The sequence below is a fragment of the Streptomyces telluris genome (assembly GCF_024519335.1).
Lineage (GTDB): Bacteria > Actinomycetota > Actinomycetes > Streptomycetales > Streptomycetaceae > Streptomyces > Streptomyces telluris.
In genome coordinates this window covers 115,343-173,013 of the sequence record NZ_JANIID010000012.1, presented here as the reverse complement: position 1 = coordinate 173,013, position 57,671 = coordinate 115,343, and the positions used below count along the sequence as shown (strand labels likewise).

20 protein-coding genes and 2 pseudogenes (2 of these 22 running past the window's edge) are annotated in these 57,671 nt (G+C 73.6%); 3 read left to right on the top strand and 19 right to left on the bottom strand.

Annotated elements, in window-relative coordinates:
• Positions 1 to 276: the 3' portion of a GbsR/MarR family transcriptional regulator gene (locus NQU55_RS15680; RefSeq protein ID WP_168095127.1), read on the top strand. Its footprint begins 549 nt before the window's first position; the window shows 276 of its 825 coding nt (coding positions 550–825); its start codon lies beyond the left edge, outside the window; the stop codon is at positions 274 to 276.
• Positions 277 to 367: 91 nt separating this feature from the next.
• Positions 368 to 604 (top strand): hypothetical protein, encoded by a 237-nt coding sequence (locus tag NQU55_RS15675; protein ID WP_168095126.1) that lies wholly within the window; start codon positions 368 to 370, stop codon positions 602 to 604.
• 22 nt (positions 605 to 626) lie between these two features.
• On the opposite strand, the gene NQU55_RS15670 is transcribed toward NQU55_RS15675, so the two are convergent.
• From NQU55_RS15670 to NQU55_RS15645, 6 genes are all read right to left on the bottom strand, one after another.
• Positions 627 to 1,304 carry a TetR/AcrR family transcriptional regulator gene (locus NQU55_RS15670; protein ID WP_168095125.1) on the bottom strand — a complete coding sequence of 226 codons (678 nt, stop codon included), beginning with the start codon at positions 1,302 to 1,304 and terminating at the stop codon, positions 627 to 629.
• A gap of 35 nt (positions 1,305 to 1,339) precedes the next feature.
• Positions 1,340 to 2,302, bottom strand: coding sequence for a quinone oxidoreductase family protein (locus tag NQU55_RS15665; protein WP_168095124.1), 963 nt, complete (start codon positions 2,300 to 2,302; stop codon positions 1,340 to 1,342).
• Between the two features lie 123 nt (positions 2,303 to 2,425).
• The gene (locus tag NQU55_RS15660) at positions 2,426 to 2,977 is read right to left on the bottom strand and encodes a CGNR zinc finger domain-containing protein (RefSeq protein WP_168095123.1); all 552 of its coding nucleotides are present in this window, start codon (positions 2,975 to 2,977) and stop codon (positions 2,426 to 2,428) included.
• Positions 2,978 to 3,068: 91 nt separating this feature from the next.
• Positions 3,069 to 4,703, bottom strand: coding sequence for a ribosomal protection-like ABC-F family protein (abc-f, locus tag NQU55_RS15655; RefSeq protein WP_256790737.1), 1,635 nt, complete (start codon positions 4,701 to 4,703; stop codon positions 3,069 to 3,071).
• Between the two features lie 293 nt (positions 4,704 to 4,996).
• Positions 4,997 to 5,191 (bottom strand): hypothetical protein, encoded by a 195-nt coding sequence (locus tag NQU55_RS15650; RefSeq protein ID WP_168095881.1) that lies wholly within the window; start codon positions 5,189 to 5,191, stop codon positions 4,997 to 4,999.
• A 26-nt stretch (positions 5,192 to 5,217) separates the two neighbouring features.
• Positions 5,218 to 6,297, bottom strand: coding sequence for an alpha/beta fold hydrolase (locus NQU55_RS15645; RefSeq protein WP_168095882.1), 1,080 nt, complete (start codon positions 6,295 to 6,297; stop codon positions 5,218 to 5,220).
• Positions 6,298 to 6,597: 300 nt separating this feature from the next.
• Between NQU55_RS15645 and NQU55_RS15640 the strand changes: the two genes are divergently transcribed.
• Positions 6,598 to 7,068 (top strand): cupin domain-containing protein, encoded by a 471-nt coding sequence (locus NQU55_RS15640; RefSeq protein WP_256790736.1) that lies wholly within the window; start codon positions 6,598 to 6,600, stop codon positions 7,066 to 7,068.
• 55 nt (positions 7,069 to 7,123) lie between these two features.
• On the opposite strand, the gene NQU55_RS15635 is transcribed toward NQU55_RS15640, so the two are convergent.
• The 13 genes and pseudogenes from NQU55_RS15635 to NQU55_RS15560 all read right to left on the bottom strand — a co-directional run.
• A complete protein-coding gene (locus NQU55_RS15635; protein ID WP_168095883.1) occupies positions 7,124 to 7,864 on the bottom strand; it encodes a thioesterase II family protein in 741 nt (246 codons plus the stop codon).
• Between the two features lie 131 nt (positions 7,865 to 7,995).
• Entirely contained in the window at positions 7,996 to 9,606 is a 1,611-nt protein-coding gene (locus NQU55_RS15630; RefSeq protein ID WP_256790752.1) for a GMC oxidoreductase, read from the bottom strand.
• Between the two features lie 359 nt (positions 9,607 to 9,965).
• The gene (locus tag NQU55_RS15625) at positions 9,966 to 12,704 is read right to left on the bottom strand and encodes a helix-turn-helix transcriptional regulator (protein WP_168094261.1); all 2,739 of its coding nucleotides are present in this window, start codon (positions 12,702 to 12,704) and stop codon (positions 9,966 to 9,968) included.
• The gene (locus tag NQU55_RS36490; RefSeq protein WP_168094262.1) at positions 12,701 to 15,433 is read right to left on the bottom strand and encodes an AAA family ATPase; all 2,733 of its coding nucleotides are present in this window, start codon (positions 15,431 to 15,433) and stop codon (positions 12,701 to 12,703) included. The genes NQU55_RS15625 and NQU55_RS36490 overlap by 4 nt, the downstream gene beginning before the upstream one ends.
• 14 nt (positions 15,434 to 15,447) lie before the next feature.
• The gene (locus NQU55_RS15610) at positions 15,448 to 18,255 is read right to left on the bottom strand and encodes a helix-turn-helix transcriptional regulator (RefSeq protein WP_168094263.1); all 2,808 of its coding nucleotides are present in this window, start codon (positions 18,253 to 18,255) and stop codon (positions 15,448 to 15,450) included.
• Between the two features lie 210 nt (positions 18,256 to 18,465).
• Complete coding sequence (locus NQU55_RS15605; RefSeq protein WP_372504728.1) at positions 18,466 to 19,122, bottom strand: PAS domain-containing protein; 657 nt, start codon at positions 19,120 to 19,122, stop codon at positions 18,466 to 18,468.
• A gap of 438 nt (positions 19,123 to 19,560) precedes the next feature.
• Positions 19,561 to 19,755, bottom strand: coding sequence for a ferredoxin (locus tag NQU55_RS15600; protein WP_168094264.1), 195 nt, complete (start codon positions 19,753 to 19,755; stop codon positions 19,561 to 19,563).
• 11 nt (positions 19,756 to 19,766) lie between these two features.
• On the bottom strand, positions 19,767 to 20,981 hold the full coding sequence (locus NQU55_RS15595) for a cytochrome P450 (protein WP_256790734.1): 1,215 nt from the start codon (positions 20,979 to 20,981) through the stop codon (positions 19,767 to 19,769).
• Between the two features lie 327 nt (positions 20,982 to 21,308).
• On the bottom strand, positions 21,309 to 22,508 hold the full coding sequence (locus NQU55_RS15590; RefSeq protein WP_256790733.1) for a cytochrome P450: 1,200 nt from the start codon (positions 22,506 to 22,508) through the stop codon (positions 21,309 to 21,311).
• 53 nt (positions 22,509 to 22,561) lie between these two features.
• The gene (ccrA, locus tag NQU55_RS15585) at positions 22,562 to 23,818 is read right to left on the bottom strand and encodes a crotonyl-CoA carboxylase/reductase (RefSeq protein WP_168094286.1); all 1,257 of its coding nucleotides are present in this window, start codon (positions 23,816 to 23,818) and stop codon (positions 22,562 to 22,564) included.
• A gap of 58 nt (positions 23,819 to 23,876) precedes the next feature.
• Positions 23,877 to 33,950 (bottom strand): annotated as a pseudogene (locus NQU55_RS15575) (type I polyketide synthase); the annotation flags it as partial.
• A gap of 49 nt (positions 33,951 to 33,999) precedes the next feature.
• Positions 34,000 to 52,461, bottom strand: a complete 18,462-nt coding sequence (locus NQU55_RS15565; protein WP_256790732.1) for a type I polyketide synthase — start codon at positions 52,459 to 52,461, stop codon at positions 34,000 to 34,002.
• 34 nt (positions 52,462 to 52,495) lie between these two features.
• Positions 52,496 to 57,671 (bottom strand): annotated as a pseudogene (locus NQU55_RS15560) (type I polyketide synthase); its annotated part runs 389 nt beyond the window's last position; the annotation flags it as partial.

Sequence of the window (57,671 nt, the reverse complement as noted above, 5' to 3'; positions counted from 1 at the left end):
AACGAGGCCCTGGTAGCCGCATCGCAGCGCGCCACCGAGATCCTCGGGCCTACAACCCCGGCGGGCGCTCGCTTCGAATCCTGCGCCGAATTCCTCCTCCTCGTCAGCGAGTCCCTCCAGACGGTCATGGAGCAGTGGCGACAGCACCGATCCGCCCGGAGTGCCGACGTCAGCAGCGATCTCTCGGCGATGACGACAACCCCGCGCGGGTGCAGCAGCGCGTACCTCCTTGCCCGCTTCAGGACCGATCAGGATCAGCAGGGTCTTCTGCCGTAATCCGGTGGGTGGTGCTCTCGGCCGTTCTGCTGGCGGTCGTCGCGGCGCTGTGGGCGGGGCGGGGGGCGTCCGGCAAGCTGACCACCGGTGGTTGGGCGCCGCGCAAGGCCGCGTCGTTACGGTCCGCGCCGCCCCCACCCCGGTGGAACCGCTGGTCGCCGGCCCACCGGCGCGGCTGCTCGACGTGCGGCACGCCGTCGCGACGCGCCTGCCGCTCACCGTCGGCATCGTCGTAGCCCTGTCGGTCGCGGTCGACGCACTCGTCATCCGCCCGTGCCGAACTCATCCCCAGGAGATCTCCCGTTCTCCCGCATCGAGGGAACTGTAGCGACGCGGCATGCGGTGTGGGATCAGTCCGGCAAGATCGAGTGGTCGGAGACTTTCGGCTTTCCAAGGAACTCGCCCTGCTGCGTGCCTATATGGCCCTGGCCGCCCTGGCCTGCAGGCCCCCGCAAGTGGGCGATGCCCCGGTCCAGGGCCGCTTCCAGGTGTGCGATGCCTCCCGTCGTCAGCAGGATCATCACACCGCCCTGGACTCCCGCGAGGAGGGCCGCGGCCTCGCGGTCGGCGTTCAGTTCGGTTGGTGCCTCGCCGATGTGCTGCATGTGGCGGATGCCTGCGGCGAGTTGGTCCTGCCACTGTTGCAGGAGTTCGCGGGCCACTGCCCGGGCGGCGTCCGTGGCAGTTCCCAGCTGGGATACGGCCGTGTGCAGGGGGCAGTTCTCGCCTTGCTCGCGGTAGCGGGCGACCACCTTTTCCCGCCACTGCCACCACGCGTCCCAGCTGGTCAGTGATCCCAGCTCCGGCTGCTGGTCGTCGATGACCCGGGCCGCCTCGTACCGGGCGACGGCCAGCAGCAGTTCGTCCTTCCCGCCGGGGAAATAGTGGAACAGCTGGCTCTTGCTGGTCGCCGTGCGGGCCATGACGTCCTCGAGGCGCAGGGAGAAGACGCCCTGGTCCCGTATCTCCTCGGCGGCCCCCTCGATGATGCGCTGCTTGGTGGCGGCGCCCTTGCGGGTCAACAGCACTTGTCCTCCCGGTGCGAGTGGCGGTACGGGGTGGGTCAGGGTAGGAGGAGCAGCTTGCCGGTGGTCCTGCGCGACTCGATGTCCGCGTGGGCCCGTGCCGCGTCCGCCAGGGCGTAGCGGCCTCCGATGCGCGGGGTGAGCCGCCCGCCGAGGATCAGGTCGAAGAGCTCTCCGGTGCGGTGGACCAGGGCCTCGCGGGTGGGCACGTGGTGGTGCACCACCGGGTACGTCAGGAGGATGCTGTTCGGCAGGTCGGTCGGCCGGAAGGCCGGAACGCCCATGAAGGGGCCGTAGTACGCGTGCACCCCGTGCGTACGCAGCGCGAGCTGTGAGGAGCGGAACGTCTCGGTGCCACCGCCGTCGTAGACGACGTCGGCTCCCCGTCCGCCGGTCAGTTCCCTGATCCGCTCTTCGAAGCCGCCCCCGGACCATACGAGTACGTGGTCGGCGCCGGCCTCCTTCGCAACGGTGGCCTTCTCCTCGCGGGAAACCAGGCCGATCACGTCACCGCCACGGGCTTTGATCATCTGGGTGAGCAGCAGACCCACTCCGCCCGCCGCCGCGTGCACCACGGCCGTGTCGCCCGGACCGATCGCGTAGGTCTCCGTGCTGAGGTGGCTCGCGGTGAGTCCTTGGAGCATGACGGCGGCGGCGGTCTCGTCGGTGATGGCGTCGGGCACCTTGACGAGCGAGTTTGCCGGAATGGCCAGCAACTCGGCGTAGCTGCCGGGGTGGTAGAACCAGGCCACCCGGTCGCCGACGGCCAGGCCCTCGCCCCCCGTGCCCAGGGCGGTGACGTATCCCATCCCTTCGGCACCCAGGATCACGGGAGCGGCCCAGCCCGGGCTGCCCTGGGCGCGGGCGCCGATGTCCATGTAGTTCACTCCCGCGGCACCGAGCCGGACCAGCGCCTCGCCGGGGCCGGGTGCCGGGTCCGGTAATTCGGTCCACCGCATGACCTCGGGGCCGCCGTGTTCCTCGATACGGATCGCGTGCATGAGCAGCACCTCTCTGTGCGGGCGAACGTGTGGTGAAGTGGTTCGACGAGCACAGTAGGCAGCCCGGATTGGACCCTCAAGTCCAAAGTCCGGTCGCAGGGAGCGGTACGACTGTCACCCCGTTCAGGCGACGGCGGTCTTCCTGCGGGCGCGGTACGCGGCAGCCTTGAGCTTGTTCCCGCAGGATTCCATGCCGCACCACTGGCGGCGGCTGCCGCGCGAGCGGTCGATGTAGACGCGGGTGCACTCGGGGTTGCCGCACTCCTTGAGCAGGGGTACGTCCGGGCCGCTCAGCAGCTCCACCGCGTGCCGGGCGACGGTGGACAGCGCCTCTCGCTGCGTCGCCGCCGTCCAGCGGCCGGAGTGGGTCAGCTGCGGTGCCGCGGGGGGCCTGCGGGCCGCCTCGTTGAGCACGGCCAGCGCCTCGTCCTCGAAGTCCGTGGCGAGGCGCCGGGCCGTGATCAGCTGGTAGACGGCTTCCCGTAGCGTCGTCGCCCGCCCCACGTCGGCCTGCCGGGCCGGCGAGACGGAGTCGACGACGCCGGACTCCACGTACCACGCGTCCAGGCGGTCCGGCGCCGCGAACATCTCGAAGCGCGCTGTGCGGCGCGCCCGGAGCGTGGCCGCGAAGTCCAGGGCCGGGTTACCGCACACAAAGACGTGATCCGTGTTCACGTCACCATCTTGATGGGTGACTATGACGCTCGCAAGAAACGCCGGCCGCAGTCGACCACAGCAGACGTCAGCAGCCCGGCGGCTCAGCAGCTCACGCCTGCGGTGCTCCCGTCTCCGTCAGTTCGCCGTCGGCGACCCGCAGCCACCGGTCGACGCCGATCCGTTCGAGGAAGCGCTCGTCGTGGCTGACCACCACGAACGCGCCGCGGTAGCACTGCAGGGCGCTCTCCAGCTGGCCGGCGCTGACCAGGTCGAGGTTGTTCGTGGGCTCGTCCAGCAGCAGGAGTTGCGGGGCGGGTTCGGCGCACAGGACGCAGGCCAGGGTGGCGCGCAGGCGTTCGCCGCCGGAGAGCACGCGCACGGGCAGGTGTGCCCGGGGGCCGCGGAAGAGGAAGCGTGCGAGCAGGTTCATCCGCTCCGCCTCCGGCCGGTGCGGGGCGAACACCGCGAAGTTCTCGGCCACGGTGCGGTCGGGGTCGAGCAGGTCCAGGCGCTGCGACAGGGAGGCGATGCGCCCGTCGGCACGCTTGATGTTCCCGCCGTCCAGGGCGAGTTCACCGGCGATGAGCCGCAGTAGCGTCGTCTTGCCCGCACCGTTGGGTCCCGTGAGCGCGATGCGTTCGGGCCCTCGGATCGTGAGGTGGGCGCCGTCGCCCGCGAACAGGTCCCGTTCGCCGTGGCGGATCTGCATGCCCTCGCCCAGGATGACGGTGCGTCCCGCGGGGACGTCGGTGTCGGGCAGCTCCAGGACGAGCCGCTGGTCGTCCCGTAGCGCGCGTCCCGCTTCGTCGAGCCGGGCCTGTGCCTCGTGGACGCGGGTGGCGTGCATCTGGCCGGCCCGGCCGGCGGATTCCTGGGCGCCGCGCTTCATGTTTCCGGCGAAGATGCGCGGCAGGCCGGCGTTCTTGAGGTTGCGGGCGGCGTTGCTCGCGCGGCGCTCGGCCCGTTCGCGCGCCTGCTGCATCTCGCGCTTCTCCCGCTTCAGCTCCTGTTCGGCGTTGCGTACGTTCTTCTCGGCCACCTCCTGCTCCGCCCGTACGGCCTGCTCGTACTGGGTGAAGTTGCCTCCATGGAACCGGAGTTCACTGCGGTCGAGTTCGGCGATGCGCTCCATGCGGTCCAGCAGGGCCCGGTCGTGGCTCACGACCAGCAGACTGCCGTTCCAGTCCGAGAGCACGTCGTAGAGCTTGTGGCGGGCCTCGACGTCGAGGTTGTTGGTCGGCTCGTCCAGCAGCAGGACGTCGGGGCGCTTGAGCAGCTGCGCCGCGAGCCCGAGGCTGACGATCTGGCCGCCGCTGAGCGTGCCCAGGGTCCGGTCGAGGGCGAGATGACCGAGGCCGAGCCGGTCGAGCTGGGCCCGGGTGCGCTCCTCGATGTCCCAGTCATCGCCGATGACCGTGAAGTGCTCCTCACCCACGTCGCCGGACTCGACGGCGTCGATGGCGCGGATCACCGCGTCGACTCCCAGGACCTCGGCCACCGTCGGCTCACCGGTCAAGGGAAGGTTCTGCGGGAGGTAGCCGAGCGCGCCGTTCACGGTCAACACGCCTGTGGCAGGGCGCAGTTCACCGGCGATCAGTTTCAGCAGGGTGCTCTTGCCGGAGCCGTTGGGCGCCACAAGACCCGTACGGCCGGCGCCGATGGCGAAGGTCAGGCCCTCGAAGACCGGGGTGTCGTCGGGCCAGGAGAAGGCGAGCTGGGAGCAGATGACGGAAGCGTCGGACATGGGATGACCTCGTGAGGAAAAGAGGGCAGGCCGCTCCACGACAAAACCGCTGCGCAGGTGTCACTGTGCGGAAATCGTCATACGGAAAGCGCTGCCCCTGAGACAGGGAAAAGGGGATGACGAGATGACCACAACGGCGGCGCTACCAAGGGTGCGTTGCCTGCCGGTGGTCGATCGGATCCGGGTATCACCCGGAGATGTCGTCGTCGCCCGCCATGTCTGGACTCCTCTACGAAATGATCACTGCTGAAGTCACCGTATCAGGCCCCGTACGGCCGCAGGCAAGTCCTTTTTCAGAGCACCAGGTCCCACGCCAGGCAGGACAACAGATTTCCCGTGCCTTCGGGGTTGCCGCTGTCGCGTGCGGAGTTCCTCGGCGACGCCTCCTTCGTTTCCACCATGTCCTCGAAGGCGATCCGCTCGGGCAGCGCGCCGAAGCGCGCGTGGCGCATCGCCGAGCCACTGTCCTGTGTGGTGCGGTCTTCCATCGTCAGCCTTCCGTATCGATGTGCCATCAGAGGTGGTTCGCGTCGATGACCGCCCGGGCGAACGCCTCGGGTGCCTCCTGCGGCGCATTGTGGCCGACGCCCTTCAGGGTGCGGTGGTCGTACGGGCCCACGAATCTGTCCCGGTACGCCTCCCCGCCGCCCGGAACCGTGAACGGGTCGCGCTCGGCGTCGAGCGTCACCGTCGGCACGGTGATGACCGGCCGGGTGGCGAGCCGCTTCTCGTGCGGCTCGTAGCGCCGCTCCCCCTCGGCGAGGCTCAGCCGCCAGCGGTAGTTGTGAATGACGATGGTGGCGTAGTCGGGGTTCTCGAAGGCGGCGGCGGTGCGCTCGAAGGTGGCGTCGTCGAAATCCCATGTCGGGGACACGGTGTCCCAGACCAGCCGCGTCAGGTCGTGCCGCTTGCTCTTGTCCTCCATGGCGATGCGGCCCCGCTCCGTGGAGAAGTAGTACTGGTACCACCAGGCGTGCTCGGTCGCCGGCGCCAGCGGCTGGAGGTTCGCTTCGAGGTTGATGACGAGGTATCCGCCCACCGACACCAGGGCCTTGCAGCGCTCGGGCCACAGTGCCGCGATGACATCGGCGGTCCGCGCTCCCCAGTCGAACCCGGCGAGCACCGCCTTCTCCAGCCCCAGCGCGTCCATCAGGGCGATGATGTCGAGGGCCAGGGCCGACTGCTGCCCGTTCCTGAAGGTCCGTGGCGAGAGGAAGCGCGTCGTGCCGTGGCCGCGCAGATACGGAACGATGACGCGGTAGCCCTCCGCCGCCAGCAGGGGCGCGACGTCGACGAAGCTGTGGATGTCGTACGGCCAGCCGTGCAGGCAGATGACCGGCGGCCCATGGGCCGGACCGACTTCGGCGTACCCGATCTCCAGCAGACCGGCCCGGACCTTCTGGAGCGGAGGGAACGCGGTGCGCCCTGCGCGCCCGCGGGGAGCGGGGCCGGCCGCGGGCGCGGCGGCCGTGGCGGCCCGCTGCTCCGTGCCGGCCGAGGCCTGCGCCGGCCCCGCCGGCCCCACCAGCGGCGCGGCGGCCGCACCACCGGCGCCCAGGCCGAGAGCCTTGCCGAACGTACGCCTGTTGATCATATGGAGCCCTCCGCGCGTCTCGAAGTGCCGGCCTGCGAGCGATCCGAGCCTCGCAGGAGATCCCACGCCCCCACCGGTCCCAAGGACCGCCATGGGCATGCCGTACGACTGTGGCACAGTGCGCGTCACTGGCCAAACAGGTGACGCGCGCCAAGTCACTGCATTTCAGGGGCGTTTGATGCCAAGGAAGCGTTCAAAAATGACGCGTCTGCCCCTTGCGCTCCCCCGCGGCGGGGCGGCAGGCTACCGACGCAGAAAGCACGATCGTTCTTCCTTGAAAGACTCCCGGAACGGAGCTTGATGATGATCGACCGCCGCACTCTCATCCGTAACGGAGGCGCAGCCGCCGCCGGTGCCCTCGGCGTGACCGCCCTTACCCCGGCGGTCGGGGTCGCGGCCACGGACCCCACGGACCCGACCTCCGGAGTCACGCGGACCCTGCTCCAGCGCCATCCCTCCCCCGCCGAGGGCTGGGAAACCGTCCAGACCCTGGTGGAGATCCCCAGAGGGAAGGAGTCGGGCTGGCACAGCCATCCCGGGGTGGAGGTCGGATACATCGCCCGGGGCGACGTCCTGATGGAGTTCGACGACGGTCATGCCCTGCGGCTGCGCACCGGCGACCCCTTCTTCATCCCGTCCGGCGCCATCCACAATGCCCGCAACGTCGGCAGGGAGACCACGATGATGCTGTCCACCTACGTCGTCGACGAGACGAAACCGCTGGTCACCACGTACGAGAACGAGAACAGACCCGCGAAGCCCCACCCCTGACCGAGCGGCCTCCTCGGCACCGAACGAGGCCGGCCGCACGGCGGGGCGGTCCGGCCTATGCCCGTACGGGTGTCTCCAGTTGCTCGGCCATGAGTTGGACGATTTCCGTGGAGTGCTGGGTCAGGAAGAAGTGCCCGCCGGGGAAGGTCTTCAGTGTGAAGGCGCCGTCGGTGTGCCCGGCCCAGGCGGCGGCCTCCTCCGCGGTCAGCTTCGGGTCGCCGTCACCGACCAGGCAGGTCACGGGGCTGCGCAGGGGCGGCCCGGGCTCCCAGGCGTACGTTGCGGCGGCGTGGTAGTCGGCGGCGCGGGTGGACGGGAGGATCATGCGCAGCACTTCCTCGTCGCCCGGCGGCCGGGTGCCGGTGCTGTCGTCGTCGCGCGCATGGGCCGTATCCCTGCGGGGCGCGGACGGGGCGCGGTGCCCGGAGACGAAGAGGGCGGCGGGTACGGTGTCCGCTTCCCGCTCCAGGCGCCGGGCGATCTCGAAGGCGAGGGAGGCGCCCATGCCGTGACCGAACAGGGCGAGCGGCCGGCCGGTCCAGGGGAGCAAGGCTCCGAAGACCTGGTCGGCGAGGGCCGGTACGGAGTCGAGGAGCGGTTCGGTGCGGCGGTCCTGGCGGCCGGGGTACTGCACGCTCAGCACTTCGACGGTGCCGGGCATGGCCCGGGACAGGGGGAGGTAGAAGCCGGCGGAGCCGCCCGCGTGGGGCAGGCACACCAGCCGGACGCGACTGTCGGGACACGGGTGGAATCTGCGGATCCACGGGCCGTCGTCCGCGGCGGGCGGGGTGTGCACGGAGTCGTTCCCTTCCGGTGGGGGGAAGGGCGCGGCCGAGTGCGAGCACCCGCCTGCGCCCTCCTGCCGGGCTGCCCTTGAGGAGGACCGGCCGGGGCCGGTCCTCCTCAAGGGTTCCTCCGATGCGCGGTTCAGGACGCGGTGACGTCCTGCTTGATGATGCGCTCGACGTTGCGCTCCGCGAGCGCCGTGATGGTGACGAAGGGGTTGACGCCGATGCTGCCGGGGATGAGCGCGCCGTCCGTCACGTAGAGGTTCTTGTAGCCGGCGACGCGGCCGTAGTTGTCGGTGGCCTTGCCGAGCACGCAGCCGCCGAGCGGGTGGTAGCAGAAGTCGTCGGCGAAGGCCTTGAGCTGCTTGCCGAAGAGGTCGTACCGGTACATCGTGGTGTTGGCCTTGTTGATGCGGTCGAACAGCGACTTCGCGGCGGCGACGGCGGGCGCGTTCTGCTCGCGGGTCCAGCGCAGGTCGGCCCGGTCCTTGGCCGCGTTGTAGACGAAGGTGCCGCGCTCGGGGTTCTTGGTGATGGCCAGGTAGAGGCTGACCCAGGTCTCGACGCCCGCCGGCATGGGGGCGATCTCGGCGAAGACGGGGGCGTCCTTGTTGTCCCAGTCGTCGATGCCGAGGGCGGGGATGGAGGACTGCTTGGTGCCCGTGGGGTTCCACATGTGGTTGGCGCGGGCAGTCATGATGTTGCCGTTGGGGCCCCAGCCGCCGCCGATCTCGGAGCTGAGGTTCGGCAGGGTGCCGGTGTCCCGGGCGCGCAGGAGCAGTTCGGTGGAGCCGAGGCTGCCGGCGCCGAGGAAGAGGTGGCGGCAGGAGATCTCCTTGGTCGCCAGCAGCTTGCCGTCGGCGTCCTTCTGCTCCACGGTCAGCAGGTACGTGCCGTCCTTCTGCTGACGGATGGCCTTGACCTGGTGCAGCGTCTCGATGGTGACCTTGCCGGTGCCCAGGGCTGCCGCCAGGTAGCTCTTGTCGAGGGAGACCTTGCCGTGGTTGTTGCCGTAGATGACCTCGGCGGCCAGCCCCGACTTGGGCACCGTGCCGTCCGCCTCGCGCCGCATGTAGTCCCAGTCGTAGACGTTGGGCACGAAGGTGGTGCCCAGGCCCGCCTTCGCGGCCTGCTCGCGGGAGACGCGGGCGAACTTGTACCACTCGGTCTGCTCGAACCAGTCCTTGTCGATGTTGCCGACCCGGAGGGTGGAGTTGGCGCGCGGGAAGTACTTGGCGTACATCTCTGCGGCGTCGACCTGGGGCAGCACCTCCTCGAAGTACGAGCGCCGGGGCGTGACCGCCATGCCGCCGTTGACGAGGGAGCCGCCGCCGACGCCGCGCCCCACGTACACGGACATCTGGTCGAAGTTCACGCGGTCCAGGACGCCCGCGTAGGGGTCGATGTCCCGGTTGGCGAGGTCCAGCCACAGGAAGGAGCCCAGCGGGGCCTCCGTGCGGGTCTTGAACCAGCTGGAGCGCTTGTCGGGCTTGAGCATCCCGCTGAAGACGTTGCCGTCCGGGCCGGGCTGGTTCCACAGCTGGCCCATTTCCAGCATCAGCGTGGGCACCCCTGCCTCGCCGAGGCGCAGCGCGGAGACGGCTGCGCCGTAGCCGGTGCCGACCACGACGGCGGGGACGAACGTCCCGCTCCCGCCGCCGGTCCGGGCGGCGGCGGCCGCGCGGGGGGCGGCGGTGATCGTGGTCTGGCCGGCGAGTGCGGCGGCGCCCAAGGCCGCCAGGCCGAGCATGCGGCGGCGCGACAGGGGCTGGTGTGCTACCACGCTGTTTCTCCTGAGCTTTCGGGGAGAGGAAAGGCGAAATACGAGGGCGGGCGGGACGGCACGGTCGTGGAGGTGTTCCGTGCGGTCCGGTGCCGGCAGCCGCTCGCGCTTCTCGTCCGGGTGACCGGGGCGTTCACCCGGCCCGCGGGGCCGGGTGGTGCGTCCCGAAGCACCACGAACTGGACGGTATGGAGATCGTTCGAAGGGTGTCAACGGAATCCGGACGGGCCCGCGCTAACCCTGTGGATGCCGGGCCCGGAGGTTCGGTTACTCCCGGTACGGAAGCTTCGGTTCGGTGCGGGCCCGGGTCGTCGGTACGGGTCCGGTCATTCCTCCGCCTCGCCGGGGAGCAGGACGGAGAAGGCGGCCAGTTCGGCCCGTCCGGCGACGTGGAGCTTGCGATAGGCGCTGGTGAGGTGCTTCTCCACGGCGCGTGAGCTGACCTTGAGCCGTTCGGCTATGTCCTTGTTGGGCACGCCGTTGGCGGCGAGCCCGGCGACCCTGCGTTCGGAGCGGGTGAGCGCCGCCACCGCCACCGGGGTGCGGGAGCCGGCCGGGTCGGCGAGTTCCTCGGACGCCCGCTCGGCGATCCACGGCACACCGCAGGCGAGGGCCCGGTCGCGGGCCGTGCGCAGTCTGAGTTCGCCCTCGGCGTGCCGGCCGGCGGCCAGCAGCCGCCGGCCGAGGAGCAGTTCGGTGCGGGCCGCTTCCATGGTGTTCACGGAGTTCTCCAGGAGGGCGGCGGACTCGTGCAGCAGCTCGATGCCCCGCTCCCCCGCCGTGGCCGCGCCCCTGACCCGCTGGACGCGGCCCATGGCGACGGGGGTGCCCCAGGCCACGGCCCGCTCGTACTCCTCGTCGGCGAGGTCGAGGGCCTGCTGGGTCCGGCCCATGCGGTGGTACAGCCCGGCCGCCCAGGTGCGCCAGGGGACGAGGGCGGGGTTGCGCCATTCGGCGCGTTCGGCCGAGCGGCCCCAGTCGAGGATGTACTCCAGGGCCGTGGCCGGGTCTCCCTCGACGGCGGCGACGGAGCCCCTGAGGAGCTGGAGGGGTGAGGGCCGGAAGTCGTGGTCGGCGATCTCGCGGTGGTGGGCGAGCAGCCGCCGGGCCAGCCGGGTGTCCCGGCTGTGGACGGTGACCATGACGAGGGCGGCCATGGAGGAGAGCGTGGCCCACTCCGTCATGCCGAGTCCGAGGGCTTCCTCGGCGTGGGCCCTGGCCTCCTGCAGGCGTCCCCGGGACAGCTGGAGGTGGGCGAGCTCGGTGGCGATCACCGCCCGGGGGACGGGAGCGCCGTCCCGGCGGGCGCGTTCCCGCGCGATCATCAGCCAGGGTCCGATGGTCTCCAGCGATTCCGCGGCGACCAGGACGCCGGTCAGGTGCGGTAGTGCGGTGTGGACGTGGGAGGGGGCGGCGGGTTCGTGCTGGAGGACGCGGTTGGCGTGGAAGGCGACGTCGGCCGCGGTCATCTGCTGGGTCACGGTGGCGCCGTGCAGGAGTACGGTGACCAGTTCGCGTTCGGCGGCGGTGTTGATCGGGGGCATGGTGCCCAGGGCGCGCAACCGTTCTGTACAGCGCCCGATCTCGCCGGGTCCGGCCACGGCGATGTGGCGCAGGCGGGCCTCGATCCGCAGGGCGGCCTGGCGTTCGACGCCGGTGAGGCCGTCCGGGCCGCCCAGGTCCGCGGCCACCTTGGCGACGGTGTCGGTGACCGCCGGGGGGCAGCTGCCGAGGAGGAAGGGAGGGATGCGGGCGGCGGCGAGCGCGCGCCCGGCGGGGGTGGGGAGCAGGAGGAGGGTCTGGGAGAGGTGCCGCAGGGCGGCCTGTGGGTCGGTGTCGCGCTCCGAGGCGGCCAGGTCGAGCAGCAGGGCGGCCCGGCCGGCGCCGGACGACGAGCTGCCGAGCAGGGCCCGGCGCAGGTAGCGGGCGGCGTCCTGGGGGGCTCCGCGCCGTAGCGCTGCGGTTGCGGCGGAGCGCAGCACTTCGACGGTCCAGCCTTCGTGGCACGAGGTGACGGCGAGGAGCGGTGCGGCGGCGCGTTCCGCCGGGTGGCCGCCGCTGTGCAGCAGGTGCGCGGCGCGCAGGTGGATGTCCTCGTGTTCCGCGGCCGTCATGGATTCCTCGGCGGCCTCCCGTACGGAGGGGTGGACGAAGCGCGGTACGGGGCCGTCGGTGAGCAGGCCGAGGCGGCGCAGGGATCGCGCGGCCTCCTCGCTGCCGGCGGTGTCGAGCTCCGCGAGGTCGCCGGCCAGTTCGAGGCCGGCGTCCTCGTCGAGGACCGCCAGCGCCCTGGCGAGCCGGCGCACCGGGGCCGGCTGGGCGCGCAGGGCGACGGTGAGGCGCTCGTGCAGCGCGACGGGCCGGGGTTCCGGCGCGGTGAGGACGTGCCCGGGCTGCGGTTCGTCCGGGGCGAGGTCGGCCAGGGCCGCGGTGAGGAACAGGGGGTTGCCGCCCGAGGCCTGGTGGCAGGCGGCGACCTGTGCGGGGTCGCCGGGACGGCCCAGGTGGTCGGCGACGAGGGCTTCGACGGACTCCACGGTGAGCGGGGCCAGGTGGAGGGCGCCGGCGCGTTCCGCGAGGGCCTGCACCGGTGGTGCGTCCGCGCCGGGCTCGCCTGCCCGTACGCCGACGACCATCGTGGCGCGCGTGCCGGGCAGCCGCTTGGCGAGGGCGCCGAGCCAGCGCAGGGAGGCCGGGTCGGCCCACTGGAGGTCGTCCACCAGGATCAGGAGGGACTTGCCGGCGCTGTAGTCGGTGACGAAGGAGAGGAGTTCGGCGAACTGGTCCGGGCCGGGTACGGGGTCGAGGGCCCGGCAGCCCGGGAGCGGGTCGAGGAGCTGGCTCACGACGCCGAAGGGGAAGTCCTGCTCCTGCGGGGCGCAGGCGGCGGTCAGGACGCGCAGGCCGCGCCGTTCGGCGAGTGCGGGCAGCCGCCGCAGCAGGGCGGTCTTGCCGCTGCCGATGCCGCCCGTCACGGCCAGCAGGCGGCCGTCGCCCCGGTGGGCGGCGTCCATCGCCGCGGAGATCAGGTCGAGTTCGCGTTGCCGTCCGCGAAGCGGTGTCATGATGTCGCCTTCGGTTGGTGCCCCAGCGCGGCGGCCAGTCCGGCCCGGCCCTGGATGCCCAGCTTGCGGTAGGTCTTGGTCAGGTGCAGTTCGACGGTGCGCGGGGTGACCGACAGCCGGGACGCGATGGCCCGGTTGGGCAGGCCGTCGGCGGCCAGTGCGGCCACCCGCAGTTCGGCGCCGGTCAGTTCCTGCCGGGGCGCCGGTGCGGGGCCGGTGCCGGGTGGGGGCCGCCGGTCCTCCGCGCGCCGGTCCTCGGCACGGTCGGCGGGCGGCCTGCCGCTACGGGCCTGCTTGCGGCGACCGGTGGATCCGTCGGCGCGCGGGGAGGTGCCCCGTGCGCGCCGTCCGGCGGGTTCCGCAGCACCGGATCCCGCGGGCGGCCCTCCTCCGTCCGCCGCAGCGTCGGGCCGGGCCCCGGGGACGCCCCAGGCGCGTGCGAGGTGCTGCTCCTCGGCGAGGAGGCCGGCGGCCACGGGGTCGTCCGCGGGCGCCTCGCTGGCCGAGGCGGCGACCCAGCGCCAGGGCAGGAACGCGGGGTTGGTCACCTGCCGGGCGAGCAGCCTGCGCCCGCACTCCAGCAGATCGGGCAGGGCCCGCTCCCGGTGGCCGCGGGCCAGGCGGGTCCGGCCCCGGGCGTAGAACAGGAGGGCCCCGGCCAGTCCGGCCGCGGTGCCGTACGGCTGGGCCAGGGCGAGGAACCGTTCGGCTTCGTCCGGATCGCCCTGTTCCAGCTGCACCAGGGCCGCGAGGGCGATCAGTCCCGGAGTGAGGAACGGAGAACGGCAGTTGCCGAGCATGGCCGCCTGGGCCCGGTCCAGCGCCTCCGACGCGGCGCCGGGCCGTCCGCGGCCCAGTTCGGCGAGGCCGCTGACGAGCAGCGCCAGGCCGGCGACCGGGCGCACGTCCGCGTACTGGGCGCGTACGAGCACGGTGTCGAGGGCCGTGCGGGCCTCCTCGTGGTCGCCGCTGAGCACCAGGACGTGGCAGGCGGCCACCTGCAGCAGGAGCGGCACGGTGCGGCGGGCGGCCTCCGGGGCGAGGGCGGTGCGGGCCAGGCTGCGGGCCAGGCCGATGTCCTGGCCGCGCAGGGCGGTGCGCCAGGCCGCGGCCGCGGCCTCCGCCGCTCCTGCGGGCTGCCGGGGCAGCGGCGGGACCGGAGGGCTGTCCAGCTCGTGGGCGGCTTCCGGCTCGCTCTGTTCGGCGAGCCAGTACAGGGCGCGCAGGGCGGCCGCGTCGTCGCCGTCCGGAGCGACGCGCTCGGCGGCCCCGGCGATCAGCGGCTGGGCGGCGGCCATGTCGCCGCGGGCCACCAGGAGTTCGGCGGCGCGCACCCAGGCGGGTCCGGCGGTGGCGTCGGCGGGAGTGAGCAGGGCCTGGCGCAGGTGGCGGTCGGCCGCCCCAGGGTCGGAGGGCAGGAGAGCGACCGCGAGTTCGGTGAGCAGCGGGACGCGCTGCTCGGGCGGCGCGGGTTCGCGCAGGGCGCGCCGGAGCAGCCGGGCGGCGTCGGCCGTCCGGCCGGCGGCGCGGTGGCGGGCGGCCTCGGCGCGCAGGACGCCGACGGCCCATGCGGCGCCGTCGGGCCGCGCGCCCAGCAGCATGCGGGCCACCGCGCTGTCGGGGGCGGCGGTCCGGTACGCCCAGGCGGCGGTGCGGGAATGGAGTGTCTCCCGGCTCTCGACGCTCAGACCGGCCAGAACGGTTTCGGCCGCCGCCGGGTGCCGGAACGCGGGTTGGCCGCCGGTGAGGAGCAGGCCGGTTCCGGAGAGCCGGGCGAGGGCTCGGGGCGCGTGCGCCCCGGTGAGCGCGGTGATCATGGGCTCGGTGCAGTCGGGCCCGGCGGCCGCGATGACGCACAGGACGTCGCGGAGTTCTTCGGGCAGCACGGTGAGGGTGTGCCGTGTGCGCTGCCGGACGGCCTCCGCGGCGCAGTCGGCGAGGCGGGGCAGGTGCTCGGCGGTCGGCCGCCATCCGTGGCAGGCGAACTGGCTGGTGACCGACCGCAGCAGGGCGGGGTTCCCGTCGACGGCGCGCACCGCCGCTTCCTGGAACGCGGGGTCGGCCGGGGTGTCCCATGCCCGGTCGAGGAGCCGGCCGACGGCGGGGTCCGGCAGCGGGCCGAGGGCGAGGGTGTGCCGGGCGACGGTGTGCTCGCCGTCCAGCGGGCACGTGTCGATGCGGTCGCCGGGTCCGGCGGGGGCGGCGTCGCTGCGGGAGGTGAGCAGCATCAGGGAGGTGCCCGCGAGGCGGCGGCCGAGGGCCTGCAGCCAGCTCAGGCTCGCCCGGTCGGCGCACTGGAGGTCGTCGACGACGACGAGCAGCGGCTCGGTGCGGGCGGCGGCGAGGAAGACCCGGCACAGGGCGGCCCGCTCCGGCTCCCACGAACTCCGGTGCGGTGGCGGGGCCGCGGCGTGGCCGCTGCGCGTCAGGGCCCTGTGCAGTTCGGCGGCGAGGCTGTAGGGCAGGCCGGTCTCCTCCGGGCAGGCCTGGGCGGCGGCGACGCGGATGCCGGCCCGTCCGGCCAGGGCGGCCGCGCGCTCCAGCAGGGCGCTGCGGCCGGTGCCGGGCGGGCCGTGCACCTCGGCGAGCACGGGCCGGCCCTGGCGCAGGTGGTGCAGTGCGGTGGAGAGCAGGGCTTCTTCCCGTTCGCGGCCGGCGAGCGGCGAGGACGCGTCCGGGCCGTCGCCGGGCGTACGGGGAGCGGGCTGCGGAGTGGTGGTCGGTGACATGTCCGTTCTCCTGGTCACCGGCCCGTCGCCCGCAGTCCGGCGGGGCGCAGCCCGCCGGGGAGTTCGGCGCGGCCTCGTACGCCGAGTTTGCGGTAGACGTTGGTCAGGTGCATCTCCACGGTGCGGGTGGTGATGAACAGCGTCTCGGCGATCTTCTTGTTGCTCGCTCCGTCGCGGGCCAGGGAGGCCACGCGACGCTCGCCGGCGGTGAGGGAGTCCAGGGGGCTGGCGGCGAGCTGCGGCATCCGTCCGCCCGCGGTGACGAGCAGTCTGCGGGCGACGGCGGCGAGCAGGTGGTATCCGCAGTGGGTGGCTCGTTCGATGACGCGGCGCAGGTGGCGGCGGGCGCCGTCGGTGTCGCCGTGGCGCAGCAGTTCGTGGCCGAGCTGGAATTCGGCTTTGCCGAGCTCCAGGCGGGCCGGTGAGGAGGCCAGGGCGTCCACCGAGTCGCCGAGCAGTCGCAGGCGGGTGCGGCCCTCGGCGACGCAGGCCGCGGCGAGCAGGCCCAGGCCGAGGGCCCGGGGGGTGCCCCAGCGCCGGACGTCCGGCTGGACCCGTTCGACGAGCTCGGCGGCCTCGGCGGTCCGGCCGAGGCGGGCGAGGGTGGTGGTGGCGGGCAGCCACCAGGGGGCCAGGACCGGGTTGGCCACGCCTGCTTCCTCCAGGCCGCGGCCGCACCGGCGCCACGCGGCCAAGGCGCCTTCCAGGTCGCCCTGTTCGCGCAGCGCCCGGCCGCGGACGTAGAGGTAGTGGTGCCACTCGAAGAGGCGGTTTTCGAGCGTGAAGTCGGTGCGCACGAGGCGGTCCAGCACGACGCACGCGTCGGCGGTCCGGCCCGCGGAGAGCAGGGAACTGCCCAGGGCGATGTGGGCCAGGGACGCGGGGTCGCCCTGCCCGTCCCGCTCGGCGAGCACGAGGGCGGCCTGTGCCTGGCGCAGGGCGCCGGCGATGTCACCGGCGTCGTGGAGGGCGAGGGAACGGCCGGCCAGCGCCGGGACCCGCACCCTCGCACCGTGGCGGGCGAGGCCGCCGGCGCAGGAGCGCTCCAGGCCGGCCAGCGCCTCGTCGACGGCGTCCGCCAGGCCGAGCACGGTGGAGGGGCCGATGACCCACCAGCCGGCGGCGGGGACCTCGTCCTCGACCCGTAACGCCGTGCGGGCGAGGGCGGCCGCCTCCCCGGCCGGCCTGCCCTCCAGGCAGGCCATGACGCTCATGGCGGCCAGCAGCTGGCGCTCGGCGGGGCTGTCGCCGTGCGGCGGCGCCCAGGTGCGGGACCGTTCGCGGGCCGCGGCCATGGCGGTCGTGTCGTTGACGGCGGTGACCAGGAGGGCCGAGGCGACGGTGGTGCGCAGTTCGCGGTCGGCGGGTGCGGGGTCGGTGCCCAGGCCGGCGTCGAGTGCGTCCAGGACGTCTCCGAGGATGCGCACGGCGTCGGCCGCGTGGCGGGTCCCGGCGGCCGAGAGGCCGTAGTCGACGGCGATGGCGGCCTTCTCCCGGGCGTCCGGGGCGGCGGTGAGGGCCTGGTGCAGGTGCCAGAGCGCGGCTTCGGGCGCCGTGGGGGCGCAGGCTCTCGCGAGTTCGCGGTGGACGTCCTTGCGTTCGGTGGGCGTGAGCTGTGCCGTCAGGGCGCTCCGCAGGCAGGTGACCACGTCCCTGGTGGCGGTGCGGCCGGGTGATTCGGCGATGGCGTCGCGGAGCACGGCGAGCATCCACGGCTCGTCGATGCGGTCCAGGGAGACGAGCTGGCCGACGATTTCGGCGGCCGGCCGTCCGGCGTCGTTGAGCAGCCCGGCGGCCCGGGAGCGCAGTTCGTGCAGGGAGTCGGTCGGCAGGCCGGCCAGGACGCTGCGGCGGAGGGGGTCGCACATCACCGAGCCGCGCCGGCCGGGGGTGACGGCCTCGAACCGGAAGAGCACGTCGAGGGCGGTCTCCACGTGCCGGGCCGGGACGCCCGACAGCGCGCCCAGCAGGTCGGGTTCGGCGCGGCCGAGGACGGCCAGGGCCGTGGCCACCTGCTGTACGGGGCGGGGCTGGCCGGCCAGGAAGCCCGGTATCAGCGAGGCCAGGATGCTGCGGTGGACCGCGCGCAGCCGGCGCAGGCCGCCCCGGTCGGGGCGGATCCCGGCCCAGCGCAGCCCGGCGAGCAGCCGCCCGAGCAGTTGCGGGTTGCCTCCGCAGATCTCCGCGCAGCGCCGGGCGAAGAGCGGGTCCACGGGGCCGCCCAGCGCCCGGGCGATCACCCGGCCGGTGGCGGACTCGCTCATCGGCCCCAGTTCCAGCAGCGTGCAGCGGTCCTGGGCCAGCAGTTCGGCGAGGACGGCCGTGCCGGGGCCGTCGCTCTCCGTGCGCTGGGCGAGGAGGACGAGGAGGGGGTGTGCGGCGACCCTGCGCAGGACGAAGTCGAGGCGGCGCAGAGAGGTTTCGTCGCACCACTGGGCGTCGTCGAGGACGATGGCCAGCGGGCCGTCGGCCAGCAGCCGGAGGAGGTCGGCGTGGAAGCGGCGGCAGCTCGCGTACAGGTCGGCCGAGGACTCTGCGGGGCCTGGAGCCGCGGGCTCGGCGGGAGGGGTCGGCGCGTCGGCGACCGGGCCGGGCGCGGAACCGCCGCTGACGGTGCGCACGGTGAAGCCGTCGGCTCGCAACCGGGCGGTGGCGGCGGCCAGCAGGCTGCTTCTGCCGATTCCGGCCGGCCCCCGCACCAGCAGGGCCTGCGCGGTCCCTTCGCGGGCCCGGGCGGCCTGTCGCAGCACACTGTTCAGTTCGGCGGAGCGGCCGACCAGGTCCTGGAAGGTCTCGTGACGCGTCTCGGTACTGGCCGCCAAAGCGTTCCTTTCATGAAGCCCGACGCGACCTCGCTCGAGGGTCGGCGCGTCGGTGGCCGGCTCTTGGGGAGGGGAGCCGGTTTGCATCATCCACTCAATATGACAGTAAGAAACCGTACGGCACGATTCCACTCATCTTTGAGTCAGAACGCAGACATTGTGGCCGAATTGTCGCTGCTCGGAGGAGCGGAGGCGAGGGGGCGGGCCCCTTCACTTCACGAAGTCCTCCACGACCTCGGGCGGCCACGTCCCGACCTTGAGCACGCCCATGGAGTAGGCGCGGGAGACCAGGGCGGCACGGTTGGGCACCTTCAACTTCCTCAGCAGGCAGGTCACGTGGTACTCGACGCCCTGCCGGCTCAGGTAGAGGCGCGAGGCCAGGGGGACGGTGGAGACGCCGGCGGCGATGCCTTCGAGGATGCGGGCGTCCATCTCGGAGAGGATCTTCTTGCGGTTGGTGACCACGCGCGTCCCTTCGGTGTCCCGGGCCGTCGGCATCATGACCAGAATCGCGGTCGTGCCGGGCAGGCCGCCGCGCACCGCGACCGCGGTGAGGGGAACGGTGAAGGGCTGTTCCTCACCGGGGCCCACGGCGATGACGGGGGTGACGAAGCGCTGGTGCTTGCCTTCCAGGAGGTGGGAGAACTGGCGCATCAGCGGCTGCCGGACGCTCGGGTGCACCACGTCGCGGAAGCTGCGGCCGCATATCTCCTCGGACGAGCCGTTGAACTGCCGGAAGAACTCCTGGTTCGCCTGCTGGATGGTCAGGGCCCTATCGAGGCTCGCCATGCACAGGCCCGGGTGGTCGGATTGCTGATGCGTGTCCGCGTACCGTCCCCGGCTGCCGAACGGCATGTCGTGAGCCATGGAGCGGGCCGGATCAATGGCGGTAGGGGCTGCATTCGACAAGGGAGTGTTCCCCTTCAGAAAACTTCATGGAGAGTGGAATTAATTGGAGGCTAGTTAGCGGCCGGACCCGTGGTCAACGATCGCCGGGCCGGGCCGGCCTAAAGCTGCGGCTCCACGGCAATGGTTCGGTACCCGGCCCGCTGCCACTACGGGGGTTCGGTACGGTCGAAGTCGCGCCAGCGCCCCCGCCTTTTCGCCACCCTTGAGGATCTGTTTCACGCCCCATACGCAGACTATTACCTGGCGATGACACGCCGGTAAAAAATCGTCGATCTTTTCTCCGGCACGGGAACTCCGGGCCGGCCCGCCCCGTCGTGCCTGCCCGGCCCGGTCATACGCGTGGGGGCCGCGACCGTTCGCACGGTCGCGGCCCCCACGGCCTGCGGTCCCCTCGGCTCATTCGCCGGAGATCGTGACCGCCTGGACCGGACAGGCCATCGGGACGTCACGCACGCGCGGGTCGCCCGCCCCGTCCTCCTGGCCCGGGAGCAGGGCGACCACGGCGTCGTCGTCCTGGGTGAAGACGCCGGGAGCGGTCATGACGCACTGGCCCGAGCCGATGCACCGGTCGCGGTCGATGGTTATGCGCATGCCCCCGGCCCTCACCAGGTCACGGGGAGCTCGACGGGGCCCTGGGCGTCGTGGCCCGCCTTGATGGGCACCTCGTCGACGGGTACGGCCAGCCGCAGGCCCGGGATGCGGGTGAAGAGCGTGCCCAGGGCGATTTCGAGCTCGGCCCGCGCCAGGTTCTGCCCGAGGCACTGGTGGATGCCGTGGCCGAAGCCGACGTGATGGCGCGCGTTGCGCCGGACGTCGAAGGCGTCGGGGTCCTCGTACGCCTTGGCGTCGCGGTTCATCAGCGAGATGGAGACGACGACGGCGTCCCCGGCCTTGATGGTCTCGCCGCCGACCTCGATGTCCTCCTTGGCCATCCGGACCATGTAGTCCGAGACGGAGGTGAACCGCAGCAGTTCCTCGACCGTTCCGGAGAGCAGGCCGGGATCGTTGCGCAGGGCTTCGAGCTGCTCGGGGTGCTCGAGGAGCGTGAGAGCGCCGAGGGCGATCGCGTTGACGGTGGTCTCGTGGCCGGCCACCAGCAGGACCAGCGCGATCATGACCACCTCGTTGTGGTCCAGCGCGCCTTCTTCGAGCTGGCGCGCGATCAGCTCGTCCAGCAGGCCGTCGCCGGGCTCGGCCTGCTTCTTCTCGACCAGGCCGTGCAGGTAGCCGTACAGCGCGGCGAAGGCCGCGTCGGCCTCCGACGACGTCGCCGCGCCCACGAAGTCGCGCGAGCGCTCCTCGAAGAAGTCGTGGTCGCCGTACGGGACGCCGAGCAGCTCGCAGATCGCCATCGAGGGCACGGGCAGGGCGAAGGCCGACACCAGGTCCGCGGTCGGGCCCTTGGCCAGCATGTCGTCCAGCAACCGGTCGACCAGGCCCTGGATCAGGGGACGCATGGCGGCCATGCGCTTGACGCCGAAGCTGGGTATGAGCATGCGCCGCTGCCGGGCGTGCTCGGGGTCGTCGACGCCGATCAGCGGGAAGGCGAGGCCGCCGCGGTCCTCGGTGCGCTGCACGACGACGGGGAAGACCGGGTGGCCCCAGTCGGAGGAGAGCCGGGGGTCGGCGAGCAGCGCGCGCCCTTCGGCGTGTCCCGTCACCATCCACGCCGGGCGGCCGTCGAACAGCTCCACGCGCGACAGCGGGCCCGGCCCCCGCCCGTCCGCGTAGGACTTCGGCGGCTGGTACGGGCAGGTCCGGTCCTGGGGGAAGGAGAGGTCCGGCGCCCCGGTGGAGCGGATATCGGTCTCGGTCATGTCGTGCCTTTCAAAACGATCAGCGGAGCCGTCATTCATGGATACTGGCGAGTAAATTCAATCCGTCAGCAAGGCCTTTCGCGGTTCGGTCAACGCCTGATCGTTCAGCCCCGGACCCTGGCTCGGACAATTGCCGAAGGAGCCGCACCGGACCGCCGCCTCGTCGGAATCCCAATGTCCGCCAGGCTATGCGGCCCGGCAGTAGGGCAACCCCTAGTGTTCGCGGCCCTTCCCGGTCGTCCCGGCGGGACGGCGCGCCGGAGGAGCGGCGCCCGCGGGCCGCGGGCGCCGCTCACCCCGTGGGGGGGGCTCACCGGGGCGCGGGGGTCACCAGGTGACGGGGAGCTCGTGCACGCCGTAGAAGACCATGTCGTTGCGGAAGCGGAGCTCCTCGACGGGCTCGGCCAGGCGCAGGGTCGGGAAGCGCCGGAAGAGGGTCTCGAAGACGATCTGCAGCTCGATGCGGGCGAGCTGCTGGCCTATGCACTGGTGGGCGCCGAAGCCGAAGGCCAGGTGCGGAGCGGGGCGCCGGGTGATGTCGAAGCGCTCCGGCTCCTCCACGAAGGCGGGGTCGAAGTCGGCGGCCAGGACGTGCGCGACGACCTGCTCGCCCTTGGCGATGCGGACGCCGCCGAGCTCCACGTCCTCGGTGGCGACGCGCTCGCCGCCGAACTGGCCGATGGTGAGGTAGCGCAGCAGCTCCTCGACCGCGTTGCCGACCAGCGACGGGTCCTCGCGGAGCAGGGCCAGCTGGTCGGGGCGGTCGAGCAGCAGCGCCGCGCCGAGGCCGATCATGCAGGCGGTGGTGTCGTGGGCCGCGATCAGCAGGGTGCCGGCCGCGTTCATGAGGAACATGTCGTCGACGACGCCGTCGGTGTCCTCGGTGGTGATCAGCGCCGAGATCAGGTCGTCGCCCGGGTTGGCCCGGCGCTCCTGGACGAGCTGGTAGAGCAGCCCGCCCAGGCGCATGCCGGCGGCCTCGGTGGCGGCGACGTCCTGGTCGACGCGCATCATCGCCTCGGCGATCTCCTGGAACTCCGCCCGCCGCTCGACCGGGACGCCGAACAGGTCGGAGATCACCATGGACGGCACCGGGTTGGCGAAGGTCTTCACCAGGTCGACCGGACCGCCCTGCGCCTCGATGGCGTCGAGGTGCTCGTCGACGATGCGCTGGATGTTCGGCCGGAGCGCCTGCATGCGCCGGACGGTGAACTCCTTGGCGAGCAGCTTGCGGTCGGCGGTGTGCTCCGGCTCGTCCTGCCACAGCAGGCTGCCGCGGCCGGGCTTCTGGGTGACGACGCCGTCCTGGGTGTGCAGCGCGTGGGGCACCTGGACGCTGAACGAGGGGTCGCGCAGCAGGGCGCGGACCTGCTCGTAGCCGGTCACCAGCCACGCCTCCCGGCCGCTGGTGAAGGTGGCCCGGGTCACCGGGGCGGCCGCCCGGATGTCGGCGAGGCCGTCCGGCGGCAGGAACGGGCAGCTGCGGGCCTTGGGGACGGCGGGCGCGCCGGTGGTGGGCTGGGACATGACTCTCCTTGCACTTACTGGTGGGAGGGGGAGGTTTCCTGCGGCGGGACCGGTCAGGCGGCGGGGAGCGCGAGCGTCGTCTCGCCGCGCCGGGGTGCGTTCACGAGGACGGCCATGTTCCCGGAGGGGTGCACGTTGTCGTGCATCATCTGGTGCATGCGCCCGATGTCCTCGAAGCCCTCGCAGGCGGACAGGCAGGGGTCGAGCCTGCCGGCGCCGACGAGGCTGATGACCTCGCGGCACTCGCGGGTGTTGGCGTAGTGCGAGCCCTGGAGGCGCTTGGAGCGCATCCACAGGTGGCGCAGGTCGACGTCGCCGTTGTAGCCGGAGGTGCCGCCGCAGATCACCACCATGCCGGCGTTGTCGCACAGGTACATGGAGGTCGGCAGGGTGTCCTGGCCGCTGTGCTCCAGCACGATCCGCGGGGACTTGCGCTCGCCGAGGATCTCCCAGATCTTCTTGCCGATGCCGCGGGCGCCGCGCAGGAACTTCGCCGACCCTTCGGCGTCCCCGACGTCGGGCAGCCGGCCCCAGTGGTCGAAGTCGCGGCGGTTGATGGTGCCTTCCGCCCCGAGGTTGCGGCAGTAGGCGGCGCGGTCCTCGTCGGAGACCACGGCGATCGGGATGCCGCCGGCCAGCCGGACGATCTGGATGGCCATCGAGCCGAGGCCGCCGGCCCCGCCCCAGATGAGGACGGGGTCGCCGGGGCGGACCGTGTTGCCCTGCCAGCCCAGGAGCTGCCGGTAGGCGGTGGGCCCGGTGAGCAGGAAGGCCGCCGACTTCTCCCACGACAGGTGGGCGGGCTTGGGGTGGCACTGGTACTCGTCGACGCGGCAGAACTGGGCGAAGGAGCCGTAGTTGGTCTCGTATCCCCAGGCCTTGATGCTCTCCGAGACCAGGGGGTCCGTGCCCAGCCGGATGTCCTCGGCGGTCTCGTCCCACTGGCCGCTGGTGACCAGCACCTCGTCGCCGACCTTGACGTTGCGGACGCCTTCGCCGACGGCCCAGACCACGCCGGAGGCCTCCGAGCCGCCGATGTGGAAGTCCTCGGGCTGGCCCTGGCGCTGGCGCATCCCGATGACGTCGACCGGCGTGCCCAGCGAGGACCACACGTTGTTGTAGTTGATGCCGGCGGCCATCACGTAGACCAGCACCTGGCCCCGGCCCACGGCGGGGGTGTCGACGACCTCGGTGCGGAACGCCTGCTTCGGCTGGCCGAAGCGGTTCTGCCGGATCACCGAGGCGTACATCTGCGGCGGGACCTCACCGAGCGGCGGGGTCTCACCGATCTCGTAGAGAGCCTTCGTCATGTCTGTCTCCCACATCTGCTCTGTCTGGTCCGGGGGGCTCGCGGTGGTCGCGGGCCGGTCATCGGGTCGTTGCGTCCGGAGGGGCGGCGGGGCCGGACGGATTCGTGACGGTGTCCGCCAGCCAGGACTCCACCGCCGCGGCGGTGGTGCCGGCGTGGTCCTCCATCATCGAGTAGTGGTTCCCGGGCACTTCGACGGTCGTGCCGACGTGCTCGGGAGGTGCCGCGCGCCCGTCGCCGGCCGTCGCGCCGGCCGCCGGCATGGGCTCGCCGGCCCGGACGAGCAGGGTCGGCGCGGCGATCTCCGGCGCGGCCCACTCGTCGAACAGGTGCATGTAGCGGCCCATCGCGGTGAGCTGTTCGCCGCCGGACCTCATGAAGTCCAGGCGCTGCGACTGCGCTTGGGCCATGGCGTTGAGCACTTGGCGGTCGAAGGGGATCTCGCGGCTGAAGCTGTCGACCATCACCACGGCCGCGGGCTTCTCGCCCATGGCCTCCAGGCGGGCCGCCACGCCGTGGGCGATCCAGCCGCCGGAGGAGTAGCCGAGCAGGACGACGGGCTTGCCGCCCGCGCATTCCAGCACGGTGCGCGCGTGCAGGCCGAGCACGGCCTCCACGTCGGACGGGACCGGCTCGCCCTTCTCGTAGCCGGGGTGGGCCAGCGCCCACATGTCCGTCCGGTCGCGGAAGGGTGCGGCGAACCGGGCGTACTGGTGCGCCCCGGCCGGTACGACGTACGGCGAGAAGCACATGAGCGCGAAGGGGCTGTCTCCTTGCGAGAACCGCACCGGGGCGGGCGTCCGCTCCAGTTCCTCGGGCCGTTCGAAGGAGCGCCGGAAGCGGGCCGCCTCCACCAGCATCCCCATGGCCTCGGCGGCCTGCCCGTTCTCGCTCGCGTGCTGGTAGAGCTGCACCAGCATGTCGGCCGGCCGCTCCTCCTCCGCGGTGCCGCGGCCCGCGGCGCCGAGCTGCGTCAGCAGGTGCTTGGCGAGCCGGGCGGGCGTGGGGTGGTCGAAGGCCATTCCTGCGGGCAGCTTGAGGCCGGTCGCCGCCGACAGCCGCCGCCGCAGGTCGATCGCGGTGAGCGAGTCGAAGCCCAGCTCCAGGAACTGCGCGGTGGGCGGCACGTCCTCGGCGGATTCGTGGCCGAGGACGACGGCGCTCTGGGAGCGGATGTGCTCCAGCAGCCGTTCCTCCTGCTCGGCCGGGGCCAGTCCGGCCAGTTCGGCCGCCAGGCCCGCTTCGGCGCCGGTCTCCTCGTCGGCGGTCCGCTCGGCCTCCAGGAGCCGTTGCACGTCCGGCAGGTCGGCCAGCAGCGGGCTGGGCCGGCCCACGGTGAAGGCGGGCAGGAACTTCTCCCAGTCGATCGGGGCGACGGTCAGGGCCGCCTCGTCGTGCTCGACCGCCTGGTGCAGTGCGGAGATGGCCAGCTCGGGGGCCATGAAGCCCAGGCCCCGCTTCTCGCCGCGCTCCTGGACCGCGTCGTCGACCATGCCGCCGCCGGCCCAGCCGCCCCAGGCGAGCGAGGTCGCGGTCAGGCCGCGGGCCCGCCGCCGCAGTGCCAGGGCGTCGAGGAAGGCGTTGGCGGAGGCGTAGGAGGCCTGGCCGCCGCTGCCCCAGACGCCGGCGCCGGAGGCGAAGAGGACGAAGGCGTCCAGTTCGCGGCCGTCGAGCAGCTCATCCAGGTGGAGGGCGCCGGTGACCTTGGAGGCCGCGGCCTCGGCGAACTCGTCGAGGCCGGCATGGGTCAGCAGGGACGACCGTGCCGTGCCGGCGGCGTGCAGCACCGCGGTGAGCGGGTGCCGGTCCTCGATGCCGGCGAGCAGCCGCGCGACCGCGTCGCGGTCGGCGATGTCGCAGGCGGCGATGGTGACTTCGGCGCCCAGTGCGGTCAGCTCCGCGTGCAGTTCCTGCGCGCCGGGGGCGTCGGGCCCGCTCCTGCTGGTGAGCACCAGGTGCTGGGCTCCGGCGCCGGCGAGCCAGCGGGCGAGGTTGCGGCCCACGCCGCCGGTTCCGCCGGTGACCAGGACGGTGCCGCGGGGCCGCCACGGCGTGGCGGGCTCCGCGTCGGCGGGCCGGGCACGGATCATGCGGCGGCCGAACACGCCGTCGGCGCGTACGGCGAGCTGGTCCTCGTCGCGCTGGGCCAGGATTCCGGCCAGGCGGCGCAGCGCGTGCTCGTCGAGCGCCTCGGGCAGGTCGACCAGGCCGCCCCAGCGCCGGGGCAGTTCCAGTGCGGCGACGATGCCCAGGCCCCACAGCTGTGCCTGGTCGGCGTCGCGCAGCGGGTCGGAGGCGCCGGTGGACACGGCGCCGCTGGTCGCGCACCACAGCGGTGCCTGGACGTCCAGGTCGCCCAGTGCCTGCAGCAGGCTCACGGTCGCGGCGAGGCTCGCGGACAGCGTCGGGTGGGCCGGGTGCCGGCCGGGTGCGAGGCCGAGCATCGAGAGGACTCCGGCGGGCTGTTCGCTGCCGAGCTCCTCGGCGAGCCGGTTCGCGGCGTCCGCGCGGTCGCAGTCGACGGGGAGTTCGACGACCCGCACCTTGGCGCCGTGGGCGCCGAGCACGCCGACGACGCAGGGTGCCCACTCCTCGTCGGCCAGGCCGGCGGGGAGGACGGCGAGCCACAGGCCGTCCAGGTCCGGGACGGCCTGGGCGTCGGTCAGCTGCCGGAAGGCGACGCGGTAGCGCCAGCCGTCCACCGTGGACTTCTCGCGGCTGCGCCGCCGCCAGGAGGACAGCACCGGCAGCGCCGGGCCGATGAGGGCGGCGTCGTCCGCCCCGAGTTCGCCGGCGAGGCCGGGCAGGTCCGTGTTCTCGACCAGTTCCCAGAACCGGGCCTCGACCGGGTCGGCGCCCGCGGGTGCCGGGTCGGCGCCCTCCAGCCAGTACCGCTGCCGCTGGAACGCGTACGTCGGCAGGTCCACGCGCTGTTCGGGGTGTCCGGCGAAGGGGACCGTCCAGTCCACGTGCGCGCCGTTGACGTGCAGTTCGGCGACGGAGCGCAGGAAGCGGTCCATGCCGCCCTGGTCCCTGCGCAGCGACGCGCCGGTCACGGCGTCGGCGTCGGCCTCCTCCGCGATCTCCTGCACGGCACCGGCCAGCAGGGGGTGCGGGCTGCACTCGACGAACACTCCGTGCCCGTCCTCCAGGAGCGTCCGCACGGTCTGCTCGAACTCGACGGTGCGGCGGGCGTTGCGGTACCAGTACTCGGCGTCCAGGGTGCCGGTGTCCAGCACGGAGCCGGTCACCGTGGAGTAGAAGGGGACGTCCGCCGGGCGCGGCGCGACCGGGGCCAGCAGCTCCAGCAGCTCCGTGCGCAGGCTCTCGACCTGGGCGGAGTGCCCGGCGCCGGTGGCTCCGCGGACCTTGCGCACGCGGACGCCTTCGCCTTGGAGCTCCGCCAGCAGTTCGTCGACCGCGCCGGGTTCCCCGGAGACGGTCAGGGCGGCGGGCCCGTTGACGGCGGCGACCGACAGCCGGTCCCCGTACTTCTCCAGCCTCGCGCGGGCCCGGCCGGCGGGCATCGCGACCGCGAGCATCGCGCCCTTGCCCATGAGCTTGGTCAGCGTGCGGCTGCGCAGCGCCACGATCCGGGCCGCGTCGTCCAGCGTCAGCGCCCCCGCGACGTACGCGGCGGCGACCTCGCCCTGCGAGTGGCCGACGACGGCGGCGGGCGTCACGCCGTGGGAGCGCCACAGGGCGGCCAGCGACACCATCACCGTGAACAGCGCGGGCTGGGCGACCTCCACGTCCGCCATGTCCGGCGCGTCCGGCTCGGCGCGCAGGACGTCGAGCAGCGGCCAGTCGAGGTAGGGGGCGAAGGCCTCGGCGCACGCCTGGGCCTGCTCGGCGAAGACCGGGGAGGTCTCCAGCAGTTCGGCGGCCATCCCGGTCCACTGCGAGCCGTGTCCGGGGAAGACGAAGGCGACCTTGCCGGAGGCCGTGGTGGAGCCCTGGACCACGGTGTCCGCGGGCTCGCCCTCGGCGAGTGCCGCGAGCCCGGCCCGCAGTTCGTGCCGGTCACGGCCGACGACGACGGCCCGCTGTTCCAGCTGGGTCCGCGTGGTGACGAGGGCGCGGCCCACGCCGGGCAGGGAGAGCCCTTCGGTGCGGTCGAGGTGGTTCAGCAGCCGGCGGGCCTGCTCGCGCAGGGACCGCGCGGTCTTCGCGGACAGGGCCCACGGGAAGACGTCCACGGCCGGGGCGGTGGTGGTGTCGTCCGGGGTCTCGCGGGTCTGCTCGTCCTCGGCGGCGGGCCCGGTCTCCGGGGCCTGCTCGATGATGGTGTGCACGTTGGTGCCGCTCATGCCGAAGGAGGAGACGGCCGCGCGCCGGGGCCTGCCCCGGTCGGGCCAGGCGGTCTGCTCGGTCAGCAGGCGTACGTTGCCGCTGCTCCAGTCGACGTCCGGGGTCGGCTCGTCGACGTGCAGGGTCTGCGGCAGGACGCCGTTGCGGATGGCCATCACCATCTTGATGACGCCGCCGACGCCCGCGGCCGCCTGGGAGTGGCCGATGTTGGACTTCAGCGAGCCGAGCCACAGCGGGTGCGCTTCGCGCTCCTTGCCGTACGTGGCCAGCAGGGCCTGGGCCTCGATGGGGTCGCCGAGTCTGGTGCCGGTGCCGTGGGCCTCCACGGCGTCGACCTCGCCCGGGGCGAGCCGGGCGTTGGCCAGGGCCTGCCGGATCACCTGCTGCTGGGCCTTGCCGCTGGGGGCGGTCAGGCCGTTGGAGGCGCCGTCCTGGTTGACGGCGCTGCCCCGTACGACGGCCAGCACCTGGTGCCCGTTACGGCGGGCGTCGGACAGGCGCTCGACCAGGACCAGGCCGACGCCCTCGGCGAAGCCGGTGCCGTCGGCGGTCGAGGAGAACGCCTTGCAGCGGCCGTCGGCGGACAGCGCGCGCTGCCGGCTCGACATCGTGAACGCGGACGGGCCGGCCATCACCATCACGCCGCCGGCCAGCGCCATCGAGCACTCGCCGTTGCGCAGTGCCTGTACGGCGAGGTGGAGGGCGGTCAGCGAGGACGAGCACGCGGTGTCGACGGTGACCGACGGCCCCTGCAGGCCGAAGGCGTAGGAGAGACGGCCGGAGATCACGCTGGCCGCGTTGCCGCTGGGGATGTATCCCTCGACGCCGTCGGGCACCTTGAGCGGTCGGGCGGTGTAGTCCTGGTAGCCGGAGCCGACGAACACGCCGGTGCCGGTGGAGCGCACGGTGTGCGGGGCGATCCCGGCGCGTTCGAAGGTCTCCCACGTGGTCTCCAGCAGCAGGCGCTGCTGCGGGTCCATGGCGACGGCCTCGCGCGGGCTGATCCCGAAGACGGCGGGGTCGAACTCGTCGGCCTCGTGCAGGAATCCGCCCTGGGTGGTGTACGTGGTGCCGGGGTGGTCGGGGTCGGGGTGGTAGAGCGCCTCGACGTCCCAGCCGCGGTTGCCGGGGAAGCGGGAGATCGCGTCGCGGCCGGAGGCGACCAGCTCCCACAGGTCCTCGGGCGAGCGCACGCCGCCGGGGTAGCGGCAGGCCATTCCGATGATGGCGATCGGCTCGTCCAGTACGGCGGCGGCCGCCGCCGTTGTGGCCTCCGGGTCCTCCCCGCCGGTGAGTTCGGTGAGCAGGTGGGCGGCGAGGTCGGCTGCCGTGGGGTGGTCGAAGACCAGGGTCGTGGGCAGGGCCAGGCCGGTCGCCTCGTTGAGGCGGTTGCGGAGTTCCACGGCGGTCAGGGAGTCGAAGCCGAGGTCGCGGAAGGGACGGTCGGCCTCGACCGCGCCCGCTCCGCGGTGGCCGAGGACGGCGGCGGCGTGCGTGCGCACGAGGTCGACGAGGGCGCGTGCCCGGTCCTCGGGCGCCAGCCCGCTCAGGCTTCCGGCGAGTGCCCCGGAGGCCCGGCCCGTCCCGGGGGCGTCCTCCGTGAGCGTCGCGCGCACCTCGGGGAGGTCGCCGAGCAGCGGGCTGGGGCGGCCGAGGGTGAACGGCGCGATGAAGCGCGACCAGTCCACGTCGGCCACGGTCAGCAGCGTCTCGTCGCGGTCGAGCGCGCGCTGCAGGGCGGTGATCGCCGCGTCGGGGGTCATCGCGCGCAGCCCGCGGCGGCGCAGCCGCTCCTCGTCGTCGCCGTCCTCGACCATGCCTCCGTCGGCCCAGGGGCCCCAGGAGACGGCGGTCGCGGTGAGGCCCCGGGCGCGGCGCTGCCGCGCGAGGCCGTCCAGGAAGGCGTTGCCGGCTGCGTAGGCGGCCTGGCCGCCGCTGCCCCAGACGCCGGAGATGGAGGAGAAGAGGACGAAGGCGTCGAGCTCCTGATCACCCAGCAGCTCGTCCAGGTGTGCGGCGCCGCCGGCCTTCGCGGCGAGCGCGGCGGCGAAGGCGGCCGGGGTCGTGTCGGCCACCATGCCGGCGTCGGCGACTCCGGCGGTGTGCACGACGGCGGTGAAGGTGTGCTCGGCGAGCAGGGCGGCGACGGCGTCGCGGTCGGCTACGTCGCACGCGGCGACGGTGACGCGGGCGCCGAGGGTCTCCAGCTCGGCCCGCAGTGCGGCGGCTCCCGGCGCTTCCGGGCCCCGGCGGCTGGTGAGTACGAGGTGCTCGGCGCCGTTGTGCGCCAGCCGGCGGGCGACGTGGCCGCCCAGCGCGCCCGTACCGCCGGTGATCAGGACCGTGCCCCGGGGCTGCCAGTTGCGGGTGGCCGGGCGGGCCGGTGCGTGGGCGAGGCGCCGGGCGAAGACGCCGGAGGCGCGGACCGCGAGCTGGTCCTCGTCCCACCCGCCCGCCTGTGCCTGCGCCAGCACTCCGGCGAGGCGCGCGGCGGTCCGGTCGTCGACGGTCTCCGGCAGGTCGATCAGGCCGCCCCAGCGCCGGGGCAGTTCCAGGGCGACCGTGCGGCCCAGGCCCCAGACCTGGGTGTGCCGTGCGTCGCGTACGGCGTCGGAGCCGCTGACGGCCACCGCGCCGGAGGTGAGGCACCACAGCGGGGCGTCGACGCCCGCGTCGCCCAGGGCCTGGACGAGCAGCAGCGTGGGCAGCACGGGGTCGTCGGTGAGGAGCAGGGACAGCACGCCGTCGACCGGTCCGAGCCCGGACAGCTCCCGGGCCAGTCCGTCGCGGTCGCTCGCCGCGCCGACGGCCAGGGTCCGCACATCGGCGCCGCGAGCGGTGAGGGCGGTGCGGACCGCGGCGATCTGCTCGTTGTCCTCCTCCGGCACGGCCAGCAGCCAGGTGCCGCCGAATCCGGCCGGCGCGAGCTCGCCCAGGCGCTTCCACGATTCGCGGTAGCGCCAGGCTTCGGCCGCGGACTGCTCCTTGCGCTGCCGCCGCCACGACGACAGGCGCGGCAGGACGTCGCTGAACGCGTCCTCGGCACGGATGTCCAGGGTGCCGGCGAGGGCTTCCAGGTCCTCGCGCTCGACGGTCTCCCAGAACTCCGCGTCCACCGGGTCCGCCGCAGCGGCAGCGGCAGCGGCTTCCGACGCGTCCACCCAGTACCGCTCGTGCTGGAACGCGTAGGTGGGCAGATCGGTGGTCCGGGCGCCGGAGAAGAACACGCTCCAGTCCACGGCGACGCCATGGGTGTGCAGCTGTGCGAGGGCCGTGACGAGGGCCTGCCGCTCGGAGCGGTCGGCACGCAGGGCGGGGACGGTGACCGCGCCGTCGTCCAGGCAGCCCTGGGTCATCCCGCTCAGGACGCCGCCGGGGCCGATCTCCACGAAGGTGGTGACGCCCAGGTCGTGCAGGGTCCGCACGCCGTCGGCGAAGCGGACCGCCTCGCGGACGTGGCGGACCCAGTAGTCGGCCGTGTACGCCTCGACGATCCGGCCCGTGACGTTGGAGACGACCGGGAGCTGCGGTGTGCTGAAGGACAGGCCCCGGACGACCTCGGCGAAGTCGTCCAGCATCGGGTCCATCAGCGGCGAGTGGAACGCATGGCTGACCTTCAGGCGGGAGGTCTTGCGCCCCTGCTCGGTGAAGACCGCGGCGATGTTCAGGGCCGCCGTCTCCTCTCCGGAGATGACCACCGACTGCGGTCCGTTGACCGCGGCGATGCTCACCCCGTCGGTGAGGTGCGGAAGGACCTCGTCCTCGGTGGCCTGGATCGCCACCATCGCGCCGCCCGCGGGCAGGGCCTGCATCAGTGCGGCACGGGCGGACACGAGCTGCGCCGCGTCCTTCAGCGAGAGCGCGCCGGCCACGTGTGCCGCCGCGATCTCGCCCACGGAGTGACCCCCGACGAAGTCGGGCCTGACTCCCCAGGATTCGAGGAGCCGGAACAGCGCCACCTCTACGGCGAACAGCGCGGGCTGGGTGCACCCGGTCCGGTGAAGCGTTTCCGCATCGACGTCGACGGGCGCGTCCAGATGCGCGCACACCTCGTCGTACGCCGCGGCGAAGACGGGGAACGCCTCGTACAGCTCACGGCCCATGCCGATGCGCTGCGAGCCCTGACCGGAGAAGAGGAACCCGGTCTTTCCACCGGCGGGGCGCCCCAGCAGCACACCGGGCGACGGGGAGCCGGCGGCCAAGTCGCGCAGGCCGTGCAGGAGTTCCTCACGGCTCTCCCCCACCACCGCGGCCCGGTGGCGCAGGGCCGCCCGGGTCGTGGCCAGGGACAGTCCGACGTCCGCCGGCGACACGTCACCGTCGGCGACGGCCAGCAGCCGGGCCGCCTGGGCCTGCAGCGCCTCGTCGCTCTTGGCGGAGAGCACCCAGGCCAGGGGGCCGGCGGCGGGAGCCCCTGCGGGCTCCTCGTCCTGGGCCGGGGCCTGCTCGATGATGGTGTGCGCATTGGTGCCGCTGACGCCGAAGGACGACACGGCGGCACGGCGCGGGTGGTCGGACTCGGGCCAGGCGACGGCCTCCGTCAGCAGGCGGACGTCACCGGCCGACCAGTCGACGTGCGGCGTCGGCTCGTCCACGTGCAGGGTCTGCGGCAGGACGCCATGGCGCATCGCCATGACCATCTTGATGATCCCGCCGACGCCCGCGGCCGCCTGCGAGTGACCGATGTTGGACTTCAGCGAACCCAGCCACAGCGGCCGTCCCTCGGGCCGCTCCCGGCCGTACGTGGCCAGCAGGGCCTGGGCCTCGATCGGGTCGCCCAGCCGGGTTCCCGTGCCGTGCGCCTCCACCACGTCGATCTGAGCGGGAGACAGGCCGGCCGAGGCCAGGGCCTGGCGGATGACCCGCTGCTGCGCGGGCCCGTTCGGCGCGGTCAGACCGTTGGAAGCGCCGTCCTGGTTGACGGCGCTGCCGCGGACGACGGCCAGGACCCGGTGCCCGTTGCGGCGGGCGTCGGACAGCCGCTCCACGAGCAGCATGCCGACACCCTCGGCCCAGCCCGTGCCGTCCGCCCCGGCGGCGAACGGCTTGCACCGTCCGTCCGGGGCCAGTCCGCGCTGGCGGCTGAATTCGACGAACGCGGTGGGCGTGGTCATGACCTGCACACCGCCGGCCAGCGCCATCGAGCACTCGCCGCTGCGCAGCGCCTGGATCGCCCAGTGGAGCGCCACCAGCGACGACGAGCACGCCGTGTCGACGGTGACCGCCGGCCCCTCCAGGCCGAAGGTGTAGGCGATGCGGCCGGACATCACGCTGGCCGAGTTGCCGGTCCCGACGTGGCCGTCGGAGGCCTCACCGGCCACCCCGAGCAGGAGGTTGACGTAGTCCTGGTAGCCGGAGCCGACGAAGACTCCGGTGCGGCTCCCCCGCACCGACTCCGCGTCGATGCCGGCCCGCTCGAACGTCTCCCACGTGGCCTCCAGCAGCAGGCGCTGCTGCGGGTCCATCGCCACGGCCTCACGCGGGCTGATCCCGAAGAACCCCGGGTCGAACTCCCCCGCCTCGTAGAGGAATCCACCGTGCCGCGCGTAGGTCCTGCCCGGCGCCTCCGGGTCCGGGTCGTAGATGCCCTCCACGTCCCAGCCGCGGTCCGCGGGGAACTCCCCGACCGCGTCGCCACCGGAGGCCACCAGCTGCCACAGGTCCTCCGGCGAGCGCACGCCGCCCGGATACCGGCAGGCCATCCCGACGATCGCGATGGGTTCCTGGTCCTTCTCCTCGACCTCGCGCAGGCGCTCGCGGACCTGTCGGAGGTCCCCGGTGACGCGCTTGAGATACTCGAGAAGCCTGTCTTCGTTGCTGCTCATCCGCCCCGTCCGTCCTCGGCTGTCGTTAAAGGTAGAGCGCCAAGAACTAGGAATTTTCTAGATCTTGATCGATCAGATCGAAGATGTCGTCGATCGTCGCGTCCTGCAGCTGCCGCTGTGCGTCGGCGGATTCCGCTCCCTGTTCCCCGGCGGAGTTCACCAGGTTCAGCAGCTCCTGCAGGCGCCTGCGCACCCCCGACCGGACCGTCTCCTCGGCGGAGGCGGCCGTCGAGATCACCGACTCCAGGCGGTCCAGCTCGCTGAAGACCGACGCCTCGGCCGGGCCCGTACCGCCGGCGAGTTCGCTCCGCAGGAACCGGGCGATGGCCTCGGGCGTCGGGTGGTCGAAGACCAGCGTCGCGGGCAGGGTCAGGCCGGTGTCGGCGGTGAGCAGGTTGCGCAGCTCGACCGCCGTGAGGGAGTCGAAGCCGAGGTCCCGGAACGCCAGGTCCGCTTCCACCGCCGCCGAGTCGCTGTGGCCGAGGACGGCCGCCGCGTGAGCGCGGACCGTGTCCACGAGCAGGCGTTGCTGTTCGTCCTCGGACAGCCCGGACAGCTTCTCCTTCAGCGCGGACGGCTCCGCGTCCTGCCCGGCGGGCTCGTCGGCCAGGGCGTCCCTGACCTCGGGCAGCTCGCTCAGCAGCACGCTCGGCCTGCTGACGGTGAACGGGACGACGAACCGCTCCCAGTCCACGTCCGCCACGGTGACCGCGCCGTCGCCGTCGCTCAGCGCACCGTGCAGCGCGGAGATCGCCCGGTCCGGCCGCAGCACGGTCAGACCGCGCTGCCGCAGCCGCTCCTCGTCCCCGGCGTCGGCGACCATGCCGCCCTCGCCCCACGGGCCCCAGGCGATCGCGGTCGCGGCGAGGCCCCGGGCCCGCCGGTGCTGCGCCAGGCCGTCGAGGAAGGCGTTCGCGGCCGAGTACGCGGCCTGCCCGCCGCCTCCCCACACGCCGGAGATGGAGGAGAAGAGGACGAAGGCGTCCAGTTCCCGGTCCCCGAGCAGTTCGTGGAGGTGGACGGCTCCCAGGGCCTTCGCGGCGACCGTCGCCGCGAAGTCGCCGAGGTTCGTCTCGGCGAGCATGCCCGCCTCGGCGGTGCCGGCCGTGTGGACGACGGCGTTCACCGGGTGCTCGGCGAGCAGCGCGGAGACCGCGTCACGGTCGGCCATGTCGCAGGCCGCGATCGTCACCCGGGCGCCCAGCGCCTCCAGTTCGCCGCGGAGGCCGGCCGCTCCGGGGGCGTCGATGCCCCGGCGGCTGGTGAGCACCAGGTGTTCGGCGCCCGCACCCGCCAGCCAGCGGGCGACGTGCCCGCCCAGCGCACCCGTACCACCGGTGATCAGCACCGTGCCGCGCGGTGTCCAGGACCGGCCGGTCCGGCCTGCGGGCAGACGGGACAGGCGCCGCCCGAACACGCCGCGGTCGCGGATCGCGACCTGGTCCTCGGCCGACTGGCCGAGCACCGCGGCGAGGCGAGAGGAGACCCGGTCGTCGATCGTCCCCGGGAGGTCGACCAGACCGCCCCAGCGCTGCGCGTGCTCCAGCGCAGCCACCCGGCCCAGGCCCCAGACCTGGGACTGGAAGGGGTCCGCCACCTCGTCGGCGGGGCCGGTGCCCATGGCGTTCCGGGTCGCGCACCACAGCGGGGCGCCGATGCCCGCGTCGCCCAGGGCCTGGACGAGCAGGACGGACAGCGCGACGCCGGTGGTCAGGCCCGCGGCCGCCGGTGCGGGCTCGCCGTCGACGGCGAGCAGGGACAGGACGCCCGCCACGGGCTCGTCACCGGCAGCCCCGGCGAGCTGCGCGGCCAGGTCCGCACGGCCGGTGGCCGGCTCGACCGGTACCGGCAGCGGAGCCAGGCCGCGGTCGGTCAGCCCGCGCAGGCAGGCGGTGACCCAGTCGTCGCCGAGTTGCGCAGCGCTGACCGGAACCAGCCATAGACCGTTCCGGTCGGCCGGGCTCTCGGGGTCGGGGATCCCTTTCCAGGTGATGCCGTAGCGCCAGCCGTCCACGGTGGACTGCTCCTTGCGCTGCCGCCGCCACGACGACAGGCGCGGCAGGACGTCGCTGAACGCGTCCTCGGCACGGATGTCGAGGGTGCCGGCGAGGGCCTGGAGGTCCTCGCGCTCGACGGTCTCCCAGAACTCCGCGTCCACCGGGTCCGTCACCGTCGTCGCAGCAGCGGCTTCCGGCGCGTCCACCCAGTACCGCTCGTGCTGGAACGCGTACGTCGGCAGGTCGACCTTCCGGGTGCCGGAGAAGAACGTGCTCCAGTCCACGGGGACGCCGTGCGTGTGCAGGTGCGCCAGGGCCGTGACGACGGCCTGCCGCTCGGGGCGGTCGGCACGCAGGACGGGCACGGTGACGGCCTCGTCCAGGCAGCCTTGCGCCATTGCGCTGAGGACGCCGCCGGGGCCGATCTCGACGAAGGTCGTGACGCCCAGGTCGTGCAGGGTCCGGATCCCGTCGGCGAAGCGGACTGCTTCACGGACGTGGCGGACCCAGTACTCCGGGGTGTACGACTCGGCGAGACGGCCAGTGAGGTTGGAGACCACCGGGATCCGCGGCTCGCTGAAGCTGAGCCCCCGGACGACCTCGGCGAAGTCCTCCAGCATCGGGTCCATCAGCGGCGAGTGGAAGGCGTGGCTGACCTTCAGGCGGGAGGTCTTACGACCCTGCTGCTTGAAGATCTCACCGATCGCGACAGCAGCGTCCTCCGCACCGGAAACCACCACGGACTGAGGTCCGTTGATCGCCGCTATGCCGACGTGCTCGCTCAGGTGCGGCAGGACCTCCTCCTCGGTCGCCTGGACGGCCACCATCGCCCCGCCGGCGGGCAGGGCCTGCATCAGTGCGGCGCGCGCCGACACCAGCTTCGCCGCGTCGTCGAGCGACAGCACACCCGCCACATGAGCCGCAGCGATCTCACCTACGGAGTGACCGGCCACGTAGTCCGGCCGGACGCCCCAGGATTCGAGGAGCCGGAACAGCGCCACCTCAACAGCGAAGAGCGCGGGCTGCGTCGAACCCGTCTGGTGCAGGGTCTCGGCATCGACGTCGACCGGCGCGTCCAGTCGCGCACACACCTCGTCATAGGCCTCGGCGAAGACGGGGAACGCCTCGTACAGCTCACGCCCCATGCCGATGCGCTGCGAGCCCTGACCCGAGAACAGGAACCCGGCCTTGCCTCCCGGCCGGCCCTGGACGACTGCGGGCGACGGCATTCCGGCGGCCAGGTAGCCCAGTCCGCGCCGGAAGTCGTCACAGCTCTCTCCGACGACTGCCGCCCGGTGGCGCAGGGTGCTGCGGGTGGTGGCCAGCGAGAAGCCGACATCGGCCGGTGACATGCCGTCCTTCACGAAGGACAGCAGTCGTCGCGCCTGATCGCGCAGGGCTGCGCTGCTCTTGGCGGAGAGCACCCACGGCAGCAGGGCCGGGACCGGGGCCGGGGCCTCTGCGGGCTCCTCGTCGAAGGCCGGGGCCTGCTCGATGATCGTGTGGGCGTTGGTGCCGCTGACACCGAACGACGAGATCGCGGCGCGGCGCGGGCGGTCCGACTCCGGCCAGTCCATGGCCTCGGTCAGCAGCCGGACGTCACCTGCCGACCAGTCCACGTGCGGGGTCGGCTCGTCGACGTGCAGGGTCTGCGGAAGGACGCCGTGGCGCATGGCCATGACCATCTTGATGATGCCGCCGACGCCGGCGGCGGCCTGGGCGTGGCCGATGTTGGACTTCAGCGAGCCCAGCCACAGCGGCCGTCCCTCGGGCCGCTCCTGCCCGTACGTCGCGAGCAGTGCCTGCGCCTCGATGGGGTCGCCGAGCCGGGTGCCGGTGCCGTGCGCCTCCACCGCGTCGATGTCGGCGGCGGTGAGGCCGGCGGTGGTGAGGGCCTGGCGGATGACGCGCTGCTGCGCGGGCCCGTTGGGTGCCGTCAGGCCGTTGGAGGCGCCGTCCTGGTTGATGGCGCTGCCGCGGACGACGGCCAGGACCTGGTGCCCGTTGCGGCGGGCGTCGGAGAGCCGCTCCACCAGCAGCATGCCGACGCCTTCGGCCCAGCCGGTGCCGTCGGCCCCGGCGCCGAACGCCTTGCAGCGGCCGTCGGCGGCCAGGCCCCGCTGGCGGCTGAACTCCACGAAGGCCCGCGGGGTGGACATGACCATCACGCCGCCGGCCAGTGCCATGGAGCACTCGCCGCTGCGCAGGGCCTGGACCGCCCAGTGCAGGGCCACGAGCGACGACGAGCACGCCGTGTCGACGGTGACGGCCGGTCCTTCCAGGCCGAGGGTGTAGGCGATGCGGCCGGACATGATGCTCGCGGAGTTGCCGGTGCCGAAGAAGCCCTCGGAGTCGTCGATGGCGTGGAACGCCTGGGCGGCGTAGTCCTGGTAGCCGGAGCCGACGAAGACTCCGGTGCGGCTCCCCCGCACCGACTCGGCGTCGATGCCGGCCCGCTCGAACGTCTCCCACGTGGTCTCCAGCAGCAGGCGCTGCTGCGGGTCCATGGCGACGGCCTCGCGCGGGCTGATCCCGAAGAACGCGGGGTCGAACTCGCCGGCCTCGTAGAGGAATCCGCCGCGGCGCGTGTACGTCTTGCCGGAGGCGTCCGGGTCCGGGTCGTAGATGCCGTCCACGTCCCAGCCGCGGTCCGCGGGGAACTCCCCCACGGCGTCGCTGCCGGAGACCACCAGCTGCCACAGGTCCTCGGGCGAGCGCACCCCGCCCGGGTAGCGGCAGGCCATGCCGACGATCGCGATGGGGTCGTCGTCCTCGGCCGCGGCGCCGGCCGTCTCCGGTGCGGCCGCGGCGGCGAGACCGGTGATCTCGGTGCGCAGCTGCCGGGCGAGTGCGTGGGCGTTGGGGTAGTCGAAGACCAGGGTGGGCGGCAGGGCGAGGCCGGTCTCGGCGTTGAGCTTGTTGCGCAGTTCGACGGCGGTCAGGGAGTCGAAGCCCAGGTCCTTGAACGCCCGGTCGGCCTCGACCTCGCCGGCGCCGCTGTGGCCGAGGACGGCCGCCGCGTGGGTGCGGACGAGCTCGACCAGCTGCGTGTGCTGCTCGGCCTCGGGCATTCCGGCGAGGCGGGCGGCCAGCGGCGAGGCGGCGGTCGTGCCGGGCTCGCCGGCGGGGCCGCCGGCGCCGAGGATCCGCTCGGCCTCCGGGAGGTCGCCGAGCAGTGCGCTCGGGCGGCCCACGGTGAACGGCGGGAGGAAGCGCTCCCAGTCGATGTCGGCCACGGTCACGGTCGGTTCGCCGGAGTCCAGCGCCTGCCGGAGGCCGGCCACGGCGAGGGCGGCGGGCATGGGGATCAGGCCGCGGCGGCGCAGTCGTTCGTCCGCGCCGTCGCTCTCGGCCATGCCGCCGCCGGCCCAGGGACCCCAGGCCACGGCGGTGGCGGTCAGGCCCCGGGCGCGCCGTCGTTCGGCGAGCCCGTCGAGCAGGGCGTTGGCCGCCGCGTAGGCGGCCTGGTAGCCGCTGCCCCACAGGCCCGCGATGGAGGAGAAGAGCACGAAGGCGTCGAGCTCCCGGTCCGCGAGGAGGGCGTCGAGGTGCAGGGCGCCGGCCGCCTTCGCGGACAGCACGTCGGCGAAGGCGCCCGGCGTCATGGCGTCCAGCGGCTCCAGGTGGTCCACGCCGGCCGTGTGGACGACGGCGTTCACCGGGTGCTCGGCGAGCAGCGCGGAGACCGCCTCGCGGTCGGCCATGTCGCAGGCGGCGACGGTCACGCGGACGCCTGTCGTCTCCAGTTCGGCCTTGAGGGCGGCCGCGCCGGGGGCGTCGGGCCCGCGGCGGCCGGCGAGCACCAGGTGTCCGGCACCGGCGCCGGCGAGCCAGCGGGCGACGTGCCCGCCGAGCGCACCCGTACCACCGGTGATCAGCACGGTGCCGCGCGGCGACCACTGCTGCCCGGTCCGGCCGTTCCGGCGGGTGGCGGCGTGGGCGAGCCTGCGGCCGAACACGCCGCGGTCGCGGATCGCGACCTGGTCCTCGGCGGACTGGCCGAGGACCGCGGCGAGGCGGCCGGTGACCCGGTCGTCGATCGTCTCCGGGAGGTCGACCAGACCGCCCCAGCGCTGCGCGTGCTCCAGCGCGGCGACCCGGCCCAGGCCCCAGACGGCGTTCTGGGCGGCGCTCGGCGCCGTGTCCGAACGGCCGGTGGACATCGCGGACCTGGTCAGCGCCCACAGCGGGGCGTCGATCCCGGCGTCGCCCAGGGCCTGGACGAGCGCGAGGGTCAGCGCGGTGCCGGTGGAGAGGGCGGGGTGCGCGGGGTGGGGCCGCTCGTCGGTGCCGAGCAGGGAGATGACGCCGTCGACCGGTGTGCTGCCGGCCGCGTCGCCGAGCTGCCGCAGCAGGGTGCCGCGGTCGGCGGCCGCGTCGGCCACGACCGGGATCAGCCGGGCGCCGCGGGCCGTGAGCCCGCGGGCGACGGCGGCGGTCCAGTCGGTCTCCTCGGTGACCAGGAACAGCCAGTCGCCCGGCAGTTCGTGCGTCCGGAGACCGCTCAGCGGCTTCCAGACCGCGCGGTAGGACCAGCCTTCCACCGCGGACTCCCGGCGCTGCTGCCGGCGCCACGCCGACAGCCGGGGCAGGACCGCGTCCAGCTGCTCGGCGGGCAGGTCGAGGGCGGCGGCGAGGGACTGGGCGTCCTCGCGTTCCACCGTCTCCCAGAAGCCGGCCTCCACGGCGTCGGTGCCCGTGGCGGCGACGGTGGGGGCGACGGTCTCCAGCCAGTACCTCTGGTGCTGGAAGGCGTAGGTCGGCAGGTCCGCGCGCCGGGCGCCGCGGCCGGCGAAGAACGCGTGCCAGTCGACGGGGACGCCGTGGACGTGGAGCTGCGCGACGGCGCCGGTGATCGCCTCGGGCTCGGGGCCGCCGGCCCGTACGGCGGGCACGGTGACCGCGCCGTCCAGGCAGCCCTGGGCCATGCCGCTGAGCACGCCGCCGGGGCCGACCTCCACGAACGTGGTGACGCCCAGGTCGCCCAGGGTGCGGATGCCGTCGGCGAAGCGCACGGCCTCGCGGACGTGCCGCACCCAGTAGTCCGCCGTGTACGCGTCGATGAGCTCGCCGGTGACGTTGGAGACGACCGGGACGGCCGGCTTCTCGAAGCGCAGTCCGCCGACGACGCGGGCGAACTCCTCCAGCATGGGATCCATCAGCGGCGAGTGGAACGCGTGGCTCACGGTGAGCCGGGAGGTCTTGCGGCCCTGCCGGGCGAAGTCCTCGGCGACGGCCGTCACGGCGTCCTCGTCACCGGAGATCACCACCGACGAGGGGCCGTTGACCGCGGCGATGCTCACCGCGCCGGTGAGGAGCGGCAGGACCTCGTCCTCGGTGGCCTGGACGGCCACCATCGCACCGCCGGAGGGCAGCGCCTGCATCAGGCGGGCGCGGGCCGTCACCAGCGTGGCCGCGTCCTCCAGGGAGAGGACCCCGGCCACGTGGGCCGCGGCGATCTCGCCGACGGAGTGACCGGCCAGGTAGTCCGGGCGCACGCCCCACGACTCCAGCAGGCGGTGGATCGCGACTTCGTGCGCGAACAGGGCGGGCTGGGTGAAGGCGGTGCGGTTCAGCGCGTCGCCGTCCCCGTGACCGTTCTCGCCGAAGACCACGTCCCGCAGGGGCCGGTCGAGGTGCCGGTCGAGGTGTGCGCACACCTGGTCGTAGGCCTCGGCGAAGACCGGGAAGGCCTCATAGAGTTCCCGGCCCATGCCGGGCCGCTGGGAGCCCTGCCCGGAGAAGAGGAAGCCGACCTGGCCGGCGTCGGCGCGGCCGAGGACGACGCCGGGAGCGGGCGCCCCCGACACCAGGGCCCGCAGGCCCTCGGCGATCCGGCCGCGGTCGGCTCCGACCACGGCGGCGCGGTGCTCCAGGGCGGCCCGGGTGGTGGCCAGGGAGAAGCCGGCGTCGGTGAGGGACGGCCCGGCGCCGTCCGCGGTGAGGGCCAGCAGGCGCTCGGCCTGGGCCCGCAACGCGGCCTCGGACTTGCCGGACAGCACCCACGGCACGGTCGCCGAGGCGACCTCGACCGGTGCGACGGCGGCCGGCTCCGCTTCCGGGGCCTGCTCGATGATCGTGTGGGCGTTGGTGCCGCTGACGCCGAAGGAGGAGATGCCGGCGCGGCGCGGACGACCGGACTCGGGCCAGTCGACGGCCTCGGTCAGGAGCCGAACGGCGCCCGCAGACCAGTCGACGTGCGGCGTGGGCTCGTCCGCGTGCAGCGTCCGCGGCAGCACGCCGTGCCGCATGGCCATCACCATCTTGATCACACCGGCGACGCCGGACGCCGCCTGGGCGTGACCGATGTTGGACTTCAGCGAGCCCAGCCACAGCGGCTCGTCCTCGGAGCGGTCCTGACCGTACGTCGCCAGCAGGGCCTGCGCCTCGATGGGGTCGCCGAGCGCGGTGCCCGTGCCGTGCGCCTCCACCACGTCGACGTCGGCCTCGGTGAGCCCGGCGGAGGCCAGGGCCTGCCGGATCACGCGCTGCTGGGCCGGGCCGTTGGGCGCGGTCAGGCCGTTGGACGCGCCGTCCTGGTTGACGGCGCTGCCCCGCACGACGGCGAGGACGTCGTGGCCGTGGCGCACGGCGTCGCTGAGGCGCTCGACGAGCACCACGCCCACGCCCTCCGCCCAGCCGGTGCCGTCCGCGCCGGCGCCGAAGGCCTTGCAGCGGCCGTCGGCGGACAGCCCGCGCTGCCGGCTGAACTCCACGAACGCGGCCGGTACGGCCATGACGTTGACGCCGCCCGCGACGGCCATCGTGCTCTCGCCGTTGCGCAGCGACTGGATGGCCAGGTGCAGCGCGACCAGCGACGACGAGCAGGCCGTGTCGACGGTGACGGCCGGGCCTTCGAGGCCGAACGAGTAGGCCACGCGCCCGGAGACGACGCTCGCGGCGCTGCCGGTGAGCAGGTGTCCCTCGACGCCTTCGGGGACCTGCGGGAGGCCGGCGCCGTAGCCCTGGTAGGACATGCCGACGAACACGCCCGTGCGGCTGCCCTTCAGGGAGGCCGGGTCGATGCCGGCCCGCTCGAAGGCCTCCCAGGAGGCCTCCAGCAGCAGGCGCTGCTGCGGGTCCATCGCGAGCGCCTCGCGGGGCGAGATCCCGAACAGCGCGGCGTCGAAGTCGCCCGCGTCGTAGAGGAAGCCGCCGTCGCGGGCGTACGTCTTGCCCGGGACGCCCGGGTCGGGGTCGTAGAGGTTCTCGATGTCCCAGCCGCGGTCCTCGGGGAAGCCCGCGACGGCGTCGCCGCCGGACATCACGAGCTGCCAGAGGTCCTCGGGCGAGCCGACGCCGCCGGGGAGGCGGCAGCTCATCGCCACGATCGCGATGGGCTCGTTGTCGTCGGCGGCCGTGCTCCGCTCCTGGGGCGCGGCGCTCTGCGCACCGAGCAGTCCGGTGTGCAGGAACCGGGCCAGGGCGGTGGCGTTCGGGTAGTCGAAGACCAGGGTGGTGGGCAGCTTCAGGCCGGTGTCGGCGGTGAGCTTGTTGCGCAGTTCGACGGCGGTGAGCGAGTCGAAGCCGAGGTCGTTGAACGCCCGGCCGGGCTCGACCGCCGCGGCGCCGTCGTGGCCGAGCACGGCGGCCGCGCGGGTACGGACGAGGTCCACCAGCGTGCGGTCCTGCTCGCCCGCCGGCAGCCCGGCCAGCTTCGCGGCGAGGGCGTTGCCGGCTCCGGCTTCGCCGGAGGCCGGGGCCTCCAGGGCGCGGCGCGCTTCGGGCACGTCGGAGAGCAGGGCGCTGGGGCGGGTGACGGTGAACGGGCCGATGAACCGCTCCCAGTCGAAGTCCGCCACGGTCAGGGCGGTCTCGTCGTCGGCCAGGGCCTGCTGCAGCGCGGAGATCGCGAGGGCGGGCCGCATGGGCGGCAGGCCGCGGCGGCGCAGCATCTCCTCGCCGTCGCCGACGCCGGCCATGCCGCCTTCGGCCCAGCCGCCCCAGGAGACGGCGAGCGCGGTGCGCCCGCGTGCCCGCCGGTACTCGGCGAGGGCGTCCAGGTAGGCGTTGGCCGCCGAGTAGGCGCCCTGGCTGGCGCCGCCCCAGATGCCGGCGCCCGAGGAGAACATGACGAACGCGTCGAGGTCCTGGTCGTCCAGCAGTTCGTCCAGGTGGGTCGCGCCCGCCGCCTTCGCCGACACCGTGCGGGCGAACCCGGCCGGGTCGGAGTCCTCGATCATGACGTGGTCGCCGACGCCTGCGGCGTGGACGACGGCGTTGACGGGGTGTGCGGCCAGCAGTGCGCGCAGGGCGTCCCGGTCGGCCGCGTCGCAGGCCACGACGGTGGCTGCCGCGCCGAGTTCCTCCAGCTCCGCGACGAGTTCGGCGGCGCCGGGCGCGTCCGGTCCGCGGCGGCTGGTGAGCACGAGGTGCTCGGCGCCCGCACCGGCGAGCCAGCGGGCGACGTGCCCGCCCAGCGCACCCGTACCACCGGTGATCAGCACCGTGCCGCGCGGCGACCACGCCCGGGCGGGAGCGGTGGCGTTGCCTGCCCGCACGAGGCGGCGTCCGAAGACGCCCGAGGCGCGGACCGCCACCTGGTCCTCGGCCGACTGCCCGAGGACGGCGGCCACGCGGGCCGCGGTACGGGGGTCGAGCAGCTCGGGGAGGTCGAGCAGACCGCCCCAGCGCTGCGGGTACTCCAGCGCCGCGGCCCGGCCGAAGCCCCACACCTGCGACTGCAGCGGCCGGTCCACGCGGTCGGAGCGGCCGGTGGCCACCGCGCCGCGGGTGGCGCACCACAGGGGCGCGTCGATGCCCGCGTCACCGAGCGCCTGCACCAGGCAGAGGGTGGCGGCGAGGCCGTGCGACAGGCCGGGGTGGTCGGCCGAGGTGCTCTCGTCCTCGGCGAGCAGCGACAGCACGCCGGCCACGGGGCCGGTGCCGGCCAGCTCGCGGGCCAGCGTCGCGCGGTCGGTGCCGGGCGCGGCGACGAGCGTGATCATGTCCAGGCCGCGCTCGCCGAGCGCGGTGCGGACCGAGGCTGCCCACTCGCTCTCTCCGGCCGTCACGAGCAGCCAGGTTCCGGCCGCGCCGGACTCCGGGAGCGCGCCCAGCGGCTTCCACGTGACGTGGTAGCGCCAGCCGTCGACCACGGACTGCTCGCGGCGCTGACGGCGCCACGCGGACAGCCGGGGCAGGATCGCACTGAGCGAGTCGTCCGCGCCGACACCGAGGGTCGCGGCGAGGGACTCGGCGTCCTCCCGCTCCACGGTGTCCCAGAATCCGGAGTCCGCCGGGTCGGCCGCGGTGCCGCCGGCGGCGGCCAGGTCCTCGTCCCCTTCCAGCCAGAAGCGCTCGCGCTGGAAGGCGTAGGTGGGCAGGGCGACGCGGTGAGCGCCGGGGAAGAGCGCCTGCCAGTCCGGGGACACGCCGTGCACGTGCAGTTCGGCGAGTGCGGCGACGGCGGCCTGCCGCTCGGGACGGTCGGCACGCAGCAGCGGGACGGTGACCGCACCCTCGACACAGCCCTGCGCCATTCCGCTGAGGACGCCGCCGGGGCCGACCTCCACGAACGTCGTCACGCCCAGGTCGTGCAGGGTGCGGACACCATCGGCGAAACGGACCGCCTCGCGGACGTGACGGACCCAGTACTCCGGGGTGTACGACTCGGCCAGGCGGCCGGTCAGGTTGGACACGACGGGGATCCGCGGCTCGTGGAACGTCAGGCCCGCCACCGCACGGCCGAACTCGTCGAGCATGGGGTCCATGAGCGGCGAGTGGAACGCGTGGCTGACCTTCAGCCGGGAGGTCTTGCGGCCCTGCTGCTCAAAGGCCTCGGCGATCGCGGTGACGGCGCCCTCCGCGCCGGAGATCACCACGGACCGCGGGCCGTTGACCGCGGCGATGCCGACCTCGTCGGTCAGGTGCGGCAGGACTTCGTCCTCGGTCGCCTGGACCGCCACCATCGCGCCACCGGCGGGCAGGGCCTGCATCAGCGCGGCCCGCGCCGACACGAGCTTCGCCGCGTCGTCGAGCGACAGCACACCGGCCACATGCGCGGCCGCGATCTCGCCCACGGAGTGACCGGCCACGTAGTCGGGCCGGATGCCCCACGATTCGAGGAGCCGGAACAGCGCCACCTCGATCGCGAAGAGGGCGGGCTGAGTGGAGCCGGTCTGGTCGAGGTCCTCGGAGCCGACGTCGACCGGCGCGTCCAGACGCGCGCACACCTCGTCGTACGCATCGGCGAAGACGGGGAACGCCTCGTACAGCTCGCGGCCCATGCCGATGCGCTGCGAGCCCTGGCCGGAGAACAGGAAGCCGGTCTTGCCTTCGGAGCGGGCGCGGCCCAGCGTCACGTTCGCCGCCGGTTCGCCGGCCGCGAGCGCGGCGAGTGCCTGACGGAGCTCGTCCGGGCCCTGCGCCAGGAGCACGGCACGGTCCTCGAACGTCTCGCGGGAGGCGAGGGAGAGGCCGATGTCCGCAGCCGTCCACCCGTCCTGCGCGTCGAGGTGACCGGCCAGCCGGGCCGCCTGCGCGCGCAGCGCCGGCTCGCCCTTGCCCGACAGCACCCACGGCACGACCGCGCCGGAGTCGGGCGTCGGGGGCGGCTCGGCTGCCGCGGGGGCCTGCTCGATGATGGTGTGGGCGTTGGTGCCGCTGACGCCGAACGACGAGATCGCGGCACGGCGCGGGCGGTCCGACTCCGGCCACTCGACGGCCTGGGTCAGCAGGCGCACGTCACCCGTGGACCAGTCCACGTGCGGCGTCGGCTCGTCCGCGTGCAGGGTCTGCGGCAGCACGCCGTGGCGCATCGCCATGACCATCTTGATGATGCCTGCCACGCCCGCAGCGGCCTGGGTGTGGCCGATGTTGGACTTGAGCGACCCCAGCCACAGCGGCCGGTCCTCCGGCCGCTCCTGGCCGTACGTGGCGAGGAGCGCCTGCGCCTCGATCGGGTCGCCCAGCGTCGTACCGGTGCCGTGCGCCTCGACGACGTCGACGTCGCCCGGCTCGACGCCGGCCGAGGCCAGGGCCTGCCGGATCACGCGCTGCTGGGCCGGGCCGTTCGGGGCGGTCAGGCCGTTGGACGCGCCGTCCTGGTTGACCGCGCTGCCGCGGACCACCGCCAGGACCTCGTGACCGTTGCGGACGGCGTCGGAGAGGCGCTCCACGAGCACCACGCCCACGCCTTCGGACCAGCCGGTGCCGTCCGCGTCCGCGCCGAACGCCCTGCACCGGCCGTCGGGCGACAGACCGCGCTGGCGGCTGAACTCCACGAAGACGTTGGGGCTGGCCATGATGGTGACGCCGCCGGCCAGGGCCATCGTGCACTCGCCGCTGCGCAGCGACTGGACGGCCAGGTGGAGGGCGACGAGCGAGGACGAGCAGGCCGTGTCGATCGTGACGGCCGGGCCTTCGAGGCCGAAGGTGTAGGCCACCCGGCCGGAGACGACGCTGGACGCGCCGCCGACCAGCCGGTGTCCTTCGACGCCTTCCGGCGTCCGGCGCACGTCGGCTCCGTAGCCCTGGTAGGCCATGCCGACGAAGACGCCGGTCCGGCTGCCGCGCAGCTGTGCGGGGGTGATCCCGGCCCGCTCGAAGGCCTCCCAGGAGGTCTCCAGCAGGAGCCGCTGCTGCGGGTCCATCGCCAGGGCCTCGCGGGGGCTGATGCCGAAGAAGGCGGCGTCGAAGTCGGTGGCGTCGTAGAGGAAGCCGCCGTCGCGCGCGTAGGTCTTGCCGGGGCGGTCGGGGTCGGGGTCGTAGAGGGAGTCGACGTCCCAGCCGCGGTTGCCCGGGAATTCCGAGATGGCGTCGCCGCCGGACGCCACGAGGTTCCACAGGGCCTCGGGCGAGTCGACGCCGCCGGGCAGCTGGCAGCTCATCGCCACGATGGCGATGGGCTCGTCGTCCCCGGCGGCGGCCGCGTGCTGTTCCTGCAGCGCGGCGGCCTGCGAGCCGAGCAGCTCGCTCCGGAGGAAGCGCGCGAGCGCCGTGGCGTTGGGGTAGTCGAAGACCAGGGTGGGCGGCAGCGCGAGGCCGGTCGCCGCGTTGACCTTGTTGCGGAGTTCGACGGCGGTCAGCGAGTCGAAGCCGAGGTCCTTGAACGCCCGGTCGGGCTCGACCTCCGCCGCCGAGGCGTGGCCCAGGACGGCCGCGACGTGGGCGCGGACCAGGTCGACCAGGGTCTCCGTGCGCTTGGCCTCCGGCAGTGCGGCGAGCTGGGCGGCCAGGGGCGCGGTTCCCCCTGCGGTGTCGGCCGGCGCGGCGGCCTCGGCACGGCGCACCTCGGGCAGTTCGGACAGCAGGGCGCTCGGGCGGCCGAGGGTGAACGGTCCGATGAACCGTTCCCAGTCGATGTCGGCCACTACGGTCGCGGTGTCGTCGCAGTCGAGGGCGCGCTGGACCGCGGTCACGGCGAGTGCGGCGGGCAGGGTGACGACGCCGCGGCGGCGCAGGTGCTCCTCGTCGGCGTCGGTGACCATGCCGCCGTCGGCCCAGGGGCCCCAGGCGATCGCGGTGGCGGTCAGGCCCGCGGCCCTGCGCCGGACGGCGAGGCCGTCGAGGAAGGCGTTGGCGGCCGCGTAGGCGGTCTGCAGACCGCTCCCCCACACGCCGGCGATCGAGGAGAAGAGGACGAAGGCGTCCAGCTCCCGGTCGCCCAGCAGCTCGTCCAGGTGGGCGGCGCCGCCGGCCTTCGCCGCGATCGTGCGGGCGAAGTCGGCCGGGGTCAGTTCGTCGAAGGGGGCGAACTGCTCCACGCCCGCGGCGTGGAAGACGGAGGTGAAGGTGTGCTCGGCGAGCAGCGCCGCCACCGCGTCGCGGTCGGCGACGTCGCACGCCGCGAGGGTGACGCGCGCTCCCAGCTCCTCCAGCTCGGCCTTGAGGCCGGCCGCGCCGGGCGCGTCTGCGCCGCGACGGCCGGCGAGCACCAGGTGTTCGGCACCGGCACCGGCGAGCCAGCGGGCGACGTGCCCGCCCAGCGCACCCGTACCACCGGTGATCAGCACCGTGCCGCGCGCCGACCACGACCGGCCGGTGCCGCTGCGGGCGTGGGTGAGGCGGGCGGTGAACACGCCGGACGCACGGACGGCGACCTGGTCCTCCGCGGTGCCGGCGCCCTGGTTCAGCACGGCGGCGATACGGCCGGCGGCGCGCTCGTCCACCTTCGCCGGCAGGTCGATCAGGCCGCCCCAGCGCCGGGTGTGTTCCAGGGCGAGGGCGCGGCCGAAGCCCCACACCTGGTGCTGCACCGCGCTCAGCGGCGCGTCGTCCGAGCGGCCGGTGGCCGCCGCGCCCCGGGTGAGGCACCACAGCGGAGCGTCGATGCCCGCGTCACCTAGCGCCTGGGCCAGCGCCACGGTCTGTGCGAGGCCCTGGGAGACCGCGGGGTGTTCGGGCGAGGCGGTCTCGTCGATCGCGAGCAGCGACAGGACGCCCTGAAGGGATCCGGCCTGCGGTGATGCGGCCTGAAGCGACCCGGCTTCGGCCGCGGCCCGGGTCAGCTCGCCGGCCAGGGACTCGCGGTCGGCGTCCGCGCCGACCGTCAGCGGGATCAGGTGCGCGCCGCGTGCGTCGAGGACCGCGCGGACCGACTCGGCCCACTGGTCGCCCTCGGGCGCGGCGAACAGCCAGGTGCCGCCGGACAGGTCCGTGGCGGGCAGGCCGTCCAGCGGCTGCCAGGTCAGCTGGTAGCGCCAGCCGTCCACGACGGACTGCTCGCGCCGCTGCCGCCGCCAGGCGGACAGCTTCGGGACGACGACGTCCAGCTCTTCGGCGCTCAGGCCCAGCGTCGCGGCGAGCGACTGGGCGTCCTCGCGCTCGACGCTCGCCCAGAACTCGGCGTCGACCGCGTCCACGACGGCCGCCTCGGCCTCGGGGGCCTCCAGCCAGTAGCGCTGCTGCTGGAAGGCGTACGTGGGCAGGTCGGCCTTCCGCGCGCCGGGGAAGAGTGCCTGCCAGTCCGGGGAGACGCCGTGCACGTGCAGTTCGGCGAGCGCGGCGGTGACGGCCTGCTGCTCGGGACGGTCGGCACGCAGCAGCGGGACGGTGACCGCACCCTCGACACAACCCTGCGCCATTCCGCTGAGGACGCCGCCGGGGCCGATCTCCACGAACGTCGTGACGCCCAGGTCGTGCAGGGTCTGCACGCCGTCGGCGAAACGGACCGCCTCGCGGACGTGGCGGACCCAGTACTCGGGGGTGTACGGCTCGGCCAGGCGGCCGGTGAGGTTGGAGACCACCGGGATCCGCGGCTCGCTGAAGGTCAGACCGCTCACGACCTCGGCGAAGTCCTCCAGCATCGGATCCATCAGCGGCGAGTGGAAGGCGTGGCTGACCTTCAGGCGGGACGTCTTACGGCCCTGCTGCTTGAAGATCTCACCGATCGCGACAGCAGCGTCCTCCGCGCCGGAAACCACCACGGACTGAGGTCCATTGATCGCCGCAATACCGACCCCGTCAGTGAGGTGCGGGAGAATCTCGTCCTCGGTCGCCTGAACGGCCACCATCGCACCACCCGCGGGCAGCGCCTGCATCAGTGCGGCCCGCGCCGACACCAGCTTTGCCGCATCGGCGAGCGACAGCACCCCAGCCACATGCGCCGCAGCGATCTCACCGACAGAGTGACCGGCCACGTAATCCGGCCGGACGCCCCACGATTCGAGGAGCCGGAACAGCGCCACCTCGATCGCGAAAAGGGCAGGCTGGGTGCACCCGGTCTGATGAAGCGTTTCCGCATCCACATCCACCGGTGCGTCCAGCAGCGCACACACCTCGTCGTAAGCGGCAGCGAACACCGGGTACGCCGCGTACAGCTCACGCCCCATGCCCAAGCGCTGCGAACCCTGCCCCGAGAACAGGAACCCGGTCTTGTCCCCGGGGCCGCCCGTGCTGCGGATCACGGCCGCGGACGGGCTGTCCGACGCCAGTGCCCGTACGCCTTCGGTGAGTTCCTCCAGGGTCTCGCCGACGACGGCCGCCCGCCGGTCCCAGGCGGCGCGGGTCGTGGCGAGGGAGAAGCCGATGTCGGCGGGCGACCGGTCGGTGCCGCTCTCCAGGAGGGAGAGCAGGCGCTCGGCCTGGGCACGCAGCGCCGCGTCGCTCTTGGCCGAGAGCACCCACGGCAGCGCGCCGGCTGCGGGCGCCTCGGCGGCCTCGCCGGCGGGCTCCTCCTCCAGGGCGGGGGCCTGCTCGATGATCGTGTGGGCGTTGGTGCCGCTGACACCGAACGAGGAGACGGCGGCACGGCGGGGGTGGTCCGACTCGGGCCACTGGACGGCCTCGGTCAGCAGCCGGACACCGCCGGCCGACCAGTCGACCTGGGGGGTCGGCTCGTCCACGTGGAGCGTCTGCGGCAGCACGCCGTTGCGGATGGCCATCACCATCTTGATCACACCGGCGACGCCGGAAGCCGCCTGCGTGTGACCGAGGTTGGACTTGACGGACCCCAGCCACAGCGGCCGGTCGCCGGGGTGCTCCTGGCCGTACGTGGCGAGCAGCGCCTCGGCTTCGATCGGGTCGCCGAGGGTGGTGGCCGTGCCGTGCGCCTCGACCGCGTCGACCTGGGAGGCGGTCAGCCGCGCGTTCTCCAGCGCCTGCTGGATGACGCGCACCTGCGACGGGCCGTTGGGGGCGGTGAGGCCGTTGGACGCGCCGTCCTGGTTGACGGCGCTGCCGCGGATGACGGCGAGCACGTCGTGGCCGAGTCGGCGGGCGTCGGACAGCCGCTCCAGCAGGAGCACGCCGACGCCTTCGGACATGCCGGTGCCGTCGGCGGTCGACGAGAACGCGCGGCAGCGGCCGTCGGGCGACAGGCCGCGCTGCGCGCTGAACGCGATGAACGTGTTCGGCGTGGCCATCACGGTCGCGCCGCCGGCCAGGGCGAGCGAGCACTCGCCGCGGCGCAGGGCCTGGGCGGCCAGGTGGAGGGCCACCAGCGAGGAGGAGCAGGCCGTGTCGACGGTGACGGCCGGGCCTTCGAGGCCGAGGGCGTACGAGATGCGTCCGGAGACCACGGCCGCGGTGTTGGCGGTGACGAGGTGGGCCTCGATGTCGCTGTCGCCCGGCCGCTGGAGGTAGGCGTGGTCCTGGCCGTTGGTGCCGACGAACACTCCGGCCCGGGTGCCCCGGGCCGCGGCGGGGTCGATGCCCGCGCGTTCGAAGGCTTCCCACGAGGTCTGCAGCAGCAGCCGCTGCTGCGGGTCCATGACCAGGGCCTCGCGGGGGGAGATCCCGAAGAACGCGGGGTCGAAGTCGGCGGCGTCGTGGAGGAAGCCGCCCTCGCGCACGTACGTCCGTCCCGTGCGCCCGGGCTCGGGGTCGTGGATCGCGTCGAGGTCCCAGCCGCGGTCGGCGGGGAACCCGGTCACTGCGTCGGCGCCCGAGGAGACCAGGTGCCACAGGTCCTCGGGGGAGGCGACCCCGCCCGGGTAGCGGCAGGCCATCCCGACGATGGCGATGGGCTCGGTGTCCTTCGCCTCCAGCTCACCCAGCTGCCTGCGGGTGTGGCGCAAGTCCACCATCACGCGCTTGAGGTAATCCCTGAGCTTGTCGTCGTTCGACATGTTTTACGTCCTCGGTAGCAGTGCGTGAGAAGAGTTAGAGAGACCCGAGCTCTTGGTCGATGAGGTCGAACATCTCGTCGTCGGTGGCGGCGTCGATCCGGTCGAGGTCGAGGTCGAGGTCGGCGCCGGAGCCGGCATCAGCGGCGGTGGCGTTCGTCGTGGCGTCCTGGTGGGTGTCGGTCCACTTCCAGAGCAGCGCCTTGAGCCGGGCGGTGACCTTGTCCCGTACCGCGTCCTCGGGGGCGAGCGCGGCCAGCTGGGCCTCCAGCCGGTCGATCTCCTCGAGTACCGGCGGTGTCCCCGCGGCGAGGTCGAGGACCAGGTCCTTGTGCAGGAGCCGGGCGATCGCGACCGGGTTGGGGTGGTCGAAGACGAGGGTGGGCTTGAGCCGGAGCCCGGTCGCGGCCTTGAGCCGGTTGCGGAGCTCCACGGCGGTCAGGGAGTCGAAGCCGATGTCGCGGAAGGCCGTGGTGGGTTCGATCCGGGCCGCGTTCGCGTGCCCGAGGGCGGCGGCGGCCTGGTTACGCACCAGGTCGAGCAGCACCTTCTCCTGGTCGGCCTCGGGCATCCCGGCCAGGCGGCGCGCCAGGGCGGGGGTCCGGCCTGCGGTCGCGTCCTCCTCGGCCGCGCCGCCGGTGTCGCCCACGAGGCCGCGGAAGACCGCGGGCAGCATGCCGGCGCGGGCCATGGCGCGCAGGCCCGGTACGTCCAGCCGGACCGGCACGATCACCGGCCGGTCGACGGAGAGGGTGGCGTCGAACAGTGCCAGCCCTTCCGCGGAGGTGAACGGCACGACCCCGGACCGGCCCATCCGGTTGCGGTCGGCGTCAGTGATCCGGTCGCCCATGCCGCCGTTGTCCGTCCACAGGCCCCACGCCAGCGAGGTCCCGGGCAGACCCGCGGCCCGGCGCTGCCGCGCCAGCCCGTCCAGGAAGGAGTTGGCCGCCGCGTAGCTCGCCGCGCCGGCGCTGCCCAGGACTCCGGCCAGGGAGGAGAAGAGCACGAACGCGGAGAGGTCCAGGTCCTTGGTCAGCTCGTGCAGGTGCAGCGCGCCGTCGGCCTTCGGCCGCAGCACGGTGTCCAGGCGCTCCGGGGTCAGGGCGGTGATCACGCCGTCGTCCAGGGCGGCGGCCGCGTGCACCACTGCCACGAGCGGGTGTGCGGCCGGGATCGAGGCCAGCAGCTGCGCGAGGGCGTCCCGGTCCGCGATGTCGCAGGCGGCCACGTCGACGTGCGCGCCCAGCTCGGAGAGGGCGGCGACGAGTTCGCCGACACCTTCTGCCGCGGGGCCGCGACGGCTGACCAGGAGCAGCCTGCGTGCGCCGCGTTCGGCGACGAGGTGGCGGGCGAGCGACAGGCCGAGGCCGCCGGTCGCGCCGGTGAGCAGCACGGTCCCCTCGGGATCCCACGCCTGCTCGGCGGGCTCCTCGGCCGGGGCGATCCGGGCGAGGCGAGGGAGGAACAGCTTGCCGCCGCGCACTGCGGCCTGCGGCTCGTCGAGAGCGGCGAGGGCCGCCACCAGCGCAGGGTCCCCGTTCGGCAGGGAGTCGTCCGCGTCGACGAGCAGGAGCCGGTCCGGGTTCTCGGTCTGCGCCGACTTCACCAGGCCGGCCACCGCGGCGTGCGCGAGGTCCGGTGCCGTTCCCTCCAGGTCGACGGCGCCGCGCGTCATCACCACGAGCCGCGCGTCGGAGAACCGCTCGTCGGCGACCCACTCCTGGACGGCCGACAGCACACCGGCCAGCAACTCGCGCGTCGCCGAGGCGGCTTCGCCCTCGCTCGGGGCGCAGGGAAGGAGTACGTGGGCGGGCGGGACCGCACCGTCGTCGACCGCCTTGCGGAGCGCGTCGAGGTCGGCATACGGGCCGTCGCCGCCGAGGACCAGCCACGCGTCCTCGGCAGCGGGAGCGGCCGCATCGGGAGCGGTGCGCTCACTGTGCTCGGCCCGCTCGGTGTGCTCGGTCTGCTCAGTGTGCTCGATCCAGTCGACCTCGAACATCCAGTCCTGGTGCGCGACGCGCGAGGCCAGCACCTGCTGCGGGGACATCGTCCGCATCCGCACGGACGCCACCGAGGCGACGGGAGCACCGTCGGCGTCGGCCAGTTCGATCGTCACCGCGTCGCCGTCGCCGGTGTCGGCGGGCCGGATCCGTACGCGCGCGGCACCGGCTCCCGGGGTGTGCACCGACGCGCCGCTCCAGGCGTAGGGCATGAACACCTCGCCGGAGTCTCCGGCACGGGCCGGCGCCAGGGTGTCCAGGGCGGCGTCGAGCAGTACGGGGTGAAGGGCGTAGCGGTCCGCCCGGTCCCGCTCCGCGAGGGGCAGCGCGATCTCGGCGTACAGCTCGTCCCCGGCTCGCCAGGCGGCGGACAGGCCCGGGTAGTCCTCGACATCCATCGGCTCGGCTCCCGCGGGAGGCCAGATCACCATGTCGAACTCGGCCACCGGGGCGTTCCGGGTCAGTTCTCCGGTGACGTGGCGGACCCACGGCTCGTCGGCACCGCCGGTGGCGGCCCGGCTGAAGACCCGCACCGACCGCCGGTCGGCGTCGTCGCCCGCGCCGACCTGCACCTGGATGCGGACGCCGCCCTGTTCCGCCGGCACCAGCGGGGCGTCCACGTCCAGCTGCTGCAGATGCGGGAACCCGGCCTGCCGGCCCGCGCACAAGGCGAGCTCCACGAACGCGGCGACCGGGAGCACCGGCACGCCGCCCACCGTGCGTTCCACGATCCAGGGCGTGTCGGCCGGGGACAGCCGACCGGTGAAGAGCACGTCCTGTCCCCCGGCGGTCTCCACCACCGCGCCGAGCAGAGGGTGGCCGGAGGAGTCCAGCCCCGCCGAGGAGACGTCGAGCGCGGCCGTTCCTTCGAGCCAGAAGCGCTCACGCTGGAAGGCGTAGGTGGGCAGGGCGACGCGCTGGGCGCCGGGGAAGAGCGCCTGCCAGTCCGGGGAGACGCCGTGGGTGTGCAGCCGGCCGAGGGCGAGGGTGATCGCCTGCGGCTCGGGGCGGTCCGTGCGGAGTACGGGGACGGTGACGATGTCATCGCCTTCGTCATCGAGGCAGCCCTGGGCGAGGGCGCTCAGGACGCCGCCGGGCCCGATCTCCACGAAGGTCGTCACGCCCGAGTCGTGCAGGGTGCGGATGCCGTCGGCGAAACGGACCGCCTCGCGGACGTGCCGGACCCAGTACTCCGGCGTGTACGGCTCTGCCACGCCGCCCGTCAGGTTGGAGACCACCGGAATCCGCGGCTCGCTGAACGACAGACCCCCGACGACCTCGGCGAAGTCCTCCAGCATCGGGTCCATCAGCGGTGAGTGGAAGGCGTGGCTGACCTTCAGGCGGGAGGTCTTGCGGCCCTGCTGTGCGAAGACCTCGGCGATCTCCAGGGCGGCGTCCTCGGCGCCCGAGATCACCACGGACTGCGGGCCGTTGACCGCTGCGATGCCGACCTGCTCGGTGAGGTGCGGCAGGATCTCGTCCTCGGTCGCCTGGACGGCCACCATCGCACCACCCGTAGGCAGCGCCTGCATCAACGCAGCACGCGCCGACACCAGCTTCGCCGCATCAGCGAGGGACAGCACCCCAGCCACATGAGCCGCACCGATCTCGCCGACGGAGTGACCGGCCACGTAATCCGGCCGGATCCCCCACGACTCAAGAAGCCGGAACAACGCCACCTCGACAGCGAACAGCGCAGGCTGCGTCGAGCCCGTCTGGTGAAGCTCCTCCGACTCGACGTCCACCGGTGCGTCCAGCAGCGCACACACCTCGTCGTAGGCGGCGGCGAACACCGGGTACGCGGCGTACAACTCGCGCCCCATCCCCAGCCGCTGCGAACCCTGCCCCGAGAACAAGAACCCGACCTTGCCCCGGGCGGCGTCGGCGCGCCCCGTCACCACATGTGCGGCGGGCTCGCCAGCTGCGAGTGCGGTCAGCCCTGCGCGCAGTTCGTCCGCGTCGGCGCCGACCACCGCGGCCCGGTGTTCCAGCGCCGACCGGGTGGCCGCGAGCGAGAACCCCACGTCGGCCGGCGACGCGGCCGCGAGGTCCGTGGACGACAGCAGCCGCTGTGCCTGTTCCCGCAGCGCCTCTGCGGTCTTTCCGGAGAGCACCCACGGCACCACCGGGGTCCGCGGACGCAGCGTCTCCTGGGCCGTGGCCTCTCCTCCGGCCTCCTCGCCGGCGGCTTCCTCCGTCGCCGGTTCTGTCGCCTCCGGTTCCGTCGCCTGCTCAAGGATGATGTGCGCGTTGGTGCCGCTGATCCCGAACGAGGAGATGCCGGCGCGGCGCGGGTGGTCCGTCTCCGGCCACGCGGCCGCCTCGGTGAGGAGCTCGACCGAGCCGGCCGTCCAGTCGACCTGCGGGGTCGGCCGGTCCACGTGCAGCGTCTGCGGCAGCACGCCGTGCTGCATCGCCATCACCATCTTGATCACGCCGGCGACACCCGCCGCGGCCTGCGTGTGGCCGATGTTCGACTTCAGGGAGCCGAGCAGGAGGGGCCGTTCGCGGTCCTGTCCGTAGGTCGCCAGCAGGGCCTGGGCCTCGATCGGGTCGCCGAGGTTCGTGCCCGTGCCGTGGGCTTCGACGGCGTCGATCTCCTCGGCGGAGAGCCCGCCGCTGGCCAGGGCTTCGAGGATCACTCGCTGCTGGGAAGGGCCGTTGGGGGCGGTCAGGCCGTTGGACGCGCCGTCCTGGTTGACCGCGCTGCCCCGGACGACCGCGAGGACCTGGTGGCCGAGCCGGCGGGCGTCCCGCAGGCGCTCCACGAGGAGCAGTCCGGCGCCTTCGGACCAGGACGCGCCGTCCGCGGCGGCCGCGAAGGACTTGCAGCGGCCGTCGGGGGCGAGGCCGCGCTGGCGGCTGAACTCGACGAACGCGCTCGGGCCCGCCATGACGGTCACGCCGCCGGCGAGTGCCATGGAGCACTCGCCGTTGCGCAGTGCCTGCACGGCGAGGTGCAGAGCGACCAGTGAGGACGAGCAGGCGGTGTCGATGGTGACCGCGGGGCCCTCGAAGCCGAAGGTGTAGGCGATGCGCCCGGAGGCGACGCTGCCGGAGTTGCCGGTGCTCATCAGCCCTTCGACGCCGTCGGGGAGGACGCCGGGCGTGAAGCCGTAGTCGTGGTACATCAGGCCGGCGAAGACGCCGGTGCGGCTGCCCTTGAGGGAGGCGGGGTCGATGCCCGCGTGTTCGAAGGTCTCCCACGCG

What these genes read in the sequence shown, in the direction of transcription:
- NQU55_RS15665 (WP_168095124.1), bottom strand. Translation starts at nt 2,302, where the DNA reads ATGCACGCGATCCGTATCGAGGAACACGGCGGCCCCGAGGTCATGCGG.
- abc-f (WP_256790737.1), bottom strand. Translation starts at nt 4,703, where the DNA reads ATGTCCGACGCTTCCGTCATCTGCTCCCAGCTCGCCTTCTCCTGGCCC.
- NQU55_RS15650 (WP_168095881.1), bottom strand. Translation starts at nt 5,191, where the DNA reads ATGGAAGACCGCACCACACAGGACAGTGGCTCGGCGATGCGCCACGCG.
- NQU55_RS15645 (WP_168095882.1), bottom strand. Translation starts at nt 6,297, where the DNA reads ATGATCAACAGGCGTACGTTCGGCAAGGCTCTCGGCCTGGGCGCCGGT.
- NQU55_RS15640 (WP_256790736.1), top strand. Translation starts at nt 6,598, where the DNA reads ATGATGATCGACCGCCGCACTCTCATCCGTAACGGAGGCGCAGCCGCC.
- NQU55_RS15630 (WP_256790752.1), bottom strand. Translation starts at nt 9,606, where the DNA reads ATGCTCGGCCTGGCGGCCTTGGGCGCCGCCGCACTCGCCGGCCAGACC.
- NQU55_RS15625 (WP_168094261.1), bottom strand. Translation starts at nt 12,704, where the DNA reads ATGACACCGCTTCGCGGACGGCAACGCGAACTCGACCTGATCTCCGCG.
- NQU55_RS36490 (WP_168094262.1), bottom strand. Translation starts at nt 15,433, where the DNA reads ATGTCACCGACCACCACTCCGCAGCCCGCTCCCCGTACGCCCGGCGAC.
- NQU55_RS15605 (WP_372504728.1), bottom strand. Translation starts at nt 19,122, where the DNA reads ATGGCTCACGACATGCCGTTCGGCAGCCGGGGACGGTACGCGGACACG.
- NQU55_RS15600 (WP_168094264.1), bottom strand. Translation starts at nt 19,755, where the DNA reads ATGCGCATAACCATCGACCGCGACCGGTGCATCGGCTCGGGCCAGTGC.
- NQU55_RS15595 (WP_256790734.1), bottom strand. Translation starts at nt 20,981, where the DNA reads ATGACCGAGACCGATATCCGCTCCACCGGGGCGCCGGACCTCTCCTTC.
- NQU55_RS15590 (WP_256790733.1), bottom strand. Translation starts at nt 22,508, where the DNA reads ATGTCCCAGCCCACCACCGGCGCGCCCGCCGTCCCCAAGGCCCGCAGC.
- ccrA (WP_168094286.1), bottom strand. Translation starts at nt 23,818, where the DNA reads ATGACGAAGGCTCTCTACGAGATCGGTGAGACCCCGCCGCTCGGTGAG.
- NQU55_RS15565 (WP_256790732.1), bottom strand. Translation starts at nt 52,461, where the DNA reads ATGTCGAACGACGACAAGCTCAGGGATTACCTCAAGCGCGTGATGGTG.